General features: G+C 66.2%; 55 protein-coding genes (2 of these 55 only partly in view). 21 read left to right on the top strand and 34 right to left on the bottom strand.

Translation table 11 applies throughout. The features are described from left to right. Positions 1–622 carry the 3' portion of an SDR family oxidoreductase gene (locus AC1DVR_RS06775; protein WP_477999779.1) on the top strand. Its footprint begins 116 nt before the window's first position, so 622 of the gene's 738 nt are visible here — the last part of the coding sequence; the start codon falls outside the window, past its left edge; its stop codon occupies positions 620–622. A gap of 216 nt (positions 623–838) precedes the next feature. After that, complete coding sequence (locus AC1DVR_RS06780) at positions 839–1153, top strand: hypothetical protein (protein ID WP_477999780.1); 315 nt, start codon at positions 839–841, stop codon at positions 1151–1153. Positions 1154–1172: 19 nt separating this feature from the next. Here the strand turns inward: AC1DVR_RS06780 and AC1DVR_RS06785 are convergent, their stop codons facing one another. The 6 genes from AC1DVR_RS06785 to AC1DVR_RS06810 form a co-directional block, all read right to left on the bottom strand. Next, entirely contained in the window at positions 1173–1814 is a 642-nt protein-coding gene (locus AC1DVR_RS06785; RefSeq protein ID WP_477999781.1) for a pyridoxamine 5'-phosphate oxidase family protein, read from the bottom strand. Between the two features lie 155 nt (positions 1815–1969). Further along, positions 1970–2521, bottom strand: coding sequence for a 2OG-Fe(II) oxygenase (locus tag AC1DVR_RS06790; protein ID WP_477999782.1), 552 nt, complete (start codon positions 2519–2521; stop codon positions 1970–1972). Between the two features lie 6 nt (positions 2522–2527). Continuing rightward, entirely contained in the window at positions 2528–3037 is a 510-nt protein-coding gene (locus tag AC1DVR_RS06795) for a copper chaperone PCu(A)C (protein WP_477999783.1), read from the bottom strand. Between the two features lie 31 nt (positions 3038–3068). Next, positions 3069–3410, bottom strand: coding sequence for a hypothetical protein (locus AC1DVR_RS06800; RefSeq protein ID WP_477999784.1), 342 nt, complete (start codon positions 3408–3410; stop codon positions 3069–3071). Positions 3411–3533: 123 nt separating this feature from the next. Next, positions 3534–3821, bottom strand: a complete 288-nt coding sequence (gene rpmB / locus AC1DVR_RS06805) for a 50S ribosomal protein L28 (protein ID WP_477999785.1) — start codon at positions 3819–3821, stop codon at positions 3534–3536. A 117-nt stretch (positions 3822–3938) separates the two neighbouring features. Next, positions 3939–4643, bottom strand: a complete 705-nt coding sequence (locus AC1DVR_RS06810; protein ID WP_477999786.1) for a glutathione S-transferase family protein — start codon at positions 4641–4643, stop codon at positions 3939–3941. 96 nt (positions 4644–4739) lie between these two features. Here AC1DVR_RS06810 and AC1DVR_RS06815 point away from each other — a divergent pair, with 96 nt between their 5' ends. Then, complete coding sequence (locus AC1DVR_RS06815) at positions 4740–5183, top strand: MarR family winged helix-turn-helix transcriptional regulator (protein ID WP_477999787.1); 444 nt, start codon at positions 4740–4742, stop codon at positions 5181–5183. Here AC1DVR_RS06815 and meaB read toward each other — a convergent pair. Beyond that, complete coding sequence (meaB, locus tag AC1DVR_RS06820) at positions 5163–6134, bottom strand: methylmalonyl Co-A mutase-associated GTPase MeaB (protein WP_477999788.1); 972 nt, start codon at positions 6132–6134, stop codon at positions 5163–5165. The two genes, AC1DVR_RS06815 and meaB, sit on opposite strands and share 21 nt — an antisense overlap. 451 nt (positions 6135–6585) lie before the next feature. On the opposite strand from meaB, the gene hrpB reads away from it, so the two are divergent. Then, on the top strand, positions 6586–9024 hold the full coding sequence (hrpB, locus tag AC1DVR_RS06825; RefSeq protein ID WP_477999997.1) for an ATP-dependent helicase HrpB: 2439 nt from the start codon (positions 6586–6588) through the stop codon (positions 9022–9024). Between the two features lie 231 nt (positions 9025–9255). Continuing rightward, positions 9256–10092, top strand: a complete 837-nt coding sequence (locus AC1DVR_RS06830; protein ID WP_477999789.1) for an EamA family transporter — start codon at positions 9256–9258, stop codon at positions 10090–10092. A 3-nt stretch (positions 10093–10095) separates the two neighbouring features. On the opposite strand, the gene AC1DVR_RS06835 is transcribed toward AC1DVR_RS06830, so the two are convergent. The 4 genes from AC1DVR_RS06835 to AC1DVR_RS06850 all read right to left on the bottom strand — a co-directional run bounded on the left by AC1DVR_RS06835 (position 10096) and on the right by AC1DVR_RS06850 (position 13215). After that, positions 10096–10803 (bottom strand): CDP-alcohol phosphatidyltransferase family protein, encoded by a 708-nt coding sequence (locus AC1DVR_RS06835; protein WP_477999790.1) that lies wholly within the window; start codon positions 10801–10803, stop codon positions 10096–10098. Positions 10804–10884: 81 nt separating this feature from the next. After that, on the bottom strand, positions 10885–11478 hold the full coding sequence (locus tag AC1DVR_RS06840; protein WP_477999791.1) for a hypothetical protein: 594 nt from the start codon (positions 11476–11478) through the stop codon (positions 10885–10887). A gap of 130 nt (positions 11479–11608) precedes the next feature. Further along, complete coding sequence (locus tag AC1DVR_RS06845) at positions 11609–12538, bottom strand: tyrosine recombinase XerC (RefSeq protein ID WP_477999792.1); 930 nt, start codon at positions 12536–12538, stop codon at positions 11609–11611. Continuing rightward, positions 12526–13215 carry a DUF484 family protein gene (locus AC1DVR_RS06850; RefSeq protein WP_477999793.1) on the bottom strand — a complete coding sequence of 230 codons (690 nt, stop codon included), beginning with the start codon at positions 13213–13215 and terminating at the stop codon, positions 12526–12528. The genes AC1DVR_RS06845 and AC1DVR_RS06850 overlap by 13 nt, the downstream gene beginning before the upstream one ends. Before the next feature lie 344 nt (positions 13216–13559). Between AC1DVR_RS06850 and AC1DVR_RS06855 the strand changes: the two genes are divergently transcribed. Beyond that, positions 13560–15716 carry a primosomal protein N' gene (locus tag AC1DVR_RS06855; protein WP_477999998.1) on the top strand — a complete coding sequence of 719 codons (2157 nt, stop codon included), beginning with the start codon at positions 13560–13562 and terminating at the stop codon, positions 15714–15716. 139 nt (positions 15717–15855) lie between these two features. Here AC1DVR_RS06855 and AC1DVR_RS06860 read toward each other — a convergent pair whose 3' ends face one another. Further along, positions 15856–16461, bottom strand: coding sequence for a response regulator (locus AC1DVR_RS06860; protein WP_477999794.1), 606 nt, complete (start codon positions 16459–16461; stop codon positions 15856–15858). Positions 16462–16632: 171 nt separating this feature from the next. Between AC1DVR_RS06860 and AC1DVR_RS06865 the strand changes: the two genes are divergently transcribed. Further along, positions 16633–17271, top strand: a complete 639-nt coding sequence (locus AC1DVR_RS06865) for a putative pterin-binding protein (RefSeq protein ID WP_477999795.1) — start codon at positions 16633–16635, stop codon at positions 17269–17271. A 32-nt stretch (positions 17272–17303) separates the two neighbouring features. Beyond that, positions 17304–19907 (top strand): hybrid sensor histidine kinase/response regulator, encoded by a 2604-nt coding sequence (locus tag AC1DVR_RS06870; RefSeq protein WP_477999796.1) that lies wholly within the window; start codon positions 17304–17306, stop codon positions 19905–19907. Between the two features lie 15 nt (positions 19908–19922). Here the strand turns inward: AC1DVR_RS06870 and AC1DVR_RS06875 are convergent, their stop codons facing one another. Both AC1DVR_RS06875 and AC1DVR_RS06880 read right to left on the bottom strand, forming a co-directional pair. Beyond that, on the bottom strand, positions 19923–21320 hold the full coding sequence (locus AC1DVR_RS06875; RefSeq protein WP_477999797.1) for a sigma-54-dependent transcriptional regulator: 1398 nt from the start codon (positions 21318–21320) through the stop codon (positions 19923–19925). A gap of 268 nt (positions 21321–21588) precedes the next feature. Then, positions 21589–23868, bottom strand: a complete 2280-nt coding sequence (locus AC1DVR_RS06880; protein WP_477999798.1) for an NADP-dependent malic enzyme — start codon at positions 23866–23868, stop codon at positions 21589–21591. A 141-nt stretch (positions 23869–24009) separates the two neighbouring features. On the opposite strand from AC1DVR_RS06880, the gene AC1DVR_RS06885 reads away from it, so the two are divergent. The 8 genes from AC1DVR_RS06885 (at position 24010) to AC1DVR_RS06920 (ending at position 31749) form a co-directional block, all read left to right on the top strand. Beyond that, a complete protein-coding gene (locus AC1DVR_RS06885; RefSeq protein WP_477999799.1) occupies positions 24010–25137 on the top strand; it encodes a cupin domain-containing protein in 1128 nt (375 codons plus the stop codon). Positions 25138–25306: 169 nt separating this feature from the next. Next, positions 25307–25696, top strand: a complete 390-nt coding sequence (locus AC1DVR_RS06890) for a cytidine deaminase (RefSeq protein ID WP_477999800.1) — start codon at positions 25307–25309, stop codon at positions 25694–25696. Then, a complete protein-coding gene (locus AC1DVR_RS06895) occupies positions 25696–27003 on the top strand; it encodes a thymidine phosphorylase (protein ID WP_477999801.1) in 1308 nt (435 codons plus the stop codon). The genes AC1DVR_RS06890 and AC1DVR_RS06895 overlap by 1 nt, the downstream gene beginning before the upstream one ends. Beyond that, entirely contained in the window at positions 27003–28208 is a 1206-nt protein-coding gene (locus AC1DVR_RS06900) for a phosphopentomutase (protein WP_477999802.1), read from the top strand. Before AC1DVR_RS06895 ends, AC1DVR_RS06900 begins: the two co-directional genes overlap by 1 nt. Before the next feature lie 98 nt (positions 28209–28306). Then, entirely contained in the window at positions 28307–29287 is a 981-nt protein-coding gene (locus AC1DVR_RS06905; RefSeq protein WP_477999803.1) for an adenosine deaminase, read from the top strand. A gap of 19 nt (positions 29288–29306) precedes the next feature. Then, positions 29307–29942 carry a uracil phosphoribosyltransferase gene (gene upp, locus AC1DVR_RS06910; RefSeq protein WP_477999999.1) on the top strand — a complete coding sequence of 212 codons (636 nt, stop codon included), beginning with the start codon at positions 29307–29309 and terminating at the stop codon, positions 29940–29942. Positions 29943–30009: 67 nt separating this feature from the next. Further along, positions 30010–31194 (top strand): SPOR domain-containing protein, encoded by a 1185-nt coding sequence (locus tag AC1DVR_RS06915; protein ID WP_477999804.1) that lies wholly within the window; start codon positions 30010–30012, stop codon positions 31192–31194. 171 nt (positions 31195–31365) lie between these two features. Next, positions 31366–31749 carry a cupin domain-containing protein gene (locus AC1DVR_RS06920; protein ID WP_477999805.1) on the top strand — a complete coding sequence of 128 codons (384 nt, stop codon included), beginning with the start codon at positions 31366–31368 and terminating at the stop codon, positions 31747–31749. A 63-nt stretch (positions 31750–31812) separates the two neighbouring features. Here the strand turns inward: AC1DVR_RS06920 and AC1DVR_RS06925 are convergent, their stop codons facing one another. Continuing rightward, positions 31813–32844 (bottom strand): hypothetical protein, encoded by a 1032-nt coding sequence (locus AC1DVR_RS06925; protein ID WP_477999806.1) that lies wholly within the window; start codon positions 32842–32844, stop codon positions 31813–31815. 178 nt (positions 32845–33022) lie between these two features. On the opposite strand from AC1DVR_RS06925, the gene AC1DVR_RS06930 reads away from it, so the two are divergent. Next, positions 33023–33937: a DMT family transporter gene (locus tag AC1DVR_RS06930; RefSeq protein WP_477999807.1), complete on the top strand. Its 915-nt coding sequence runs from the start codon at positions 33023–33025 to the stop codon at positions 33935–33937. Here AC1DVR_RS06930 and AC1DVR_RS06935 read toward each other — a convergent pair. Beyond that, positions 33934–34512, bottom strand: coding sequence for a thymidine kinase (locus AC1DVR_RS06935; RefSeq protein ID WP_477999808.1), 579 nt, complete (start codon positions 34510–34512; stop codon positions 33934–33936). The two genes, AC1DVR_RS06930 and AC1DVR_RS06935, sit on opposite strands and share 4 nt — an antisense overlap. A gap of 245 nt (positions 34513–34757) precedes the next feature. Here AC1DVR_RS06935 and AC1DVR_RS06940 point away from each other — a divergent pair, with 245 nt between their 5' ends. Continuing rightward, positions 34758–35222, top strand: coding sequence for a hypothetical protein (locus tag AC1DVR_RS06940; protein ID WP_477999809.1), 465 nt, complete (start codon positions 34758–34760; stop codon positions 35220–35222). 52 nt (positions 35223–35274) lie between these two features. On the opposite strand, the gene AC1DVR_RS06945 is transcribed toward AC1DVR_RS06940, so the two are convergent. Continuing rightward, positions 35275–36597 carry a DEAD/DEAH box helicase gene (locus AC1DVR_RS06945; RefSeq protein WP_477999810.1) on the bottom strand — a complete coding sequence of 441 codons (1323 nt, stop codon included), beginning with the start codon at positions 36595–36597 and terminating at the stop codon, positions 35275–35277. A 215-nt stretch (positions 36598–36812) separates the two neighbouring features. Further along, on the bottom strand, positions 36813–37577 hold the full coding sequence (locus AC1DVR_RS06950; RefSeq protein WP_477999811.1) for an NAD kinase: 765 nt from the start codon (positions 37575–37577) through the stop codon (positions 36813–36815). A gap of 209 nt (positions 37578–37786) precedes the next feature. Here AC1DVR_RS06950 and glyA point away from each other — a divergent pair, with 209 nt between their 5' ends. After that, positions 37787–39082, top strand: coding sequence for a serine hydroxymethyltransferase (gene glyA / locus AC1DVR_RS06955; RefSeq protein ID WP_477999812.1), 1296 nt, complete (start codon positions 37787–37789; stop codon positions 39080–39082). A gap of 141 nt (positions 39083–39223) precedes the next feature. Then, on the top strand, positions 39224–40102 hold the full coding sequence (locus AC1DVR_RS06960) for a DUF817 domain-containing protein (protein ID WP_477999813.1): 879 nt from the start codon (positions 39224–39226) through the stop codon (positions 40100–40102). A 7-nt stretch (positions 40103–40109) separates the two neighbouring features. Here AC1DVR_RS06960 and AC1DVR_RS06965 read toward each other — a convergent pair whose 3' ends face one another. The 4 genes from AC1DVR_RS06965 to AC1DVR_RS06980 form a co-directional block, all read right to left on the bottom strand. Continuing rightward, the gene (locus AC1DVR_RS06965; RefSeq protein ID WP_477999814.1) at positions 40110–40394 is read right to left on the bottom strand and encodes a YiaA/YiaB family inner membrane protein; all 285 of its coding nucleotides are present in this window, start codon (positions 40392–40394) and stop codon (positions 40110–40112) included. 49 nt (positions 40395–40443) lie between these two features. Then, positions 40444–41121 carry a PspA/IM30 family protein gene (locus AC1DVR_RS06970; RefSeq protein WP_477999815.1) on the bottom strand — a complete coding sequence of 226 codons (678 nt, stop codon included), beginning with the start codon at positions 41119–41121 and terminating at the stop codon, positions 40444–40446. A 107-nt stretch (positions 41122–41228) separates the two neighbouring features. Further along, the gene (locus AC1DVR_RS06975) at positions 41229–41828 is read right to left on the bottom strand and encodes a TetR/AcrR family transcriptional regulator (RefSeq protein WP_477999816.1); all 600 of its coding nucleotides are present in this window, start codon (positions 41826–41828) and stop codon (positions 41229–41231) included. Between the two features lie 54 nt (positions 41829–41882). Further along, complete coding sequence (locus AC1DVR_RS06980; protein ID WP_477999817.1) at positions 41883–42254, bottom strand: hypothetical protein; 372 nt, start codon at positions 42252–42254, stop codon at positions 41883–41885. Positions 42255–42346: 92 nt separating this feature from the next. Here AC1DVR_RS06980 and AC1DVR_RS06985 point away from each other — a divergent pair, with 92 nt between their 5' ends. After that, on the top strand, positions 42347–43117 hold the full coding sequence (locus AC1DVR_RS06985) for an alpha/beta fold hydrolase (RefSeq protein ID WP_477999818.1): 771 nt from the start codon (positions 42347–42349) through the stop codon (positions 43115–43117). Here the strand turns inward: AC1DVR_RS06985 and AC1DVR_RS06990 are convergent. From AC1DVR_RS06990 to AC1DVR_RS07045, 12 genes are all read right to left on the bottom strand, one after another. Next, positions 43114–43602, bottom strand: coding sequence for a cytochrome b (locus tag AC1DVR_RS06990; RefSeq protein ID WP_477999819.1), 489 nt, complete (start codon positions 43600–43602; stop codon positions 43114–43116). The genes AC1DVR_RS06985 and AC1DVR_RS06990 overlap by 4 nt on opposite strands. 111 nt (positions 43603–43713) lie before the next feature. Beyond that, a complete protein-coding gene (locus AC1DVR_RS06995; RefSeq protein ID WP_477999820.1) occupies positions 43714–44772 on the bottom strand; it encodes a Gfo/Idh/MocA family protein in 1059 nt (352 codons plus the stop codon). After that, positions 44772–45557 (bottom strand): ThuA domain-containing protein, encoded by a 786-nt coding sequence (locus tag AC1DVR_RS07000; protein ID WP_477999821.1) that lies wholly within the window; start codon positions 45555–45557, stop codon positions 44772–44774. Before AC1DVR_RS07000 ends, AC1DVR_RS06995 begins: the two co-directional genes overlap by 1 nt. A gap of 71 nt (positions 45558–45628) precedes the next feature. Continuing rightward, entirely contained in the window at positions 45629–46633 is a 1005-nt protein-coding gene (locus AC1DVR_RS07005) for an ABC transporter ATP-binding protein (protein WP_477999822.1), read from the bottom strand. Between the two features lie 4 nt (positions 46634–46637). After that, positions 46638–47471, bottom strand: a complete 834-nt coding sequence (locus AC1DVR_RS07010; protein ID WP_477999823.1) for a carbohydrate ABC transporter permease — start codon at positions 47469–47471, stop codon at positions 46638–46640. Next, positions 47468–48436, bottom strand: coding sequence for a carbohydrate ABC transporter permease (locus tag AC1DVR_RS07015; protein WP_477999824.1), 969 nt, complete (start codon positions 48434–48436; stop codon positions 47468–47470). Before AC1DVR_RS07015 ends, AC1DVR_RS07010 begins: the two co-directional genes overlap by 4 nt. Positions 48437–48534: 98 nt before the next feature. Then, positions 48535–49821 carry an ABC transporter substrate-binding protein gene (locus tag AC1DVR_RS07020; protein ID WP_477999825.1) on the bottom strand — a complete coding sequence of 429 codons (1287 nt, stop codon included), beginning with the start codon at positions 49819–49821 and terminating at the stop codon, positions 48535–48537. A 327-nt stretch (positions 49822–50148) separates the two neighbouring features. Next, the gene (locus AC1DVR_RS07025; protein WP_477999826.1) at positions 50149–51120 is read right to left on the bottom strand and encodes an ABC transporter ATP-binding protein; all 972 of its coding nucleotides are present in this window, start codon (positions 51118–51120) and stop codon (positions 50149–50151) included. Continuing rightward, positions 51117–52073 carry an ABC transporter ATP-binding protein gene (locus AC1DVR_RS07030; protein WP_477999827.1) on the bottom strand — a complete coding sequence of 319 codons (957 nt, stop codon included), beginning with the start codon at positions 52071–52073 and terminating at the stop codon, positions 51117–51119. The genes AC1DVR_RS07025 and AC1DVR_RS07030 overlap by 4 nt, the downstream gene beginning before the upstream one ends. Further along, positions 52070–53041, bottom strand: coding sequence for an ABC transporter permease (locus AC1DVR_RS07035; protein WP_477999828.1), 972 nt, complete (start codon positions 53039–53041; stop codon positions 52070–52072). Before AC1DVR_RS07035 ends, AC1DVR_RS07030 begins: the two co-directional genes overlap by 4 nt. Next, positions 53041–54051, bottom strand: coding sequence for an ABC transporter permease (locus AC1DVR_RS07040; protein ID WP_477999829.1), 1011 nt, complete (start codon positions 54049–54051; stop codon positions 53041–53043). The genes AC1DVR_RS07035 and AC1DVR_RS07040 overlap by 1 nt, the downstream gene beginning before the upstream one ends. Beyond that, positions 54039–55195, bottom strand: the 3' portion of a protein-coding gene (locus AC1DVR_RS07045; RefSeq protein ID WP_477999830.1) for an ABC transporter substrate-binding protein. Its footprint extends 502 nt past the window's final position; 1157 of the gene's 1659 nt are visible here — the last part of the coding sequence; the start codon falls outside the window, past its right edge; the stop codon is at positions 54039–54041. Before AC1DVR_RS07045 ends, AC1DVR_RS07040 begins: the two co-directional genes overlap by 13 nt.

A 55195-nucleotide genomic window follows, 5' to 3' on the forward strand; every position in this document is an offset into this window, starting at 1 on the left:
GGCGGCGCGGGTGGCTGCGGCGGGGCATGAGCTCGGCGCGGGGGTGCTGGCCCTGCGGGCCGATGTCACCTCGCGTGCCGAGATGGCGGCGGCGGTGGCGCAGGTGGTCGCGGCCTTTGGCGGCATCGACGTGGTCTTCGCCAATGCGGGCGTTGCGCCGCTGTCGCCGCTGGAGGCGATTGACGATGTGCATCTGGCCGAGCTTCTGGGCATCAACATCAACGGCGTGGTGATCACGGTGCAGACGGCGCTGCCGCATCTGAGCGACAAGGCCTCGGTCATCCTGACCGGCTCGGCGGTGTCGGACAAGGCGCTGCCGGGCGGCAGCATCTATGCGGCGACCAAGGCGGCGGTACGTTCGCTGGCGCGAAGCTGGACGCAGGAACTGGCGCCGCGCGGGATCCGGGTCAATGTCCTGTCGCCGGGCATGACCGAGACGCCGATCTTCGGCAAGATGGGGATGCCGGACGCGGCGGTGGCGGGATTTGTGGCCCAGGTGCCGGCAGGACGCGCCGCCCAGCCCACCGAGATGGCGCAGGCCGCGCTGTATCTGGCAAGTGCGGAATCGGCCTACATGCGGGCCGGCAATCTGGTGGTGGATGGCGGCTGGTCGGCCATCTGAGACAGGCGGGCGGGCCGGGGCCCCTGCCCCGCCCGCCTCAAGCTCTTGGGGCGGCTGCCGCCCGGGCCACAGTTTGTAGGGGATCGGGCGGGGCTTGCGGCGAAATCCCGCACAAACCCCTGTCAGGGTTGAAAAATCCCTTTCGAATCGGTAACATGCTTGCAAGAAAAACCACCGAGGCGGGGTATTCCCGACCTTGCGGATAGAGGCAGTATGATGCGCAAGTTCCTTTTCGGGGCCGGTTTCGCCGCCCTTTCGCTGTTTTGCATGGCCGGGGTTGCCTCGGCCGGGCCGATTGAAAACGCCTGCATGAAATCAAACCGCAGCTCGGCCAACCGCTCGCTCTGCACCTGCATCCAGCAGGTGGCGGATGTGACGCTGGGCGGGTCGGATCAGCGGCTGGCGGCCTCGTTCTTCAAGGACCCCGACAAGGCGCAAAAGGTCCGCATGTCGCGCTCGGCCCAGGATGATGCCTTCTGGAGCCGCTATGTGACCTTTGGCAACCAGGCCAAGCAGGCCTGCACGGGCTGAAACGGCGCAGGGCTGAGGGTCAGCCGAACTTCACCTCAGGCAGGGCGAGGCCCGGCGGGCAGTCGGGCGCTGGCTCTGGCGTGCCTTGCGTGGTGACGAGCGGCACGATGCCGGCCCAGACCGGCCAGCTGCGATCCTCCGGCGGGTCCTCGGGCATCGCGGCGGCGACCTTGGCCGAGGCCTCGTCGATGCGCATGGTCAGGATCGCGGTGGCCTTCAGCTCTTGCGCGGTCATCGGGCGCAGCTGTGGCCAGCGGCCCGGGAACATCTGATCCATCATCGCCTTGAGATGGCTTTCCTTCTCGTCCTTGTCGCTGACGACATGGGCCGCGCCAAAGAGCACGACCGAACGGAAGTTGACCGAATGTTCGAAGCCGGAGCGCGCCAGCACCAGCCCGTCGGTCAGCGTCACGGTCAGGCAGACTGGTGCGCCGTCGATGGCGCGCAGAAAGCGGCTGGCGGCCGAGCCGTGCCAGTAGACGTGATCCCCGATCCGCCATTGCAACGTGGGCGTGACATGGGGCGCGCCCGCAACCACATAACCGACATGGGCCACCGGACCGGCGTCGAGGATGGCGTCGATCGTGGCCCGGTCATGCGCCCCCTTCCCCGCCATGCGGCGCAGGCGGGTGCGGTCGGTCGGGGCGGATGGCTTGCTCATGTGTCCTCGGGTGGTACACGAATTTTCGACGAAAATTCGGATGGGGCGGGCGCGAATTTTCTGCGAAAATTCGGAAGGGTGGCAGGTTAAAATTTTCTGCGAAAATTTGGGGGCGGTGCGGTGGGGCGGGCGGGAATTTTCGCAGAAAATTCGAATCAGCGGAAGGCGGGGCCGTGCGACCAGAGGGTGAGAGACCAGCGCGTGCCCGCAGTGACCGGGGTCACGCGGTGCAGCACGAAGCTGGGGAACAGGATCGCCGTGCCCTGGCTGCGCGGCGCTTCGCGGATGTTGCTGTCGGGGCGCAGTTCCAGCGTGCCGCCGGTATAATCTTCGGGCGGGGAGAGCTGGACTACAATGGTCAGCTTGCGTTTGGCGGCCAGCGCCCCGGCGCCGATGTCGGAGTGCCAGTCGAAATGGCCCTCGCGTTCGGCGCCATAGCGGGCGACTTGCGGGCTTTCGGCGAATTCGTCCAGCGCGAAGCCGAAGCTTTCGCGGTTGGCCTCGGCCACCAGGCGGATCATGCGGTCCATCACCCAGGCGGCCTCGGGGAGATCGTCGAGCCAGGAGAGCTCGGCCCGGCGGATCTGGTGCGCCGTGGTCTGGCGCACCAATCCGGCATCGCGCAAGGGCCCCGCCGCACAAAGATCCACCAGGGCCGCGCATTCGGCGGGCGACATTGCTTCGGGGATCAGGTGAAACGGGGTCATGGCGTCCTAGTGCGAGGCTGCATCATGCGAGGCCGCGTCATGGGCGGTGGCCTCGCTGCCGGGGTCTGCGACCCTTTTGTTGTCGACGGGCAGGGTCACGGTGACCTCGCCCACGTTCTTGAAGGTCAGGACCAGCGTGATCATGTCGCCCGCCTTGATCGGATGGGTCAGACCCATCAGCATGACATGGCTGCCCGAACTGCCGAGGACAAGTTCTTCCTGCGCCTTGACGGCAAAGCCCTCGGGCTGGTCCTTCATCTGCATGACGCCATTGGCATCGGCGGCGGAGTGCATCAGCATTACCATCCCGGCGTCGGGGCTGGTGGCCGAAAGCAGGACCTCATCGGTCAATTCGTTGTTCAGAAGCCGGAAATAGGCCGCCCCCGAGGGGCCGATCACCCGGGCATAGGGGTCGATGATATGGACGCCATTATGGGCTGCGGCGGGAAGCGCCACGGCGAAAAGCGTCCCTGTGAAGAGCGCCACGGCACGGGCGGCAAGGCGGAGGTGTTTCATTCTGTCCTCATGAGCTGAAAAGGGTGATATTTCAGACGAGGAAGCGCGGCGGCCCCCGGGCCATCGGCCGGGTCAGAGGTTGCAGAACCATCTGCGCCCGGCTGGCCGGATGCAGGACGACGAAACGCGCCGGGGCCATCGGCAGGGCCGCCGGGCTGGCCAGATCGGCCATGACGGCAGAGGCGGCAAGGCAATGGGTGCAGGGATGCGCGGCAATCCGGTGGCCGGTCGCATCCAACGTCACCGCGACCGCGCCATAGGCGCCGCAAAGCACCTGATCCTGCGCGCCGGCCATCTCGGACCGGGCCACGGCCTCGGTCTGGCTCGCAAGGGCCAGCAAAAGCGAGAGGACAAGGGCGATCAGGGCGCGCATGGCGCTGACCTACAGCCAAGCGCGCATCCTGTCCATATCGCGCGGCAGGCTTTGCCTCCCCCGCGCAAAAGCGAAAACCCCGGCGCCTTGCCGGCACCGGGGCTTCAAAGACAGGCCAGAAGATCAGGCGGCGACTTGCGCCTTGACGACTTCTTTCTTGATGGCCAGCGCGTCCGAGGACAGCTCGTCATCCTTGGCTTTCAGCAGGAAAGCATCCAGGCCACCGCGGTGATCCACCGAGCGGAGCGCCGCTGCGGAGATCCGCAGCTGGAAGCTGCGACCCAGGCTGTCCGAAATCAGGGTGACTTCGTTCAGGTTCGGCAGAAAGCGCCGACGGGTCTTGTTGTTGGCATGGCTGATCTTGTTGCCAGACATCGGGCCCTTGCCCGAGAGTTCGCAGACGCGCGACATTGTGGTGTTCCTTCGTGTGTCAAGACGACAGAGCACCGCCAAAGGGGCGGCGTCCGAATTCGATTTGTGGCGTGTAAGGCGCTTTCCCGGCGGCGTCAAGCGATTCACCTGCGATATTCACCCCGCCAGCGCAGCGGGATGACGCTTTTGCGACGCCCGGGCCAATTCCCCCAGATACGACGGGCGCGCCCTCAGGAAGGCGGCCAGGCGTTCAGGATAATCCCTGCCCACCGCCGCCGCAACCGAGGGCCGCAGGGCCAAAGCGCGCTGCCACGCGGCCAGGCGGGGCAGATCCGGCAGGGCTTGCGGCAGGTCCAGGGCCGAAAACACCGCGAAATAGCGGAAAACCGGGGCAAAGGCCGCGTCAACCAGGCTGAAGCCACCGGCAAAGAACGGGCCCTCGATCTGGTCCTCCAGACGGGCGAGCCTTGCGGTCAGGCGCGCCAGACGGTCGAGGAAGCTTGCGGCATCGGCGGAATAGAGCCCCGCGATATCGGTCAGCGTGGCCGAGGCATATTCGATCCAGCCGCGATGGCGCGCCCTTGCCAGCGGGTCGGCGGGGTGCAGGGGCCGGGGCGCCACCTCCTCCAGATATTCCAGAATCACCGCGGATTCGAAGATGGCGGTATCGCCGGCCAGAAGGACCGGCGTCTTGCCCAAGGGGGAGAGCGCCAGAAACCAGTCGGGCTTGGCGGCAAGGTCGATGTCGCGGCGTGTGAAGGGCAGGCCCTTTTCGGTCAGGGCGATGGCGGCGCGCTGCACATAGGGGCAGAGCGGATGGCTGATCAGGGTCAGGGCGGGTGGGGTGTGGGGCTGGGGCATGGGGTCTCCGATTCTGCTTGCAGTTGCATCTATATCGGCGCGATGCGCCCTGGAGTCAATCTTGATGCAGATGCATCTATGTGGTATCGGGGGCGCATGACCGAGCTCTCTCCCACCACCACCGCCGTCTGGACCCGCCTGCACCGCGCCAGTTCTGCCGTCACCGCGGCGGTGGAGGCGGCGTTCAAAGACGCGGGCCTGCCGCCCCTTGGCTGGTACGATGTGCTCTGGGAGATCGAGAAGGCGCCCGAGGGCATCCGGCCCCTGGCGCTGCAGGACCGGCTTTTGCTGCCGCAATACGGGCTGTCGCGGCTGGTCGATCGGCTGGAGAAGGCGGGTTATGTCACGCGGCAGGCTTGCGAAACCGATGGGCGGGGCCAGGTTCTGGCGTTGACGCCGGAAGGCCGCGCGGTGCGGGCGCGGATGTGGCCCATCTATGCTGCGGTGCTGGCGGCAAGCGTCGAGGCGCGTCTGAGCCGGGAGGAAGCCGCGACCCTGGCCCGCCTCCTGGCGCGGCTTTCAGCGCCCGAGCAGGTGTAAAAGCTCGGCCGCCGCGGCTTCGGGCGTCCGGGTGCCCTGCTCCACCTGATCGCCGAGGCTTTGCATCAAGCCCCTGGCCGGCTCGCGGCTCAGGGCTGCGAGCAGGCCCTGGCGGACCTCCTCGGCGAACCAGTGGCGGGATTGTTCGGCGCGGGTCCGGGCGAAATGCCCGTTGGCGCGGCGCCAGTCGGCGAGGTGGCGGATCGCGGCCCAGGTTTCCGGCAATCCGCGGTTTTCCAGGGCCGAGACGGTGAGGGCGGCGGGATAGCCCTCCGGGTCCTGCGGGCGGTGCCGCAAAAGGCGCAGGGCGCCGGCATATTCGGCCAAGGTTCGGTTGGCGGTGGGCAGAAGCGCGCCATCGGCCTTGTTGATCAGCAGGAGGTCGGCCATCTCCATGATGCCGCGCTTGACGCCCTGCAATTCGTCGCCGCCGGCCGGGGCGAGGAGCAGAAGGAAGACATCGCAAAGCTGCGCCACCACGGTTTCCGATTGGCCGACGCCGACCGTCTCGATCAGGATGACGTCGAAGCCCGCCGCCTCACACAGCGCCACCGCCTCGCGGGTGCGGCGGGCGACGCCGCCAAGCTCGGTGCGGCTCGGGCTCGGGCGGATGAAGGCCAAAGGGTCGCGCGACAGCCGCTCCATCCGCGTCTTGTCGCCGAGGATCGAACCGCCGGTGCGCGCCGAGGAGGGGTCGACGGCCAGAACCGCGACCCGCAGCCCCTGCCCGGTCAGCATCAGGCCGAAGCTTTCGATGAAAGAGGATTTGCCGACGCCCGGCGTGCCCGAGAGCCCGAGGCGCAGCGCCTGCCGGCCCTGCCCCAGCGCGCCGATCAGCGCCAGCGCCTGCGCCCGGTGATCGGCCCGCCCGCTTTCGACCAGGGTGATGGCCCGCGCCAGCGCCCGCCTGTCGCCCGCCTTGACCGATCCTGCCAGTTCCTGCACGTCCATGAGCGCCTCCCGTCCGGCGACCTTGCCCGATGGGGCTGGGATTGGCCAGAGGGGCGGATTGCCCCCGATGTCGCAGCCTTTGCTTGCGTCAGGATTGGGCCTGCGGCCGCCGGGGTTGGGCCTGCGGCCGCCGGGGTTGGGCCTGCGGCCGCCGGGGTTGGGCCTGCGGCCGCCGGCCCCCCCTCCCCGGCCCTCCCCGCAAGCGGGGCGGGGGCGCAAGATGTGTGACCTGCGGGCGGTCCGAGACCTCGCGCGGGCGGGGCGGGCAGAAGCCTCCGGCGGGAGTATTTGGGCAGAGGGCAAGGGCAAGGTGGAGTCTTTCCCTTGCGCTTTGGACAAATACTCCACGGGAGGTCCGGAGGGTGTGAAACCCTCCGGCCGTGGCGGCCGCAGGCCCATGCTGGGGGGTTGAGGTGCTGCGCCGGTGCGGGGATAAGGGGGGATGAGCGTCGTGTCCTCCCCCTTGCCGATTGATGATGTGTTGCCAGAGGTCCGCGCGGCTGTGGCGGCGCGGGGCATGGTGGTGTTGCAGGCGCCGCCGGGGGCGGGCAAGACGACGCGGGTGCCGCTGGATCTGCTGGACGCGGGGTTGATCGCGGGCAGGATCCTGTTGCTGGAGCCGCGCCGGCTTGCCGCGCGGGCGGCGGCGGAGCGGATGGCGGAGACTTTGGGCGAGGCGGTGGGCGGCAGGGTGGGCTACCGGATCCGCGGCGAGGCCAAGGTGTCGGCGGCGACACGGATCGAGGTGGTGACGGAGGGGATTCTGACCCGGATGATCCAGTCCGATCCCGAGCTGCCGGGCATCGGGGCGGTGATCTTTGACGAATTCCACGAGCGGAGTCTGCAGGCCGATCTGGGGCTGGCGCTGTGTCTGGAGATCCGGGGCGCCTTGCGCGAGGATCTGGCGCTGATCGTCATGTCGGCGACTTTGGATGCCGAACCGGTCGCAAGGCTGATGGGGGGCGCGCCCGTGGTGACCTCGGCCGGGCGGGCCTTTGCGGTCGAGACGCGCTGGCTGGGGCGCAGCCCCGATGCCTCGGCGCGGTTCGAGGCCGTGATGGCGGGGCAGATATTGACCGCTTTGGAGGAGGTGCCGGAGGGCGGGCTTCTGGCCTTTCTGCCCGGCGAGGGCGAGATTCGGCGGGTCGAGGCGGCTTTGGCGGGGCGGGTGCCGGGCTCGGTCGTCCTGCCCCTGTTCGGGGCGATGGAATTTGCCGCCCAGCGCGCGGCATTGGGGCCGGTTGCGGGGCGGCGGGTGGTGCTGGCGACCGCGATCGCGGAAACCTCGCTGACCCTGCCCGATATCCGCATCGTCGTGGATGGCGGGCGGGCGCGTCGGGCGCGGTTTGATGCTGCCTCCGGCATGTCGCGGCTGGTGACCGAAAGGGTGACCAAGGCCGAGGCGGAGCAGCGCCGGGGGCGGGCCGGGCGGGTGGCGGAGGGCATCTGCTACCGGCTTTGGACCAAGGGCGAGGAGGGCGGGCTGGCGAGCCATCCGCCGGCCGAGATCGAGGCGGCGGATCTGACCGGGCTGGCGCTGGAACTGGCGCTTTGGGGCAGCGACGATCTGGCCTTTCTGACCCCGCCGCCGCCCGGGCCCTTGGCCGAGGCGCGGGCGCTGCTGGAGGGGCTTGGCGCGCTGGCGGGCGGGCGGATCACCGACCACGGCCGCGCCTTGGCCGCCCTGCCCCTGCATCCAAGGCTTGCCCATATGCTGATGCTGGCCGGGCCTTCGGCTGCCGACCTCGCGGCATTGCTGGAGGAACGCGACCCCCTGCGCGGGGCGCCGGCCGATCTTGCCTTGCGGATCAAGGCGATACGCGATCTGCGCGGCTATGAGGCGGACCATCCCTGGCCCGCCTCGCGCCCGGTGCTGGACCGGATCCGGCAGGAGACACGGCGCCTGACCCGGGCCCTGCCCCGGCAGGAGGCCGCGCTGCCGGGCCTGACGCTCGGGCAGATGGCGGCGCTGGCCTATCCCGACCGGATTGGGTTGCGCCGCAAAGGCGAGGCGCCGCGCTGGATCCTGTCGGGAGGCAAGGGGGCCGCGATGGCGCCGGGCACGCCCTTGTCGGGCGCAAGGCTGATCGTGGCCACCGATCTGGACGGCGACCCGCGCGAGGCCCTGGTGCGGCAGGCGGTGGCGCTTTCCGAGGCCGAGCTGCGGGCGGTGCAGGGCGAGGCGATCCATTGGCGCGAGGTCTGTGAATGGTCGCGGCGAGATGGAAGGGTGATGGCACGGCGGCAGGAGGTTCTGGGCGCCCTGGTGCTGGACGAACGGCCTTGGGAGGCGACGCCCGAGGCCCTCGCCTTGGCGGCCTTTGAGGGGCTGCGGCAGCTCGGCCTGCCCTGGACGCCGCAGGCGCGGCGGTTGCGGGCGCGGATGGCGCTCGCCCGGGGCGCGGGCTGGCCGGAGGTGACCGATGCGGCTTTGCTGGCGGATGGGGCCTGGCTTTTGCCCTACCTGACCAAGGTGCGCAGCGAGGCCGATCTGAAAGGGCTGGACCTGACCGAGGCCTTGAAGGCGCGTCTGACCTGGGAGCAACAGGCCGAGATGGACCGGCTGGCGCCGGCGAGTTTCGAGACGCCTTTGGGGCGCAAGGTGCCGATTGATTATGACGGCGAGGTGCCGGGGATCGAGATCCGCCTGCAGGAGATGTTTGGCGTCACGCGCCACCCGGTGGTGGGGGCGCGGCAGATGCCCTTGCGGGTGACGCTTTTGTCGCCGGGGCAGAAGCCCATTCAGGTGACGATGGATATTCCGGGCTTCTGGCGCTCCTCCTACAGCGATGTGCGCAAGGACATGCGCGGGCAATATCCGCGCCATCCCTGGCCGGAGGACCCGACCGAGGCCGAGCCCACGCTGCGGGCCAAGCCGCGCGGCACCTGAAGCATGAGGCGCGCCTGGCGGCGCAAGTCTTATCCTCGCCTCTGGCCTGCGGCCAACCGGCTCAGGCTGCGCGCCGCGCGGGAGTATTTGGGCAAAGCGCAAATCGGATAGGACCAGAGGCGCGGCTTGGGCAAGGCCAGATCGGGGGGCGGCTTGCTGCGGGACCGGGGCTTCTGTAACAGATTTGCGACAGGGCGGGCTTTGGTCCTTCGGTTTTAAACGGAGACGCGCGTGAGCCTGACCGTATTGCTGGCTGTTCTGGGATCGGCGCTGCTGCATGCCCTGTGGAACTCGCTGATCAAGACCGGGACCTCGCGGCTCGGGGCCACGGTGATCCTGTCCTTGGGCGAGGTGCCGATCGGGCTGGCGGTGGCTTTCTTCTGCAAGCTGCCGGCCTGGGAGGTGATGCCCTGGGTGCTGGCCTCGGGGGCGACGCATTTCTTTTACAAGCTCTTTCTGACTTTTGCCTATGCGCGCGGCGATCTGAGCCGGGTCTACCCCTTGGCGCGCGGGGCGGCGCCTTTGATCGTGGGGCTGGTCTCGACCGCCTTTCTGGCCGAGCCTTTGAGCCTGATGCAGTTTGGCGGCGTCATGGTGCTGGGCTTTGGCATCTTGCTGATGGCCGGCGGCGTACTTTTTGGCGGCGAGAACCGGCGGCTCATTCCCTTTGCGCTCGGCTCGGCCTGTGCGACGGCGCTTTACACGCTGATCGACGGGCATGGCGCGCGGGTGGCGGGGGATCCGGTGGCCTATGTGGCCTGGGTTTTCATCGCGGATGGCGGGTTTTTCGCGGGTGGCATCCTGGCCTGGAAGGGCCTTGCGATCCTGCCGCGGACGCGGGGACCGTGGAGCGCGGGGCTGCTGGCGGCGGCGGCGTCCTATGCGGCCTATGGCATTTCGGTCTGGGCGATGACGGTCGCGCCGATCGCGCTGGTGGCGGCCTTGCGCGAGACCTCGATCCTGTTCGCGGTGGGCATCGGCTGGCTGTTCTTCAAGGAAAGGATCAGCGGCGCCAAGGCCCTGGCCGCCCTGGTCATCGTGGCGGGCGTGGTGATGACGCGGCTTTGAGCCCTAAGCGATGCGGTCTGAGGTCTTCTCGGGGAAGATCTGCTGCGCGATGCCGGCGAAGGTCAGGTAGAGCGAGGACAGGATCAGGCCCCAGTGGACGAAAAGCCCCTCGTTGAAATTCACCCAGGCGGCCTGGGCGGCGAAGGCGAGCCAGAGGATGGCGGCGGCCAGATTGACCCGGTGCCAGCGCGGCGTCCGCGTCGGGTGGACGAATTTGAGGTTGAGGAACATCGCGACCGTCAGGGCGATGACGATGAACAGCACCACCATCTGCGGCGGGTCGACCGCGAAAAGCACCAGGACCACCATGTTCCAGCAGGCCGGGAAGCCGGAAAAGCTCTTGTCCTTGGTCTTCATCCGCGTGTCGGCGAAATAGATCACCGATCCATAGGTGATCACCAGAATCGCGATCCAGCCGGTCCAGCCGGGCAAGAGGCCCTTGGTGAACAGCGCATAGGCCGGGATGAAGACGTAAGTCAGGTAATCGACGATGAGGTCGAGCAGAACCCCGTCGTAAAGCGGCCAGTTCTTGCGGGTGTCATAGCGCCGCGCCAGGGGGCCGTCGATGCCGTCAACGACCAGCGCCACGACGAGCCAGAGGAACATCAGGCTCCACTTGCCATCGACAGCGGCCAGCATGGCCAACATCGACAGGACGGATCCTGTCGCGGTGAGAAGGTGGACAGCCAAGGCTTTAAAGCGAATGTTCATGGCGCGTTGATGGCCGAAATGGCCCGATCTTGCAAGCGCGCGGTGGGTCTCATCGCCGTCAGGGCCGCGCAAAAGGCGCGGTCAGGCCGCGATTTGCGACGTGTAAAGCCCCCTTCCCCCTGGCGGATTGCCGGTCGTCAGGCGGCTGGAGGGACCCGCCTGCTGGGCCAAAGCCTCGAAAAACGCCTGGGACATCGACCGCATGGGTGCGGTCTTTTGCGCGGCCGTGGTGTCCGTCGGGGTGGGAACTTCGGCGTCGGGTGGGCCGGTTGGGGCGAGGTTTTGCAGGGTTTCCGCGGCGGCGTTCATCTCCCCGGGGCTGAGCGTGCCATCGCCATCGGTGTCGATCGCCGACAGCAGCGCGGCGAGCACGCCGGCGGGCGAGTCGGCATCGGTTGGCTGTGTGGCGGAGGCTGCGGCGTCCGCCGACGAGGGCGAGGCTTTGGAGTCGTCCGCCGTGGCGGAGGCCTTGTCGCCGGTCAGCGCCTGCATCATTGCAGCGACCAGCGCCTGCATCGAGGCGCCATTGCCGCCCGGGGGTGCGGGCGGTGGCCTTGGGTCAGGCGGACGCTCCGCCGTCCGGGGCGCATCATCGGTCTGCGTCTTGTCCCGCTTCCCGGTGAAGAGGGCGATCAGGCTGGCGGCATTGCCGCTGCCGGAGAGGGCATTGAACATGCCATGTTCCTTCTGGAGCGGGCCCAAGATCGGGCCGCGTCCAGGTTGGCCGCAAATTCTTGCCAAAACCTTTCATAGGAATGCTCCGCCGCCGAAAAGTGCGCGGCATTCGAGGCATCGTCCCCGGCTTTCAGGCGCGGGGATGGGCCTGGTCGTAGACCTCCATCAGGCGGGCGGCGTCGACGGCGGTATAGGCCTGGGTCGTGGACAGCGAGGCATGGCCGAGCAGTTCCTGAATGGCGCGCAGATCGCCGCCGGCGGCGAGAAGATGGGTCGCGAAGGAATGGCGGAGCGCGTGGGGCGTGGCGGTCGCTGGCAGGCCGAGGCGCATCCGCGCCTGCTCCATTGCGCGGGCGATCAGGCGGGGGTTGAGCGGGCCACCGCGTGCGCCGCGAAACAGGGGGGCATCGCGTTCGACCGGATAGGGGCAGAGGCGGAGGTAGTCGGCGACCGCTTCTTTGGCCACGGGCAGGACGGGCACCAAGCGGTCCTTGTCGCCCTTGCCACGGATGCGCAGGACATCGGGCAAGGGATGGACGGCGCCGGTGAGGTTCAAAGCCTCGGATATCCGCAGGCCGCAGGCATAGAGCAGGGTTGCGACCGCGATATCGCGAGCGCCGATCCAGTCTTGCGCGGCATAGGCGCCGATGTCGGCGATGACCTCGCGGGCGCCGTCCAGCGTCAGGGGGCGCGGCAGTTTGCGGCGGTATTTCGGGCCGCGGGCCGACAGGACCGTGGTCGCATCAAAGCCGCGCTGTTCGGCGAGCCAGCCGAGGAAGTTCTTCACGGCCGACAAAGACCGCGCCAGCGACCGCGCCGAGAGCCCCCTGCCCCGCTCTGCCGCCATCCAGGCCCGAAGATCGGTTTGTGGCAAGGAATCCAGCGAAGACAGCCCGCCTTCCCCGCCGTGATGTTCGGAAATGAAAAGGAGGAATCCGCGCAGATCGCGGGAATAGGCTTCGATCGTCTTGGGCGAAGCGCCCTTGATCGCGCGCAGATGGTCGAGCCAGCGGACCAGCGCATCCGACAAGGCGGGGGAGAAGGCGGTCACCCCAGCCATTTGCGCATCACGCGTTCGAAGACCCCGGCGAAGAAGGCCAGAAGGTCGGTGCCATGGGTCGGCTTGAACTGGTGCGGGTCCTCGGCGCCCAAGGCCAGCAGGCCGGGCAGACGGCCGGGGCCGAGGTCGAGCTTCAGAAGCGCCTCGGACTGGATCCAGCCGGCACGGTCGCCGTAGAGCGCCTCGGACGCCGGTTGGACCTGGCGCAGCAGCACCGATTTCGTCGGCGTGCCGCGCCCGCCCGACAGGTAATCGGCGACAAATCCGGCCGGGGCGAGGTGGATGGCGCCGGAGAGGCGGCTGATGGCCTCATCGCCTTCGGCCTTGGTTTCAAGGACAAGGCGAATCTTTTCAACGCGCAGGGTGGCGGCAATCGGGCCTTCCAAAGCGGTGAGGAAGCCGGGGAAGTCTGCCGGGTCAAGGACTTGCAGGATGGCACGGTGGACCTGATTGGTGCCGGCGAGGTTTTCATAAGCCGCGGCGATCACGGTGCGGTGGGTATCTTCCAGCCGGTCAAGCCGCTGTTCCAGCCGCTCCATCGCGATGCCGCGCAGGTCGACGATATTGGAGCCCATCGCCCGCTCATTTGCGCCGATCAGCGCCTGCATCACGGCAATATCGTCCAGCAAAGCCTCGGGCTCTGCCAGAATGCGGTCGCGGGTATCGGGATCGATCATCAGGTGCTGCTCCGCCCCGTTTCTTGTTTTGTACTCCATTATAGCCGATTTTTGCCGCTGTCGTCCCGGCAAAAGCGCGAAGCGGGGCGGGTGAGTCCGGCGGGACACAGTGACGGCGCGACAAAGGGCGCGCTTTTCGCAGGCGGCCGGGGGTTTTCCACCCCCGGACCCCCGGAGAGTATTGCGGCAAAGCGCAAAGGGGGGCGCCTCCTGTCCTTTGCGCTTTGCCCAAATACTCATGGTCCTGCGGGCGGGGGTTGCGGTGTGGGGGGGCGGGGGTTACCTCAGAAGGCTTGCAGCGGGGGTTTGGCGTGGTCGAGCGGGTCTATGAGGCGGGGGAGCGGATCGGGGTTCTGACCTGCGAGCCGATCGGCCGTGTGCTGGACTATCTCGCCCCGGAAGGCGGCTGCGGCGATGGCGATTATGTCGAGGTGCCCCTGGGGCCGCGCCGGGTTCTGGGTGTGGTCTGGGGCAAGGGCGAGGGGAGTTTTGACGCAGCCAAGCTGCGCGCCGCCTATCATGTGCTGGAGGCGGCGCCAATGCGGGCCGAGATGCGCAATTTCCTGTCGCGGGCCGCTGATTACACGCTGACTCCCCTGCCCGCCATGCTGCGGCTGGCGACACGGGCGCCGGGGCTCGGCCTGCCGCCGGCGATGCGGCGGACCTATCGGCTGGCGGGTGCTGTGCCCAACCGCTTGACCGAGGCGCGCCACAAGGTGGTGGAGGCCCTGCGGGCTCTGGGGAGCGCGCCGGTGACCTTGGGGGAACTGGCGGAGCTGGCCGATGTCAGCACCAGTGTCGTCAAGGGTCTGGTCAAGATCGGGGTTCTGGCCGAGGAGGAGGCGCCGAAGGATCTGCCCTACGCGACCCTCGACCCCTCACGCCCGGCGCGCCTGGCGGGGGATCAGGTGACGGCGGGGGCGACGCTGGACGCTTTGGTGGCCAAGGGCGGCTACTCGACCACGCTTCTGAAGGGCGTCACCGGCTCGGGCAAGACCGAGGTCTATCTGGAGGCGGTGGCGGCGGCGCTGCGCCGGGGGCAGCAGGCCTTGGTCCTGCTGCCCGAGATTTCGCTGACCGGGGATTTCCTCGCCCGGGTCGAGGCGCGGTTTGGGGCCAAGCCGGGGGAGTGGCATTCGGGCATGACCGCGACGGAACGCCGCCGGTTGTGGCGGATGACGGGCGAAGGCGGGGTGCAGCTGGTGGTGGGCGCGCGCTCGGCCTTGTTCCTGCCCTTCCGCGATCTGGGGCTGATCGTGGTCGATGAGGAACATGACACCTCCTACAAGCAGGAGGAGGGCGTGCTGTACCACGCACGCGACATGGCGGTGCTCAGGGCCTCGATCCTCGGCTGTCCGGTGGTGTTGTCGTCGGCGACGCCTTCGCTTGAAAGCTGGGCCAATGCGGCGGCGGGGAAATATGGCCGGATCGACCTTGGCGCGCGCTATGGCGCGGCGGAACTGCCGCAGATGCATGCGATCGACATGCGTGAGGTCAAGCTGCCGGGGGATCGCTGGATCTCGGACCCCCTGGCGCAGGCGGTGGGGCGGCGGATCGAGAAGGGCGAGCAGAGCCTGTTGTTCCTCAACCGCCGTGGCTTTGCGCCGGTGACGATCTGCCGGGCCTGCGGCCATCAGGTCGGCTGCGACCACTGCGATGCGCGGATGGTGGAGCATCGCTTCCTCAAGCGCCTGGTCTGCCATCAATGCGGGGCGACCAAGCCGATTCCGGTGGAATGCCCGCAGTGCAAGGTGGTCGGGCGGATGGCGCCGGTCGGTCCGGGGGTGGAGCGGCTGGCCGAAGAGGTGGTGGAACGTTTCCCGCAGGCAAGGCTGGCGGTGCTGTCCTCGGACCTTTTCACCTCGGCCCGGGCTTTGAAGGAGGAGATCGTCAAAATCGCCGAGGGGGCGGCCGATATCATCATCGGCACGCAGATCGTGGCCAAGGGGCATAACTTCCCGCTGCTCACGCTGGTCGGGGTGATCGACGCCGATCTGGGGCTGCAAGGCTCGGATCTGCGGGCGGCGGAGCGGACCTTTCAGCTGATCCGTCAGGTGGCGGGCCGCGCCGGGCGGGCGGAGAAGCGCGGGGCGGCGGTGTTGCAGACCTATCAGCCCGATCACCCTGTGATTGCCGCGATCCTCGGCGGCGATGAAGAGGCCTTCTGGGCCGCCGAAGCCGCGGAGCGCCGGATGGCCGGGGTGCCGCCCTATGGGCGGATGGCGGGGATCATCCTGTCCTCGCCCGATGTGGCGCAGGTCTTTGATTTCGGGGCGGAATTGGCGCGGCTGGATGCGCCCCTGCGGCGGATCGGCGCCACGGTCTATGGCCCGGCGCCGGCTCCGGTGGCCCGGGTGCGCGGGCGGCATCGGGTGCGGCTCTTGGTCAAGGCCGAGAAATCGGCGCCCCTGCAGGCCGCCCTGGCCGAATGGGTCGGGCAGCTGAAACGGCCGAACAACCTGCGGCTGGCGATCGACATCGACCCGCAGAGCTTTTACTGACGCCCGCCCGCCAAGGCCGCCAGGCTGGCCGGTAGGATGGGCAATATGCCCATCTTCGGGCGGCGCGGTTTGGGAAGATGGGCACATTGCCCATCCTACCGGAGAGGCCTGTGCAGGTTGCAGACAGGGTAGGTTGCCGTCAGATCAGCTTGCGGTCGCGGGCGATCATCGCGGCATGGGTGCGGTTCTTGGCGCCGAGCTTGCGGCTCATCGTCTTGACATGCAGCTTGACCGTGACCTCTTGCAGGGCGTGGTCGCGGGCGATTTCCTTGTTCGACTTGCCTTCGCCGATGCCGCGCAGCACATCGAGCTCGCGGGTCGACAACAGCCCGTCTTCCACCGTCGCGGGCTTCGGGATCAGGCTCAGGGGCGCGAAGATCTCGCCCTCCATCATCAGCCGCACCGCCGCCACCAGCGCACGCGAACCGAGGGTCTTGGGCACGAAGCCTGCCGCCCCCGCCTCCAGCGCCTGTTCGGCCAGTTCCACCGACATCGCCCCCGAGATCAGCGCCACCCGCCCGGCGCTGTTGGCCAGCATGATCCGGCTGAGGCCCTTCAGCCCCTCCATCCCCGGCATGTTGTAATCGACCAGCACCAGATCGAAGGGCCCCGTCGTCGAGATCAGCGCCATCGCCTCGGGCACGTCGGAGGAAATCTTGACCTCTCCCAGCCCCTCGGCCTCCAGATAGGCGGCGAGCGTTTCGCGAACCAGATCATGGTCATCGGCCAGCAGAATGCGCGCCATTCAAAGGTCCTTCAGGGCCAAACCCGCCATCTTTCCGTTCCGGCAAATCCGGAACATGCCAAGCCTACGCGATGCCTATCCTTCCGAATAGGGTATTTTCCGTCGCCTGCACCGCATTGCCTTGCTACACCACCGGTGTCTGCCCAAAAAGAGTACAGAACGGTCTTATCAATGATTTTTGACACACGCCTGTCCTGCGCCGCCCGGACCCGTGGAGTTTTCCGCGCGGGCTGCCTGCTGGCGGTGGCGCTTATGTTCGCCGCGCAACCGGGACGGGCCGAGGCGCCCCCCGCCACCCTGGCCGCCGCCAGCGAGACCGCACCGGTCGCGCCCGCGCATGCCCTGCCCCCGCTCAGCGGGCCGGTGATCCTGACGGTGACCGGGCTCGACCCGGCGCTGTTTCCCGGCGGGCAGCTGGCCTTTGACGTGGCGATGCTGAAGGCGCTTGGCACCGCGACCATCACCACCACCTCGATCTGGACCGATGGCAAGCACAGCTACACCGGCGTGCCCCTGGCGCGGATGACGAACTTCCTGGGCGTGCCGGGCGCCCGGCTCAGCCTCCATGCGCTCAACGACTATGCGATCGAGTTCTCCGCCCCGCTGGCCGGTGCCGTGCCCGAGGCTTCGGCGCCGGAATCCGACAGCGCCCCGATTCTCGCCTTCGAGATGGACGGCGCGCCGATGCCGGTGCGCGGCAAGGGGCCGGTCTGGGTGATCTACCCCTATGACGACAGTGCCATTTACCGCACCGACACGGTCTATACTCGCAGCGTCTGGCAACTCGACCGGATCGACGTGCTGCGCTAGGTTGGGGCAGGTTCCGCATCCGGAGTAGCCTTGTGCCGCCATCCCACAGCCCCTGGCTGATCTTTGCCGGCCGCCTGCGCTTTGCGCTGGCGGTTCTGGTGGCCATGGCCTGCGGGCTGGGGATTGCGGTTCTCGGCTCGGATGTCGCGCGCCAGATCGACACCCAAAGCTCGACCAGCATCGACAACGTGCAATGGGCGTTGAGCCAGGTCGATGTCGAGCTTCTGCATCTGGAGATGAGTCTGGATGATGCGATGCACAACCCGGCCAATCTGGCCGAAATGCGGTTGCGATACGATGTGTTCTACAGCCGGATCAAGACCCTGGAGCAGGGCAGCGTCTTTGCCCAGTTGCGCCAGAGCCCCGATTTCGCCGCCAGTTTCGACAATGCCCGGGCCTTTGCCGAGGAAACCGCGCCCCTGATGGACGGCAGTGACGCCGCCCTGATCGCCTATGTGCCGGACCTGCGCGCCCGGGTCCGGGCGCTGATCCCGGATGCCCACCGCATCGCCTTGACCGGCGTCAGCCTCTTCGCGCTGCAGTCGGATGCCGAGCGGGAGGCGGTCAAGATGACCCTCGTCCAGGTGGTGATCCTGACCCTCGTGCTGGTGGCCACCCTGATCGCCCTTCTGGCCATGGTGTTGCGGCTCGACCGGGGCAACCGGCGCAAGGCGTTGCAGAATGCCGAGACCCTGGCCCGGCTCGACGCGGTGGTGGCGACCTCGCTGGATGCGGTGATCACGCTGGACGATCAGGGTCGGATCGTCGATTTCAACCCCGCTGCCTGCGCCACTTTCGGCTATGACGAGGCCGAGGCGGTGGGCTGCGACCTCGGCCTTCTCGTGCCGCTCTACCGGCAGGACGGCGGGGCGCAGGCGCTCGCCAGCATCCTGCCCGAGCCGGACCGCCGTCTGCGCGTCACCGCCCGGCACCGCGATGGCCATGATTTCCCGGCCGAAATCTCGCTGACCCTGGCGCAGGCCGGCGCGCGTCCGGTGCGGGTGGTCTTTCTGCGCGACCTGTCGCAGCAGGTCGCGGCCGAACAGGCGCTGGTCTCGGCCCGCGACGAGGCCCTGGCGGGCGAAAAGGCCAAGGCCGACCTTCTGGTGGTGATGAGCCACGAGATCCGCACCCCGCTCAACGGCATGATCGGCACCATCGACCTGCTGGAGACCACCACCCTGGCGCCGCACCAGCGCGAATATCTGCGGATCATGGCGGCCTCCGGGCGGCTTTTGATGCACCATGTCAATGACGTGCTCGACATTGCCCGCCTCGACAGCGGCAAGGCGCCCCTCAGCATGGCGCCGGTCGATCTGGCGCTTCTGGTCCGCGAGGTGATCGAGAACCAGAGCCCCGCCAGCCAGATCAACGGCAATCGGCTGAGCTTCGTGCCGCCGGAAACCCCGCTGCGCCCGGTGCTGGGCGATGCGGCGCAGCTGCGCCAGGTGCTGTTGAACCTCGTCGGCAATGCGGTGAAATTCACCCGCGACGGGCTGATCAGCGTCGAACTGATCCAGGACGCCAGCCGGGCCGCGACCGTGATCGTGGTGCGCGATACCGGCATCGGGATCGAGCGCGAGAATCTGGGCCGGATCTTCGAGGATTTCGTGACGCTCGACCCCTCCTATGCCCGCCACGCCGCCGGAACCGGCTTGGGCCTGGGGATCGTGCGGCGCATCGTGACGCGGATGGGCGGCAAGATCGACGTGAAAAGCCAGAAGGGGCGCGGGACGACCTTTCGGGTCAGCCTGCCGCTGGCCATCCTCGACGCGGCGGCCCCGCTTCCCGCGCCAAGCCCGTCGGCGCAGGTGCAGGGCCTCAACCTTCTGGTGGTCGAGGACAACGACTTCAACCGGCTCATCGTGCGCGACATGCTGGTGCAGGAAGGCCATCTGGTCACCGTGGCGCATGACGGGCTTGAGGGGGTCGAACTGGCCCAGGCGCGGCACTTCGACGTGATCCTGATGGATATCTCGATGCCGGGGATCGACGGGCTGCAGGCGGCGGAGCAGATCCGGGCGCGCGGCGGGGCCTCGGCCGCAAGTCCGATCGTCGCCCTGACCGCCCATGCCCTGCACAAAGAGCGCGAGCGTTTCCGCAGCGGCGGCATGCAGGATATCCTGATCAAGCCGATCACCCGCGACGCGCTGCGCAGCCTCTTGGGCCGGCTGTCCCTGCTGCCCGCCGGGTCGCAGAACGCGACGGAGAGCGGGCCGGAAGCGCCGGTTCTCGGGGAGGCGTTGGCGGAAGCGGACCAGGCGGCACCGCCCGACGCGGCCCCGGCGCTGGTCGATGATCAGGTCCTGGCGGATCTGCGCACCAGCCTCGGGTCGGCCAAGGTGGCGGTTCTGGTCACCCGTTTCCTGAGCGAGACCGGCACCGCCATTGATGCCATTCTGGCGATGGCGGGCGACCGGGACTGCGAGGACCTCTTGGTCAGCGACATCCACCAGATGAGCGGTGCTGCCGCCCTGTTCGGCGCCACGGCGCTGCAGACGCATCTCCTGCGGCTGGAAGAGCTTTGCAAACGCGGCAAGAAGGACGAGGCCCGCAGCCTTGTGCCCGAAATCGGCCCGCTGTGGCAGCGCACCTTCGCGGCCTATGAGGCGCGTTACGACGTGCCGGTGGCCTGAACCCGCCCTGCCCGTCTAGGCCGTGCCAGAGTTCTTCCCCCAAACCTCCAGCTTGCGGTAAAGGGTCGAGGGCGACAGATCCAGCACCCGCGCGGCCTTGGGCACCGAGCCGCCGTGGCGGTCGAGGGTGGCATTGACCACAAGCCGCTCGATCTCGGCCAGCGAGCGGCCGACCAGATCGTCAAGCCGGACAGCACCTTGCAGCGGGGCGGGCTCGGCGGGCGGGGCCGCCACGTCCTCGGCCTTGCGGATCATGTCTTCGGGCAGCATGCGCAGGGTCACGACGCCGCCCTCGTTCAGCACCACGACATTGCGGATCACATTCAGCACCTGCCGCACATTGCCCGGCCAGGGCAGGCGGCGGAACAGGTCGCGGACCTCGGGCGAGAGGCCCTCGAAGCGGCGGCCCTCTTCCTCGGCAAAGCGTTGCAGCGCGGTTTCGGCGATTTCGATCACGTCATCGCCGCGCTCGCGCAGGGGCGGCATGTGGATCGGCACCACGAAAAGGCGGTAGTACAGATCCTCGCGGAACAGCCCGCAGCGCACCGCGTCCAGAGGGTCGCGGTTGGTGGCGCAGATGATGCGGACATTGACCTTGATCGGCCTTGTGGCGCCCACCGGCACCACGGTCGAGGTTTGCAGGAAGCGCAGAAGCTTGGTCTGCAGCGCCGGGGCCATCTCGCAGATTTCGTCAAGGAACAGCGTGCCGCCATCCGCCGCCGCTGCCGCCCCCGGCTTGTCGGAAATCGCCCCGGTGAAAGAGCCCTTCACATGTCCGAAGACCTCGGATTCCAGCAAATCATGCGGGATGGCGCCGCAGTTGAGCGCGATGAAGGGGCCCTTGGCACGGGTCGAGGTGTTGTGCACCGCCTGGGCGCACAGCTCCTTGCCGGTGCCGCTTTCGCCGGTGATGAAGACGGTCGCCATCGAGGGCGCCACCGAGGCGATCGTCGCATGGATGCGCGCCATGGCGCCGGAAGACCCGATGAAGTCGCTGGCGGGTGCTGACCGCACCGGCAGGCGGCGCGGCTGGGTCAGTTGCACGGCATTGCCGACGGCGCTGAGAAAACGCGCCTCGTCAAAGGGCTTGACCAGAAACTCATGCGCGCCGGCCCGCATCGCCTCCACCGCCTTGTTGATCGAGCCGTTGGCGGTGATGATGATGACCTTTGTCTCCGGCCTGATCCGCAAAAACTCGGCCATCAGGTCCAGCCCGTCGCGGTCCGGCAGGCCAAGATCCAGCAGGACGACCTTCGCATTGGTCGCGATGAACTGCGCCAGCCCCTCGCGCGCCGAAGCGGCGATCTTCACCTCATGCCCGGCCCCGGTCAGCACCGAGCGGTAGACGAGCTGCAGCGAGGGCGTGTCCTCGATCAGCAACAGGGTAAAGGGCTTCAGGCGAGAAAGTGGCATGTCGTAAATCCTTTACCCCGGCGCAGGTCGCACATGACCGCCGCCGTGCCCCGACACGACATTGCAGGCCCGCGCCCGGACGCGCGTCCAAGACCCGGCCCCTGGACCGGCCGGGGCCTTGGGGAACTGAGAGCTTTCGACAGCAACCAAACGCCTGTGCTCCTCGGCCTGGGCCGGGCGCCCTTCCCCTGCGCGCAGGGCGGGCGCCCGGCCTCCGGCCTTGAAATTAAGCCTTCAATTGGCAAAGTCCAGAAGCAGGCGCCCGCCTTCAGCCATAATAGGCGACAGGCGCCCCGGCCAGGGCCGAAACGTTGAGCAGGCCGCGCACCGTGATCGAGGGGGTGACGATATGCGCGCGGTTGCCCATGCCCATCAGGATCGGCCCGACTTCCAGCCCGCCAGCCTTCATTTTCAGCATGTTGCGCGCCGCGTTGGCCGCATCGGTATAGCCGAAGATCAGGATGTTGGCCGCGCCTTTCAGGCGCGAATGCGGGAACATCCGGTCGCGCAGGTCGGGGTCGAGGGCGGCATCAAGGCTCATCTCGCCTTCATACTCGAAGTCGCATTCCTGCGCGTCGATCAGCTCCATCGCCGCCCGCATCCGGCGCCCTGAGTCGCTGTCGAGGTTGCCGAAGTTGGAATGCGAGCAGAGCGCCACCTTGGGTTCGACGCCAAAACGGCGGGCGTGGCGCACCGCACCAATGGCCGCGGTTGCGATCTGCTCGGGCGAGGGGATCGGGTTGACCTGCGTGTCGGCCACGAAAAGCGGGCCGTCTTCCAGGATCATCAACGACAAGGCGCCCAAGGGATGCCTGCCCTCGCGCGCCAGAACCTGACGGACATAGTTGAGGTGCCAGAGGTACTGGCCGAAGGCGCCGCAGATCATGCTGTCGGCATCGCCGCGATGCACCGCGATGGCGCCGATGGCGGTGGAATTGGTGCGCAGCACGGCGCGGGCGGTGTCCGGTGTCACGCCCTGGCGTTCCATCAGCTGGTGATAGCTGCCCCAGTAGTCGCGGTAGCGGTGGTCGCTTTCGGGGTTGATGATCTCGAAATCGCGGTCGGGACGGATCTTCAGCCCGAACCTTTCGCAGCGCGCGGCCATGACTTCGGGGCGGCCGATCAGGATCGGCTTGATCGTCATCTCCTCCAGCATCGCATCGGCGGCACGCAGCACGCGTTCATCCTCGCCCTCGGCAAAGATGATCCGACGGCTGGACTGGCGCGCCACTTCATAGACCGGCTTCATGATCAGCGCCGATTTGAAGACCGAACTGTCGAGCTTGTGGCGATAGGCCGCCAGATCCGCGATGGGCCGCGTGGCCACCCCGGTCTCCATCGCGGCCTTGGCCACGGCAGAGGCCACGACGCCGATCAGGCGCGGGTCGAAGGGTTTCGGGATCAGGTAATCCGGGCCGAAGGTCAGCTTTTCTTCGGCATAGGCGGCGGCGGCCTCAGCACTTGTGGTGGCGCGGGCAAGGGCTGCGATGCCTTCGATACAGGCGATCTTCATCTCGTCATTGATCGTGGTGGCGCCCACGTCGAGCGCGCCGCGGAAGATGAAGGGGAAGCAGAGGACGTTGTTGACCTGATTGGGGAAGTCCGAACGCCCGGTGGCGATGATCGCATCGGGGGCCACGGCGCGGGCCAGTTCCGGCAGGATTTCCGGCGAGGGGTTGGCCAGCGCAAAGACAATTGGCTGGCTCGACATGGATTTCACCATGTCCTGGGTCATCACACCGGGGCCGGAAAGGCCGAGGAACAGATCGGCGCCGACGATCACATCGGCCAGCGTCTTCGGCTCGGTCCCTTGGGCATATTCGGCCTTCTGCTCGGTCATCTGCTCGGTGCGGCCGTGGTAGACGAGGCCCGCCAGATCGCAGAGGAAGACATTCTCGCGCTTGACCCCCAATTTCAGCAGCATGTTGAGGCAGGCGATCCCCGCCGCCCCGCCCCCGGTCGAGACGACCTTGATATCGCTGAATTTCTTGCCCGTGACATGCATCGCATTGGTGGCAGCGGCGCCGACGACGATGGCCGTGCCATGCTGGTCATCGTGGAAAACCGGGATCTTCATCCGCTCGCGACACAGCTTTTCGACGATGAAGCAATCGGGGGCCTTGATGTCCTCAAGGTTGATCGCGCCAAAGGTCGGCTCCAGCGCGCAGACGATCTCGGCCAGTTTCACCGGGTCGGGCTCGTTCAGTTCGATGTCGAAACAGTCGATATTGGCGAATTTCTTGAAGAGGACGGCCTTGCCCTCCATCACGGGCTTGGAGGCCAGCGCGCCGATATTGCCGAGGCCCAGGACGGCGGTGCCGTTCGAGACGACGCCGACCAGATTGCCGCGCGCGGTGTAGCGGCTGGCGGTGGCCGGGTCGGCCTTGATCTCGAGGCAGGCCTCGGCCACGCCGGGCGAATAGGCCCGGGCGAGGTCACGGCCATTGGCCAGGGGTTTGGTCGCGCGGATCTCCAGCTTTCCGGGCTTCGGGAATTCGTGATAATCCAGCGCCGCTTGCCGGGCGTTGTCCTGACGCGTGTCGGTCATGTCCGTCTCCTCCGTTCACCCGGGCAAGATGGCCCGCAACGGGGGACGGCACCAAGACTCGGGTTTCCACAATCACCTGTCGGCTGTTCTTGCAAATCGCCGGGTCGAAGGCCACCATGGCCGAAATGATGTGAGAATGCCATGCCCGAAACCATGCCGAAACCAAACGAAATGCCGTCGGTGCAGCCTGCCGAAATCCGGGCAGAGATCCTGTTGCCCACCAGGGATCTGCGCGGCGACCTGCCGTTCTTCACCAAGCTGCTGAAGATGCGGCTCGACATGATCTATCCGGCGGATAATCCGGCCGTGGCGGTGATCTCGGGCCATGGGATGCGGCTGCGGCTCGATGCCGAGGCGGGCGAGGCGCCGGGCCACATCCGCCTGCTCAGCGACGATTGGGCCAGTTTGGCGGGCGGGCAGGCCAGCCTCACCTCGCCCGGCGGCACCAAGGTCACGCTGGACGAGCTGAACCCGCCGCTGGTGATGCCGAAGACCGAGCACGCCTTCGTGGTCCGCCGTCTCGCCGATCAGGCGCCTTGGGTGATTGGCCGCGCGGGCATGATGTACCGCGACCTGGTGCCGACCCGTCTGGGCGGGGCGATGATCGCCAGTCACATTCGCGTGCCCGATGGCAAGGTCCCCGATATGGTGCATTTCCACAAGGTCGGCTTCCAGCTGATCTTCTGCGTCAAGGGCTGGGTCGATGTGCTGTATGAAGATCAGGGCGGCATCCGTCGCCTGCATGCCGGGGATTGCTTCATCCAGCCGCCGGGCATCCGCCACCGCGTGCTGGAATCCGGCGAGGGCATCGAGGTGATCGAGATCGGCGTCCCCGCCGACCATGTGACCGAGATCGACCACGAGATGACCCTGCCCAATGCCAGCCTGAACCCCGACCGCGAATGGCAGGGCCAGCGTTTCGTCCATAACGTCGGCAGAACCGGCAGCTTCGCCCCCTTCCGCATCCCCGGCTTCGAGGCGCGCGACACCACGATCAACGAGGGCACCAAGGGCGTGGCCTCGGTCATGGTCGCCCGCCCGGCCGGTCAAGCGGCCCCCTGGACCAGACACGAAGGCGACATCCTCTTCACCTTCGTCATGGCCGGCGAAATGACCCTCGAAGGCGAGGGCAAGGATCCCTACCGTCTTACCGCCGGCGACGCTTTCGTCATCCCCCCCGGCATGGCCACACGCTACGCCGAGGCGACGCCCGACCTGCAACTCCTCGAAGTCTCGCTCCCCGGCCGGTTCGACACCGCCCTCCTCTGACCTTTTCATTGGTCCATAAATATCCCACGGGGGTGCGGGGGTGTGAAACCCCCGCTCTGTGTCGCGGGTGCGGGGGTGTGAAACCCCCGGCCGCCTGCCCCACGCCCCCCGCTTGCAAGCCGGGCGCATTCGGCTCACAATTCCTGACCCGATGGTCAAAGGAGGCCCCATGCTCTTGCAACTCGCCACAGAGGTGCGCAAACGCGCCTATGCGCCCTATTCCCGCTTTCAGGTCGGCGCGGCACTCCGCTCGACCTCTGGCGCCACCCATGTCGGCTGCAATGTCGAAAATGTCGCCTATCCCGAAGGCACCTGCGCCGAGGCCGGCGCCATCGCCGCGATGATCGCCGCTGGCGACACCGCGATCGCGGAAATCCTGGTGATCGCCGACAGCCCCTCGCCGGTGCCGCCCTGTGGCGGCTGCCGCCAGAAGATCGCCGAATTTGCCAAGCCGGATGTGAAGGTCACGCTCTGCACCACCGATGGCGCGCAAAGGGTGATGACCGTGGCCGAGCTTCTGCCCGGCCTCTTCACCGCCGCCCATATGGCCAAGGTCTGATGGACGCCCGCGCCGTCATCACCCGCATTCGCGACGGCGGGGTTCCCTCGGCCGAGGAGTTGCGCTGGTTCGCGGCGGGCCTCGCCTCGGGCGCGGTCAGTGATGCCCAGGCCGGGGCCTTCGCCATGGCGGTGCTGCTGAAAGGGCTTGGCGATGCCGGGCGGGTCGCGCTGACCACGGCGATGCGCGACAGCGGCGCTGTGCTGGAATGGGACCTGCCCGGCCCGGTGATCGACAAGCATTCGACCGGCGGCGTCGGCGATTGCATCTCCTTGCTGCTCGCCCCGGCGCTGGCGGCCTGCGGCGCCTATGTGCCGATGATCTCGGGCCGCGGGCTCGGCCATACCGGCGGCACGCTCGACAAGCTGGAAGCGATCCCCGGCCTGCGCACTGGCCTGACGGAAGATCACCTGCGCCGCCAGCTGCGCGAGATCCGCTGCGCCATCGTCTCGGCCAGCGCCGAGATCGCCCCCGCCGACCGCAGGCTTTACGCGATCCGCGACGTGACGGGCACGGTCGAAAGCATCGACCTCATCACCGCCTCGATCCTGTCCAAGAAGCTGGCCGCCGGGCTGGAAACCCTTGTTCTCGATGTGAAATGCGGCTCGGGCGCCTTCATGAAGACCCTGGAAGGGGCCGAGGCGCTGGCCCGCGCCCTCGTCTCCACCGCGCAGGGTGCCGGTTGCATGACCTCGGCGCTGATCACCGACATGAGCCAACCCCTCGCCACCGCCGCCGGCAACGCGCTGGAGGTGACCGAGGTGATGGAGACGCTGACCGGCACCTCGGTCAACGCCGCCCTTTGGGATCTGACCGTGGCGCTGGGGGGTGAGGCGCTGGCGCTTGGCGGCATTGCCGACGACGCGCTGGATGGCGAGGGCCGCATCACCCAGGCGCTGGAATCCGGCGCCGCCGCCGATGCCTTCGGCCGGATGATCACGGCACAGGGCGGCCCGGCCGATTTCGTCGACCGCTGGCCCGACCGTCTGCCCGCCGCCACCGTGATCCGCGAAGTGCCCTGCCTGAAACCGGGTTATGTCTTCCGTATCGACACCGAGGCTTTGGGCCTTGCCGTGGTCCGCCTCGGCGGCGGACGGCAGCGCGAGGGCGACAAGATCAACCCCTCGGTCGGCCTGTCCGACCTGGCCGGGATCGGCGAGGATATCGGGCGCGGCGATCCGCTTTGCATGGTCCATGCCGCCACCGAAGCCCAGGCCGAGGAGGCGATTGCCGCCGTCCAGGCCGCCTATGCCCTGGGCGACGCCCTGCCCGAGGAAACCCCGCTTGTCCTGAAAAGGATCGCCTGATGGCCAGCCCGCAGAACCGCGCCTTCCTGATCGTGATGGATTCCGTCGGCTGCGGCGGCGCCCCCGATGCGGCGGCCTTTGGCGATGCAGGGTCCAACACGCTGGGCCATATCGCCCAGGCCTGCGCTGCGGGCCGCGCCGAAGAGGGCCGCTCCGGCCCCTTGAAGATGCCCCATCTCGACGCCCTCGGCCTGGGGGCTGCGATCCACCTCGCCTCGGGCCTCGGCACCAGCCTCGCCGCCACGCCGCAGGGCCGCTGGGGGGCTGCGGCAGAGGTCAGCCGCGGCAAGGACACGCCCTCGGGCCACTGGGAACTGGCCGGGGTGCCGGTGCCCTGGGACTGGACCTATTTCCCCGACACCCAGCCCGCCTTCCCGCCCGACCTCTTGGCCCTGGTCTGCAAGCTGGCCGGAACCGAGGGCACCCTCGGCAATTGCCACGCTTCGGGCGTCCCGGTGATCGAGACCTATGGCCCCGAACACCTGCGCAACCTCTGGCCGATCTGCTACACCTCGGCCGACAGCGTCTTCCAGATCGCGGCGCATGAAGAGGCCTTCGGCCTCGACCGCCTGCTGAAGCTCTGCGCCGACCTCGCCCCGCATCTGCATGCGATGAAGGTCGGCCGCGTCATCGCCCGCCCCTTCACCGGCACGCCCGGCGCCTTCAGCCGCACCGCCAACCGCCACGACTTTGCCATCGACCCGCCGGCGCCGACCCTGCTCGACTGGGCGCATGCCGCGGGCCGCGCCACCCATGCGGTGGGCAAGATCGGCGACATCTTCTCGATGCACGGGGTGGGCAAGCTCTGGAAGGGCAAGAATGACGTTGACCTTTTCGATCATCTTGACCGCCTTTCGACCGATGCCGAGCCCGGCTCCTTGACCTTTGCCAACTTTGTCGAGTTCGACAGCCTCTACGGCCACCGCCGCGACGTCTCCGGCTACGCCCGTGCGCTGGAATGGTTCGACGCCCGCGCCGGCGCCTTCCTGTCCCGCCTCAAACCCGGCGATCTGGCGATCTTCACCGCCGACCACGGCAACGACCCGACCTGGCGCGGCACCGACCACACCCGCGAGCGCGTCCCCGTCCTCTGCGCCGGGTTGGGGCAGGGCGCGATCGGCCTCTGCGCTTTCACCGATGTCGCAGCCTCTGTCGCCACCCATCTTGGCCTGCCATCACAAGGCCCCGGCACGTCCTTCCTGTAACACGCCGCCCCCCTTGCCCCCCCTCTTGCCCTCTGTCGCAATACTCGCGGGGGGTCTGGGGGGCAGCCAGCCCCCCAGCCTTTCAGCAGGTGCACCGCATGACGCCCAAGCTCGAACTCCACCTCCACCTCGAAGGCGCCGCCCCGCCGCGCTTCATCGCCGCCTTGGCGAAGGAAAAGCACATTGATATCGCAGGCATTTTCGCCCCCGATGGCAGCTACCGCTACCAGGGCTTTGCCGAATTCCTCAAGGTCTACGAGGCGGCCTGCACCACGCTGACCACGCCCGAGGATTACCAGCGCCTGACCCGCGCCGTCCTGGAGGCGCAGGCCGAACAGGGCGTGGTCTATACCGAAATCTTCCTCTCCCCCGATTTCTGCGGCGGGCGAGACCGGGGCGCCTGGCGCGAATATCTGCAAGCCATGCGCGAAACCGCAGATGCGCTGCAGCGCGAGGCCGGGATCACCATGAAGGCCATCGTCACCTGCATCCGCCATTTCGGCCCCGACAAGGCGCGCCAGACCGCCCTTTGCGCGGCGGAAACGGCGGGGGATTTTCTGGTCGGCTTCGGCATCGGCGGTGCGGAATCCATGGGCGAACTCAAGGACTTCCGCTGGTCTTTTGATGCGGCGCGTGAAGCGGGGCTCAAACCCACCGTCCATGCCGGCGAATGGAAGGGCCCGGCCGAGGTGCGCGCGGCGATCCGCGACCTCGGCGCCCTGCGCATCGGCCACGGCGTGCGCGCCATCGAGGATCTGGCCCTGGTCGAGGAACTGGCCGAGACGGGCGTGGTGCTGGAATGCTGCCCGGGATCGAATGTCGCGCTTGGCATCTACCCGAGCTTTCACAAGCACCCGATTGGCGAACTCCTCCATCGCGGCGTCAAGGTCACCGTCTCGACCGACGATCCGCCCTTCTTCCACACCACCCTGACCCGCGAATACGAGCTGCTGCATGAGGCCTTCGACTGGGATGACGGGGTCTTTGCCGCTTTGAACCGAACCGCGCTTGACGCGGCCTTTTGCGATGCGGATACCAAGACAAAGATCGGTCAGCTGCTGGAGGCGCAAAATGTCTGAAAATCTGAACTCTGACCTGATGGCCTCAGGCCTGCTGACCGTGGTCAGCCACCCTCTGGTGCAGCACAAGCTGACGCTGATGCGCGAGCGCGACACCTCCACCGCCTCGTTCCGCCAGCTTCTGCGCGAGATCAGCCTGCTGCTGGCCTATGAGGTCACCCGCAACCTGCCGATGACCACCAAGAAGATCGAGACGCCGATCTGCGCGATGGATGCCCCGGCGATCGACGGCAAGAAACTGGCGCTGATCTCGATCCTGCGGGCGGGCAACGGGCTGTTGGATGGGATTCTGGAGCTGATCCCGGCGGCGCGGGTTGGCTTTGTCGGCCTCTACCGCGATCCGGTGACGCTGCAGCCGGTGCAATATTACTACAAGGTGCCGGATCACCTGGACGAACGCATCTCGATCGTCGTCGACCCGATGCTGGCCACCGGCAATTCCAGCGCGGCTGCGGTGACGCTGTTGAAGCAATCGGGCGCGAAGACCATCCGCTTCCTGTGCCTTCTCGCCTCACCCGAGGGGATCAAGCACATGAACGAGGCGCATCCCGATGTGCAGATCGTCACAGCATCTGTGGACTCTCATCTCAACGACCATGGATATATTGTCCCTGGGCTAGGAGATGCGGGCGACCGGATGTTCGGCACCAAATAAGGGATTAGCCCTTTACTCCGAATCAATCTTGATTCATGATTCTCTCTAGCGATTGGGGAGCGGCTTCATGACTGTCAAGATGTTGAGCGGGACGGTTCTGGCGCTGATGCTGTCGGTCTCGGCCTCCGAGGCGCAGAAGCTGTCGCAGATCGGGGCGCCGATCAATCCACCCCCGGCAAGCTTCAAGGGCCAGCAGTTCGTCGACAGCCGGGGCTGCCTGTTCTTGCGGGCCGGTTTCGGCGGCGTGGTGAACTGGGTGGTGCGGGTCGATCGCAGCCACAAGCCGATCTGCGGCCAGCGCCCGACCGGGGGCAGCGCCGCGCAGGCGGCGGTGGTAGCCGACATGGCGCCCGATGCGCAGGTCCGGCCTGCCGCGCCGACGCAGGTCGCTGCCGCGCCGCAGCTTGCGGCCCAGCAGCCTTCCGCCAAGGCCTACACCGCCAGCAACGTCGCCACCCCGATCAGCGGGGTGGGGTGCTATGCCGATGCGCCGAAGCTGGAGCAGGTGGAGATCGTCGGCGGGACGGTGCTCGTCTGCACGCGGGGCGATGGCACGGCCTCGGGCTGGCGCCCGCCGAGCTATGACGCCATGCCGGCGCCGGCCCAGGTGGCAGCCAAGACCGCGCCGCTGATGGCGGCGCCCGTCGTGGTGGCTCCAGTGCGGGCGACGGCGGCGCCGGTGCAGGTGGTGCAGGTTCAGATCGCGACGCCGCGCCCGGTGGCCGCACCGCAACCCCAGCCGGTCTACGCGCCGCGGACCCTGCCCAAGCCGCCCAAGGGCTGGACCTATGCCTGGAAGGACGACCGGCTGAACCCGATGCGCGGGATCGGCACCGCCCAGGGCCAGGCCGAACAGGACCAGGTCTGGCGCCGCACCGTGCCGATGGTTCTGGTCACCGAAAAAGCCCCGCCGCGGCGCTGGATGAAATGGAACCCCCCGGCGCAACCGGTTCTGGCCCCGGCCCCGGCGATGCGCACCAATGTCGCCACCATGTCGGCGCCGGCACAACCCACCGCGCAAGCGGCGGGCGGGCGGCTGGTGCAGATCGGCTCCTTTGGCGACCCGGCCAATGCCAAGGGCGTCATGGCACGTGTCTCAGCCCTGGGCCTGCCCGTCTCGGTCGCGCGTTCGACGAAGAAGGGCAAGACTTTGCAGACGATTTACGCCGGACCTTTTGCCAGCATGACCGAGGCGAACTCGGGTCTGGCCAGCCTTCATTCCGCAGGATTTGCCGACGCTTTCCTGCGCTGACACACGTTTTTCGAGGGCGGAACCACGCGAGCAGCACACTCCCCGGGCAACGACCCGGGGATTTTTTTATGCGATGGCGGGAGAGGTGTGGCCCGCAATGTGCAGGAGGCAGTCGTTGACGGCATCCTGAGAGGCTGGCAATTTCGCCGGCAAGATTTTGGAGGATCTTGCGTGAAGGAAACCGTTCTGCGCCCGCTGCCTGACGCCAAATCGCCGGCGGGAGCGGATATTCGGTTCATCATGGACGGCACAACCGGAAACATGATCCATTGCACGGTACCGCCGGGCCAGATCAACAGGGCGACCATTCACGCGACGGTCAGCGAATTCTGGCATGTGCTGGAAGGGAGCGGGGAAATCTGGCGGAGGGACGGAACAGAAGAGCGTTTCACGTCGCTGGTGCCCGGCGTCTCGGTCGACATTCCGGTTGGCACGGCCTTTCAATACAGGAACGTCGGCGCGGTCCCCTTGAAATTCATCTGCATCACCATGCCGCCCTGGCCCGGTGACCATGAGGCGTCTCACCTGACGGGAGCCTGGCAACCCAGCGTCTGACCCGTCCGGCAAGGTCACGGCGCGGGCCTGCGCAGCCCTGAGACACCCTCGCCGGGGGCCGCCCTATTCCGCGCAGATGCCCTGCAGGCTGATCCAGTCGTTGTCGGGCAGGATCGGCGTGGGGGAGTTGCCCTTGAAGGGGTCGTCCTCGATCAGGCCCGCGGTGGATTCGCCGTCGGGGTCCAGCGCGCGGGCATAGGCGGTGGAGGAGAGGTTGACCTGGCGGAACTTCTCCAAGAGGCGGTCGTCGGGCAGTTCGGCGGGCTTGGCGCTCAGAAGGCCCTCGGCATAGCCCTCGACCGCGTTTTCCGACAGGTGGCCGGTGGTCAGCAGCCGCACCGTCGCGATCAGGCCGGCGTGGCGCAGGATCGGGATGACCGGATCATGCATCTGGGCGCCCAGCATCGCGGCTAGGACATAGCCCGCCACGGGCTCGGGGTCGGCGGCGCTTTCCAGCAGCTTGCCGGAGATCAGGATGATGCCGCCCGGCAGCGCCACGGCCCCCGCCACGCCATCGCGCACCACGTCGATCTCGCCCACGCCCTGCGAGGCGAGCTTCAAGGCCAGCGCCGCCGCCCCCCTTTTGCCAAGGGCCCCCGTGCAGGGCGTGCCGGTCAGCCGGGCCGCATCGGCAAGGGCCAGCTTGCCGATCTGGATCCGCGTCGCGGTTGGCAGGACCGAGGCGGTGTGGCGGATCATCGCCTCGGGCAGCCAGAGGAGGCCGAAGAAAGCCAAAGCCACCGCGCCGAGACCGAGGCTCAGCTTGCGGCCGCGTCCGGCGTGCGGGCGGCGGCGGATCAGAGTGGTGCGGACGGTCTCCAAGGCCGCGATCATGTCGCGGTCGTCGATCTCGACGGTTTCGGAGGGTGCGCCGTCTTCCATCCGCCCGGGGGTGAAAATCGCGGGCATCTCACCGGGGTTGACCCGCTCGACCGAGGGCAAGGACCAATGCGACAGCGCCATTTCGGTGCGCGGATCGGCGAGCACCAGGGTCGTGTCGCGCAGGTTCACAACCACCTCGCGCAGTTGCGCGGCAGCGGTCAGCCGCCAGAGCCCGGTGCATTCCAGCCTTTGGTATTTCGTCAGGGCGGTCATCGGGCCTTTGGGTTGCTTGTCCGTTTCGGCGACCTTAGCGGAAGCCCCCCCCAGCCACAATCCAATGCAGCCGCCGCCGCAGCCAGCATCCGGCCAAACCACCCGTCTTCTGTCGCATTCAGACGCGAAACACCCCCCGATCACGGCTTGGCTGGCGCCGAGGGACAGAGGAGCGGGCATGCAGGCGGCAGGCGACAGAACCATGGCGGCGGCGGGCATGATCGTGATCTATGCCAGCCTGATCGGCTTCACCGACAATTTCGTGCGCCTGATCGCGGCGGAGGGCGGGCTTTGGCAGTTCCATGTCACGCGCTCGGTCATGGCGGTGGCGCTGCTGGCGCTGGTGGCAAGGCCGTTGAAGCTGCATCTGGGGGCGCGCAACCTGGGCGCGGTGGTGGCGCGGTCCGCGGTGCATGGCGTGGCGATGGTGATCTACTTCGGTGCGCTTGGTTTTCTGCCGGTGGCGTTGGTCGCGGCGGGGCTGTTCACCGCGCCGATCTTCGTGCTGCTGATCGAGCGTTTTGCCTATGGCTCGGTGATAGGACCCTTCCGGATCGTGGCGGTGGCTTTGGGTTTTGCCGGGGTGATCCTGGTCCTCGGGCCGGAGGCGATGCGCGGCGCCTCGCTGCCAGCGCTCTTGCCGGTTCTGGCCGGGGCGCTTTATGCGATGGGCAATATCGCGACCCGGCGCTGGTGCCCCGAGGAAAGTGCCGAGACCCTGCTGGCGGGGTTCTTTCTGGCACTGGGCGTGGCGGGGGTTCTGGGCATGCTGGCCCTGACGCTTTGGCCGCAGCCCCTGCCCGAGGGCGGTGCGGGCTTTCTGATGCGCGGCCCGGTCTGGCCCTCGCCCACCTTCTGGTTCTGGTGCCTTGTGCAGGCGGCGGGTTCGCTGCTGGGGGTCGGGCTGATGGTGCGGGCCTATCAGATCGCCGATGCGACGCGGGTTTCGGTATTCGAATATGTCATCCTGCCCGCCTCGGCGGCGTGGAGCTGGCTTTTGTGGGGCGAGGTTCTGCCGCCCTTGGCCATCCTCGGCATGGCGATGATCGTGGCGGCGGGGGTGATGATCGCCCTGCGCGCCCGCCGGGGCTAGGCGCCCACCGCTTCGCGCCAGTGGCGGCGGCAGAGGCTGACATAGGTCTCGTTGCCGCCGATCTGCACCTGCTCGCCGTCTTGCATCGCGCGGCCGTCCGGGCCACGGCGGATCACCATCGTGGCCTTCTTGCCGCAGGAACAGATCGTGCGGACCTCGCGCATCTCATCCGCCCAGGCCAGAAGGGCGGCCGAGCCGGGAAAGAGATTGCCCTGAAAATCCACCCGCAGGCCGTAGCACATCACCGGCACGCCAAGGTCATCGACGGCGCAGGCCAGTTGCCAGACCTGTTCCTGGGTCAGAAACTGCGCCTCGTCGATGAAGACGCAGGCCACCGGGCCCTCGGCCAGCCGGGCGGCCAGCTTGGCACCCATATCCTCGCCCGGGGCAAAGGTGTCGGCGGGGTCGCCGATCCCGATCCGGCTGGCGATCCGCCCCTCGCCGGCGCGGGTGTCGAGCTGCGCCGTGATCAGATAGGTCGCCATCCCGCCTTCGCGGTAGTTGTGCGCGGCTTGCAACAGCAGGGTCGATTTGCCCGCGTTCATCGTGGAGTAGTGGAAATAGAGCTTGGCCATCGGGTGATCTAGCCCAAGCACCGGCAAAACCGCAAGCCGAAGCATGCCACCCCGATCCCGGCGGTGAGCCAGGTCCGCCGAAACCGGTTTGCGAGACTTTTGCCCGGCGGACCCCACCCAAACCGGTCCGAAGGGCCGGCCACTCGTCACACCCCTAACATGGGGAGTCCTTTGTGCATGACAAAGTCTTGCCGCAGGATTAATGGGAAAAAATGAGGGAAATTCCCTTGCTGCAATGGTTTGGAATGATGTCTCTGGAAAGTTATCTTAAAAAGCATACTGAGGCGCTGGTCAAAGATGTCGGCATTGAGGCGGCCTGCGAGTTGACGGGCAAGTCAAAGGCGACGCTCGGGCGCTATTACTCGGATCAGGAAGAGCATGGCGACCGCTTCATGCCGGTGGATGTGGTGGCCCAGCTGGAGGCCGCCGCGCGCTATCCTCATGTCACCTCGGCGCTGGCGGATCTGCGCGGGATCACGATGTCCTACGACAGCGCGCGGCGCAATTCGGCCTCGTCCGGGGTCAATCAGGATGTGGTGGCGCTGGCGCAGCGGTTTGCCCAGCTGATGGCCGAATACAATCTGGCGATTGCCGATGGCGTGATCTCGGTCAACGAGGCCAAGCGGATGCTACGCGAGACCCTGGCGATCCAGGAGGTCATCCTGCAGATGAAGCTGAACCTCGAAGAAGAGGCCAACGAAAGCGAATAGGGGAAAGCGAAAAGGGCGGAACCGAAGTCCCGCCCTTTCTGTCTTTGACCGTTCAGCGCGATTTCTGGCGCTGGGGCGTCTGGACGCCGCCGGTCTTCGAGGCCGGACGCAGCGGTTTGGCCGGGCCGTTGCCTGCGGGCTTGGCGGACCGCTGGCCGGGCTTGCCCTGACCTTGCGGACGCTGACCACCCGGGCGACCGCCGCGGTTTTGCGCGGGCTTGGGCGCTGCGGCCACTTCCGAGACCGACCACGGCGCGCCGCCGACGACGGGGATGACCTTTTTCAGAAGCTTTTCAACCGCCTGCAGCTCGCCCATCTCGGCCGGCGCGCAGAAGGAGATCGAGTTGCCCTCGGCCCCGGCGCGCGCGGTGCGGCCGATGCGGTGGACGTAGTTTTCCGGCACGTTGGGCATGTCGAAGTTGTAGACATGGCGCACGCCCGGAATGTCGATGCCGCGGGCGGCCACGTCGGTCGCCACCAGCACGTCAAGGCTGCCCTCGCGGAACTCGGTCAGGGTGCGGTCGCGGTGGCTCTGGCTCTTGTTGCCGTGGATCGAGGAGGCTTTGAAGCCCCAGGCCACCAGAAGCTTGAACAGCTTTTCCGCGCCATGCTTGGTGCGGCCAAAGACCAGCGCCTGCTCGCCCGGGTGCTTCAGCAGATAGGACTCCAGAAGCTTGGCCTTGTCGCCGTTCGGGATGTAGTGGACGCCCTGAACGATCTTCTCGGCGGGCTTGCCGGGCGGTGCGACCTGCACCCGAACCGGATTGCGCAGATAGGTCTGGCTGATTTCCTCGATGTCTTTCGGCATCGTGGCGGAAAACAGCAGGGTCTGGCGGTGCTGCGGGATGAACTTGGCGATCTTGCGCAAGGAATGGATGAAGCCCATGTCCAGCATGTGGTCGGCCTCGTCCAGCACCAGATAGCCGCAGGATTCCAGCGTGACGGCGCCACGCTCCAGAAGGTCGATCAGACGGCCCGGGGTCGCGATCAGCACGTCAGAGCCCTTGGCCAGACGGTCGGCCTGACGGTTGATCGAAGCGCCGCCGACGACCATGGTCACCTTGACGGCGGTGCCCTTGGTGAAGGTCAGGAAGTTGTCGGCGATCTGCGCCACCAGTTCGCGCGTCGGCGCCAGAACCAGGGCCCGCACATGGCGCGGGGCCGGCGGGTGGCCGATGTCCAGCAGACGGTGCAGCAAGGGCAGACCAAAGGCCGCCGTCTTGCCGGTGCCGGTCTGGGCCAGACCCATCAGGTCCAGGCCCTTCATGATATGGGGGATCGCCTGAGCCTGGATCGGCGTCGGCGTGGTCATCGTGGTATTCTCAAGCGCTTTCAGGATTTTGGGCGAAAGGCCGAGTTCAGCAAAAGTCGTCATTAGAAGGATGGTCCATCAAACAAAGGGGACAATGCACCCTCGCCTGTGGCGGATACCACAAGCCGTGCACATTGCAGGTGCCCCTGCGTGATGGTGGGAACCGTGTCCGGGCCTTTTGGTGCTCACGCGGCACGGGCTTCGGACTTGGGGCAAATGGGCGCAATCGACGCAAAAGTCAAGCGCGCGATTGCTAAAGCCCCGGCAGGCCGGCGATGTCAGGCGAATTGTTCGACGATCAACCGCTCTTCCAGCCCGTGGCCGGGGTCAAAGAGGATGCGGTGGCGGACGTTGGGTTCAGAGCGGATTTCCACCGAAAGCACGTCCGTCACGGGTCGTGTATCGGCGTCGGCGCGGACCGGGCGTTTGCCGGGGTCCAGCACCTCGAACCGCACCACCGCGGACTTGGGCAGCAAGGCGCCGCGCCAGCGCCGGGGCCGGAAGGCCGCAACCGCCGTCAGCGCCAGAACATCGGCGCCGATCGGCAGGATCGGGCCATGGGCGGAATAGTTGTAGGCGGTCGATCCCGCCGGCGTGGACAGAAGACAGCCGTCGCAAACCAGTTCCGGCATCCGCTCCTTGCCATCGACCAGAATGCGCAGCTTGGCGGCCTGCGGCCCCATCCGCAGGAGCGAGACCTCGTTGATCGCCAGGGCCTCGGTCACCCGTCCATCGGTGGAAATCGCCGTCATCGCCAGCGGGTTCAGCACCGCCTCTTCGGCGGCGGCCAGCCGTTCGGGCAGGTCGTTGGGCGAATAGGTGTTCATCAGGAACCCCACCGTGCCGCAGTTCATGCCGTAGACGGGAAGCCCGGTGCAATGCTCCTCATGCAGGGTTTGCAGCATGAAGCCGTCGCCCCCCAGCGCCAGGATGATATCGGCCTGTTCCAGGGGCGTCTGGCCATAGCGCGCGGTCAGATGCGCCAGAGCCTCCTGGGCTGCGGGCGCGGGACTGGCCCGGAAGGCGATTTTGCCTGACGTCACACGGGTTCTCCTCTGGTTGCCGCCACTCTTGGCAGGCTGGCGGGCAAACTCAACCCCCAAACGCCGGAGCGGCTTTGCGGTTTTCCATGCGCGGTTTAAGTTTCCGATCGGAAACTTTTTTCGTCCGCGACAGGAAACCTGTCGTTTTCTGGCCTTCTATGCGACGGAAACCCGGTCTAGATAGCGCCAGCCCCCTTTTGGAGAAAACCATGACCACCAGCCACCGCGACTCCGGATTTTTCACCGAAAGCCTGTCGACCCGCGACCCCGAGCTTTATGGCTCGATCGTGAGCGAACTCGGCCGCCAGCGCGACGAGATCGAGCTGATCGCCTCGGAAAACATCGTCTCCAAGGCGGTGATGGAGGCGCAAGGGTCGGTCATGACCAACAAGTACGCCGAAGGCTACCCGGGCAAGCGCTATTACGGTGGCTGCGAATTCGTCGATGTGGCGGAAAATCTGGCGATCACCCGGGCTTGCCAGCTGTTTGGTGTGACCTTCGCCAATGTGCAGCCGAACTCGGGCTCTCAGGCCAACCAGGGTGTGTTTCAGGCGCTCTTGAAGCCGGGCGATACCATTCTGGGGATGAACCTCGCCTCCGGTGGTCACCTGACCCATGGTGCGGCGCCGAACCAGTCGGGCAAGTGGTTCCATGCCGTCCAGTATGGCGTGCGCAAGCAGGACAGCCGGATCGACTACGACGAGGTCGAGCGTCTCGCCGTCGAATCGCAACCGAAGCTGATCATCGCCGGCGGTTCCGCCGTGCCGCGCCAGATCGACTTCGCCAAGTTCCGCGCGATTGCCGACAAGGTGGGCGCTTACCTGATGGTCGACATGGCGCACTTCGCGGGCCTCGTCGCCGGGGGTCAGCACCCCTCGCCCTTCCCCTATGCCGATGTGGCGACCACGACGACCCACAAGACGCTGCGCGGGCCGCGTGGCGGGATGATCCTGACGAATAACGAAGAGATCGCGAAGAAGGTCAACTCGGCGATTTTCCCGGGCATTCAGGGCGGCCCGCTGATGCATGTGATCGCAGCCAAGGCGGTCGCCTTCGGCGAGGCGCTGCGGCCCGAGTTCAAGGCCTATGCGGCCCAGGTCATCAAGAACGCCCAGGCCTTGGCGGATGAGCTGATGAAGGGCGGCCTCGATATCGTCACCGGCGGCACCGATACCCATGTCATGCTGGTGGACCTGCGGCCCAAGGCCGTGAAGGGCAATGCGACCGAGAAGGCGCTGGGGCGTGCCCATATCACCTGCAACAAGAACGGCATCCCGTTTGACCCGGAAAAGCCGACCGTTACCTCGGGCGTCCGTCTGGGCACCCCGGCGGGCACGACCCGTGGCTTTGGCGAGGCAGAGTTCCGTCAGATCGGCCGCTGGATCGTTGAGGTCGTCGATGGCCTTGCCGCCCATGGCGAGGAAGGCAATGCCGAGGTCGAAGCCGCGGTGAAGGCCAAGGTCGAGGCGCTTTGCAAGGCTTTCCCGATCTATCAGGGTCTGTGAGACCTGGCCTTGCACGCGTGCAAGGTTAAGACATATAAGTGAAAACAAAGGGTTGGCAAATCTTGTCAACCCTTTGTTAATTTCCGACCGCCCTTTTTGCCTGCCCTTTTCCGCCCGCCTTTTTCTGCGAGACGCAAGACCATGACCCTGCATCCTCACCCCGACCGCACGACCCCGCAGCTGGAGCGCCGTCTCGGCGATTGGGCGCGGGCGCGGCTGCCGTGGTGGCTGGTCGATCTGGTCATGTTCACCCTCAAACAGGGCTGGGCCTCTCTGTTCGGCGGGCTCTTGCTGGCGGCCATCCTGATCAGCCGCGCGTTTTGGCAGGAGGATTGGCCGATCCGGCGCTATGACGCGCTTTTGGGCTTTGCCCTGCTGACCCAGTTCCTTTTCCTGCGCTTTGGGCTGGAAACCTGGGCCGAGGCGCGGGTGATCCTGCTCTTCCACCTGACCGGCACGGCGATGGAGTGGTTCAAGGTTTCCGCCGGGTCCTGGGCCTATCCAGAGCCTGCACTCCTCAAACTGATGGGCGTGCCCCTGTTCTCGGGCTTCATGTATGCGGCGGTGGGCAGCTATATGGCGCGGGTGATCCGGATCTTTGACATGCGCTTTGCCCCCTATCCGCCGCTCTGGCAAAGCTATGCTCTGGCGGCAGCGATCTATGCCAATTTCTTCACGCATCATTTCCTGCCCGACATCCGGCTGGCGCTGTTTGCGGCGACACTGGCGGTCTATGGCCGCACAAGGGTGTGGTTTCGCAACACGATCAAGCTGCACTGGATGCCGTTTCCGGTGGCGGCCCTTCTGTCGGCGGTGGCGCTGTTTGTGGCCGAGAATATCGGCACGCTGACCGGCACCTGGATCTATGCCGGACATGCCGCACGACATGTGGTCAGCTATGGCAAGTTCGGCTCGTGGTATCTTCTGCTGTTCGTGGCCTTCGTCACGGTGACCCTGGTCAGCCGTGAGGCGCTGGTCAGCGGGAAGGAACCGGGGCCGGCCCGTCCGGACCGGCCCTGAGCCGGGCTCACGCCTTGGTCTTGTCGGTCACGAATTCGGCCAGCAGGCGTTCGTTATGGGCCTCTTCCAGCTGCTTGATGCGGTCCACGCTGGCTTGGGCGTCGAAGCGATATTTGACGACATTGATCAGCGAGAGGGTCAGAAGGATGATCCCCATGCCCCAGTAGCCTTTGGTGGCCAAGGGCACTTCGGTGGAGAGCCAGAGCGAGATGGCGAGCAGAACATAGGCGGCCACGACGCCGGCGAGGTTCAGGGTCTGGATCAGGGCGGTGTCTTGGTGAACGGGTTTCATGATGGGCTCCTGTTGGGGGAAAATGGGGGATTTAAGGGGGGACTTCGGGTCAGAGGCGGGATTTCAGGCGGGCGAGGACTTCGGCGGCGCTGGCTTTCAAGGGCGGACCGAAGCCCTGGTCGGAGAGGCGTTCGGTCACGGTGTCGTGGTTCAGGTCGCGGTTGATCTCGGTCAGGATCTCGGCCTGTTCGTGGGGGTCGTCGCGGGTCATCACCGTGGCGATCAGCGCCTCGGCCGCGTCCATCGGGCTTTGGCCGGAAAGCGTGGTGTTGAGGCGGGCTTGCAGCGCCTGTTCGTCGCGCAGCGCCCGGGCCGAGACGGCGCTTTGGCGCAGGTCGATGATCCGGCGGTGCGTCGCCTCGACCGAGGCTTGCAGGCGCGTGATCCGGGCGGCGAGCCGGGCGTGCGTCTCGCGGCGCTGGGTCAGTTCGTTTTCCATCGCGGCGATGGCTTCGGCGGCGGCGGTCGCCAGATCGTCACGCCCGGCGCGCAGGGCTTCGGTCGTGCGCTGGGTCAGGTCGGCGTGGCGGGCTTCCAGCGCCGCGATCTGGCGCGCCTCGCCGCGCTGGCGCTGAATGAGGCTGGCGAGGGTGGATTTGGCGAGGCTCAGCCCCTGCCCCGCCTCGCGCAGGTGCTGGTCGATCAGTTCGATCGCATAGGCGGCGCGGAGTTTTTCTTCGGCGCGGGCCTGGTTGCCCAGCATCAGGGTCTTGAGGGTTCCGAACATCTTGCTCTCCGTGAACGTTGTTCATATGGAGAGTCATACAGGGTTTTGAACATTGTTCAAGGATTATTTTGAACGATGTTCACGATTTTTGAGTCAGGGTTTTGGAGTCAAGGCTTCTTGCCGCAGACCCGCAGGATGATTTCCTCCATCATCGCCTCGACCTGATCGCGCGGCACGCCGGAGAGGCGGCGTTGCAGGCCAAGGAGGGCGATGCCGTGGATCGAGGAGAAGAGGCCGCGCACCATCAGTTGCAGCGCTTGCGGGTCAAGCTGCGGGAATAATTGGGAAACCGGCAGCGCGATATGGGCGAAAAGCGTGGTCAGCTCGGCGCGGTACCAGTCGGGCACCTTTTCGTCATCGGGCAGGTCGAGGTCGAAGAGCGCGCGCCAGAGATGGGTGTTCTGGTCGGCAAAGGCGACATAGGCGCGGGCGAGGCGGATCAGGCGCTGTTCGGGTGGATCGGCTTCGTGGCCCGTCACGGCGCTGGCGACCTCGGCCCCGATTCGGGCGAAGGTCTGGCCGTTCACAGCCAGGGTCAGGGCGGTCATGTCGGCGAAGACGTTGTAGATGGCGCCGACCGCGCAGCCGGCCTGCTGGGCAAGGTCACGGGCGCGCAGGGTGGCCATGCCGCTTTCGGCGATCTGACCTGTGGCCAGGCGGATCAGATCGGCCCGCAAGGCGCTGCGGCGGTCTTCAACTTTGCTCATCTTCGGCTCCTTGAACTTTGTTCAAGGTAGCGCATGGCGGGCCGGGAGGGAAGGTCAGACGAAGCCGCGCCAGTACAGCACGCCGACCGTCAGCAGGATCACCATGAGCAGGACAAAGGCGATGCGGGCGCCGATGTCGAGCAGAAGGCCACGGCGGCGGGCGGCGAGGTCCACGGTTTTCAGATGCTTGATGCAGAGGTCATAGGCCTCGGCCACGGCCTCGTGGTCGATCTGCATCAGAAGCTTCGGAGTCTGGGCCATTTCGGTGGCGGAGACCAGCACTTCGCCCGCATCGAGCACCTTGCGCGGCAGGCGGTGGCCGGCGCGTTTCAGCCGCGTCTCCAGCGAGTTGCCGGCGATCTTCAGACGCTCTTCCATCAGGGCGCTGACCCTGTCCGCCATTTGCTGAATGGTGATCTTGCTCATCTTCGCCCCGGAATTTCGCTGCTTTCTAGACCGCGCCTCAGGGCAATTCAACGGATATGGTCGGGGAGGAAAATGCGCGCTAAGAAAAGGGCATGTTGAACACGATCCTGCACAAGGCCCAGGCGGCCAAGACCCATCCGACGCTTGTCATTGTCCACGGCCTGTTCGGGTCGGGGCGCAATTGGGGGGTGATCGCGCGCAATCTGGCGACAACCCGCGACGTGGTGGCGGTCGATCTGCGCAACCATGGCTTCTCGCCCCGGGCTGCGACGCAGAGCTATCCGGAGATGGCTGCCGATCTGGCCGAGGTTCTGGACGGGATGGCGGCGCCGGTGGACCTTCTGGGCCATTCGATGGGCGGCAAGGTGGCGATGCAGCTGGCGCTGACCCAAGGCGCGCGGCTGCGCCGTCTGGTGGTGGCCGATATCGCGCCAGTGGCTTACCGCCATGACCAGAACCGCCATATCGCGGCGATGAAGGGGCTGGATCTGACCGGCCTCACCTCTCGCGGAGAGGCGGACCGCCGTCTGGCCGAGATTGAACCTGACCCGAGCCTCAGGGCGTTTTTCCTGCAGTCGCTGGACCTGAAGGTGCAGCCTGCGGTCTGGCGGCTGAACCTGGATGTGCTGGAGGCCGAGATGGGCAAGATCGTCGGCTGGCCGGGGACCGAGGGGACCTTTGGCGGCCCGGCGCTGTTCCTGTCGGGGTCGGAAAGCCACTACATGAAGCCTGAATACCGCGAGGGCATCCGCGCCCAGTTTCCCCGGGCGCGCTTTGCCAAGCTGATGGGGGCGAGCCACTGGCTCCACGCCGAAAAGCCGCGCGAGTTCGAGGCGACGGTGGCGATGTTTCTGGACGCTTAGTCCAGCGGCTTGCGCATCCGGTTCAGAAGACCGTCCTTCAGGATGAAATGGTGGTAGAAGGCTGCCAGCACATGGCCTGCGATCAGCACCCAGAGCAGGGCTTTCAGGATGCCGCCGTGAATCTCGCCCAGGGCGTCGATGTTGCCGTAGAAGGTCAGAAGCCCGGTCACCGGCAGCGCTATCATCAGCGCGTAGAGCAGGAAATGGCCCGCCTCTCCGGCCAGTTTCAGCGCCTTGCCCTCGCCCGCCGGGGCTGCGGGCACGCCACGGGTGAAGCGCAGGACCAGCCGCCAGGCCGCCAGCACCAGGATCGCCACGCCGACGATGATATGGAGCCAGGCCCCGGTGGTGGTGGGCATCGGGCCGGTCTGCTGGATCTGGCGCCAGAGATGGCTCATGTCGTCGCTCATGATCAGGTTGAACAGGATCAGAAGCGCCACCGCCCAGTGCAAGGCGATCTGCGTCGGGGAAAAGCCTTTGACCATCGGTCCCTCCGGTTCGTTTGTCTTTCCACGCCAGAGGAGCGTGTTTCCGTCGATCGGGGCAAGCGGATTTTGGCGAAGTTTGCGCGGGGCGGGTCTGGCCCCGCGCAAGGGTCAGATTTTCAGGCTGAGCCCGCCCTTGGCCGCCGATTGCTCGGCCCGGTCGAGGATCTTCTGCAGCATGGCGCCGCGGGCAAAGTCGGGGTCGGCGGCACCCTCGCCCCGGATCGCGGCGATGAAGCGTTCGTAGATCGTGCCCAGAACCGGGCAGTCGATGTCGTGCCAGGTGGCGGTCTGCAGGTCAGGCTCAAGACAGGCGCGCAGGGCGGAGATGCCGCGCTCGAAGGTCACCTCCAACCCGCCCTTGGTGCCGAAGATCCGCAGGCGCAGGTCGTTGAGGTGACCCGAGGCGAAGCGGGTGGCGGCGACGGTGCCAAGCGCGCCATTCTCCAAGGTCAGCTGCATGGTGGCGCTGTCGTTGGCGTCCAGCATGTAATCGCCGATCTGGTCGCCGGGCGCCTTGTGGAAGGTGGCCAGCCGGGCGGAGATTTCCTCTACCCTTTGCCCCGCGATGAAGGTGGCGAAATCCAGGATATGGATGCCGACATCGCCCAGCACGCCCTTCGATCCATGCGCGGTGGACAGGCGCCAGAGCCACATCGGTTCCTTGTCCCAACGGCCCCAGGCGGGCTGGGTCAGCCAGGATTGCAGATAGGAGGCCTCGAAATGGCGGACCTCGCCGATGGCGCCTTCAGCCACCATGAGGGCGGCCTTTTGCAGGGCGGCGCCGTTGCGGTAGCTGAGGTTGACCATGTTGACGACACCGGCCTTTTCGGCGGCGGCGGCCATCTCCTCGGCCTGCGCCTCAGACGTCGCGAGGGGCTTTTCGCAGAGGATATGCTTGCCCGCCGCCAGAACCGGCATGGTCGTGGGGTAATGCGCGGCGTCGGGGGTGACGTTGGTCACGGCATCGAACTCGCCCCAGTCCAGCGCCTCGGCGATGGTGGCGAAGCCCTTGGGGATCTTGTGGGTGGCGCAGAAGGCGGCCAGCTGTTCGGGACGGGTGTCGATGCCGGCGGCGAGGGTGACGCCGGGGATTTTGGCGAATTCGGCGGCATGGTTGCCAGCCATGCCCCCGGTGCCGAGGATAAGGATGCGTACGGGATGTTTCATCAGCGGAACCCGGCCTCACCGGCATGGTGCAGGCGCGGGCCGCGTTCCACGATGGGCTCCAAGGCCTTTTCGACCGGGGTGTTCGGCGCGTCGTTCGGGTTCAGGATGCGGGCTTCGGGGTTGTAAGCCCATTTCACCGCGTTGGAGATGACCTTTTGCACATTGGCATTGTGGTAGGTCGGGTAGGTTTCGTGACCCGGGCGGAAGTAGAAGATATTGCCCGCGCCGCGCCGGTAGGTCAGGCCGGAACGGAAGACCTCGCCACCCTGAAACCAGCTGATGAAGACGGTTTCCAGGGGTTCGGGCACGCCGAAAGGCTCGCCATACATCTCTTCGGTCTCCAGCTCGAAATGGTCGGGCAGGCCTTGTGCGATCGGATGCTGGCGCGAGGTGACCCAGAGGCGTTCGCGCTCGCCGGCTTCGCGCCAGGTCAGGTTGCAGGGCGCGCCCATCAGGCGCTTGAAGGGTTTGGCGAAATGGGCGGAGTGCAGGAAAATCACCCCCATGCCGCCCCAGACCGCATCGCAGACCCGTTCGACAATGGCGTCGGAAACCTCGCCATGGGCAGCGTGGCCCCACCAGATCAGCACATCGGTTTCGGCCAGTTTGGCGGCGGTCATGCCGTGTTCGGGGTCCTGCAGGGTGACGGTGGTGGCCTTGAAGGCCGGGTCGGTGTTCAAGGCGGCCGCAATCGTGCCGTGCATGGTCAGGGGGTAAACCTCTGCCACAACCTTGTTCTTATGCTCGTGGACGTTTTCGCCCCAGACGGTGACACGGATCGTCATGCTTTCCTCTTGCTTCGGCCCGGCGCTGTGCCGGATGGGTCGGACCCGCCCTTCTGGGCGGGGATATCGGCTTAGCGGATCGGCGTGCCGCTGGCGTCGAAACGATGCAGCATGCCGGGTTTCGGCGCCAGATGCAGCGTGGCGCCGAGCTTGGTCTTGAGCTTGCCATCCTGCCGGACGATCAAAGGTTCATCGGAACCGACCTCGACAAAGAGGTAATTGTCCGAGCCGAGGTCTTCGGCATGGACGACCTCGCCGGTCCATTTGCCGCCGGTCTCGACAAGGTCGATATGTTCAGAGCGGATGCCGAGGGTGACGCAGCCTTCGTCGGCGGCGAATTTGCCGGTCAGGAAGTTCATCTTGGGGGAGCCGATGAAGCCCGCCACGAAGAGCGAGTTCGGGCGGTCGTATAGTTCGGCGGGGGTGCCGACCTGCATCAGGCGGCCATCGCGCAACACGGCGATGCGGTCGGCGAGGGTCATCGCCTCCACCTGGTCATGGGTGACATAGACCATGGTCACCTTGTCCATCGAGTGGTGGAGTTTCGCAATCTCCAGCCTTGTCTGGACGCGCAGCGCTGCGTCGAGGTTCGAGAGGGGTTCGTCGAACAGGAACACGCGGGGGTCGCGGACGATGGCGCGGCCGATGGCGACGCGCTGGCGCTGGCCGCCCGACAGCTGCTTGGGCAGGCGGTCCAGAAGATGTTCGATCTGCAAAAGCTTGGCCGCGTCGCGGACGCGCTTGTCCATCTCCTCGGGCGAGGATTTGGCCAGTTTCATCCCGAAGGCCATGTTGTCATAGACTTTCATGTGGGGATAAAGCGCATAAGATTGGAACACCATGGCGATGCCGCGTTTGGAGGGGATCAGGTTGTTGACCCTTTCGCCATCAAACAGCATGTCGCCGCTTGTGATCTGCTCCAGCCCGGAAATCAGGCGCAGCAGGGTGGATTTGCCGCAGCCCGAGGGGCCGACAAACACCATGAACTCGCCCTTTTCGATGGTCAGGTCGATGCCCTTGATGACATCCACCGCGCCGTAGGACTTCTTGACGTTCTTCAGTTCGATCTTTGCCATTTTGTCAGCCCTTCACGCCGCCCGCGGTCAGGCCCGCGACGATCTTGCGTTGGAATATGAGAACGAGCACCACCAGAGGCACGGTCACCACGACCGAGGCCGCCATGATCGGGCCCCAGGGGATTTCCTGCACCGAGGCGCCGGAGAGAAGGGCGATGGCGACCGGGGTGGTGCGCTGGTCCTCGGATATGGTGAAGGTCAGGGCGAAGAGGAATTCATTCCAGGCCCCGATGAAGGCCAGAAGCCCGGTGGTGACAAGCGCGGGCCACAGAAGCGGCAGGAAGACCTTGGTGATGATGACCCAGGGCGTGGCGCCGTCGACGATGGCGGCCTCCTCGATCTCGACCGGAAGGTCGCGCATGAAGGTGGTCAGCACCCAGACGGTGAAAGGCAGGGTGAAGATCGTGTAGGACAGGATCATCGCCCAAGGGGTGTTGTAGAGGCCGAGGAAGCGGACCAGTTCGTAAAGCCCGGCCAGAACCGCGATCTGCGGGAACATGGAAACCCCGAGGATGGTCATGAGAAGCAGCCCCCTGCCCCGGAACCGCACCCGCGCCAAGGCGTAGGAGGCGGTCACGGCGAGGAACAGCGCGAAGGCCACCGTGGTCGTCGCGACAAACAGCGAGTTCAGGATCGAGCGCGGGAAGTTGCGGGCGAAAAGCACCGTGTCGTAATTCGCGAGGTCCCAGGTCGAGGGCCAGTAGTGGATCTCGAACAGGGCCGATCCGGTCGCGAAACTGGTGATGATCGCGTAGTAAAAGGGGAAGACCGCGTAGATCACGACGATCACGACGAAGGCGTAGAACATCACCTTCCAGAAGATGGCTTGTGCAGTCATCGCCCGCCCTCCCCGGTCAGATCGACCTTGCCGAGCCAGATGTAGAGCGAGACGAATATCGCCAGCATCGCGAAAAGCATGGTGGATTGCGTGGCGCCGTAGGCGAACTTGGCGAAGTCGATCATGTTTTCCCGGCTGATCACCGACATGGTCTTGGTGGCTGAAGAATTCGGCGTCAGCACATAGACCAGATCGAAGATGCGAAGCGCGTCCAGCATCCGGAAGATCACCGCCACCATCAGCGCGGGGCGGATGAGCGGCAGCGTGATGCGGAAGAAGACCTTGACCGGGTGGATGCCGTCGATCCGCGCCGCCTCGTAAATGTCGCGCGGCACCATTTGCAGGCCGGCGAGGCAGAGCAGCGCCATGAAGGGCGTGGTCTTCCAGATATCCACCATCAGGACCGCGATCATCGCCGTATCGGGGTTCGAGGCCCAGGCGATTTTGTGGTCGATGAGGTGCAGCTTGACCATGATGTCATTGAGGATGCCGTATTGGTCGTTCAGCATCCAGGCCCACATCTTGGCCGAAACGATGGTCGGGATCGCCCAGGGGATCAGGATGGCGGCGCGGACGATGCCCCGGCCCTTGAACTCGGCATTCAGCATCAGGGCGACGCCGAGGCCGAGGATCGTCTCGCAGATCACCGAGATGAAAGAGAAGCGCACCGTGTTCCAGACCGCATTCCACCAGGCCGGATCAAAGAAGGCGCCTTTGTATTTCACCGCGCCCGAGGGCAGGGTCTGGATGTGGAAGTAGTTGTAAAAGCCCACGAAATGCCCGCCGTAAAGGTCATCGAGGCTGGTGTTGGTCATCGAAAACCAGATCGTGCGCAGCAAGGGCCAGGCCGCCACGCAAAAGAGCGCGGCCAGCATGGGGGCAAGGAACCAGAAGGCGGCCCGGGCGCGCTGCTGTTGCAGGCTGATCCCCGGATCTGGCGCCTTGGCAAGCGATGGTGAAGTCATGACGTCTCCCCTTGGGTCCGCGCGGGCGGCCCTTCCCCAGTCACAGGTGGGGGGCGGCGGTGGGCCGCCCCTGTCTCAGGAAACTGCCCTTTGCGGGCTTATTGCCAGTTGTTGTCGCCCTGGATGTCGGCGAGATCGGATTCCAGCTGGGCGAGGTTGTCCGCCGCCGAACCGGCGCCCGACAGCGTGTCATGCACCGCCGACCAGAACTTCGAGGAGACCTCGTTGTAATGGCTGAGGGTGGGCGCCGAAGGGCGCGGCACGGCGCTGAGGAAGACCTCTTTCCACTGCGGGATGATCGGGGATTTGGCGGCAATCTCCGGATCGTCATAAAGCGCCTGGATGGTGGGCAGGTGGGTCTCCATCACGGCGCGCATCTTCTGCACCTCGGGGCCACCGAGCCACATGGTGAGCGAGATCGCGGCCTCCTGATGCTTGGAATATTTCGAGACGGCGAGGTTCCAGCCGCCCAGCGTCGCGGCCGAAGTGTCGCCCGCGGCCCCCACCGGAAGCGGTGCCACCGCGAAGAGGCCCTTGATCTTGGAATCCGCACTGTCGCCCAGGGCATAGGCATAGGGCCAGTTGCGCATGAAGGCGGCGTTGCCGGTCTGCCAGACGCCGCGCGCCTCTTCCTCCTGATAGGACAGAACGCCACCGGGGGCGATCGAGCCGACCCAGGACTTGGCGGTCTCCAAAGCCTTCACGGCCTTTTCGTTGTTGATCGAAATGGTGCCGTCGGGTTCGACAATCTGGCCACCGCCAAAGGACTTGACCCATTCCAAGGCATTGCAGGTCAGGCCCTCATAGGCGTTGCCCTGGAAGACATAGCCCCAGAAATCGGCCGCGCCTGCGGCGCGTTCGCCGTCCATGATGGTCTTGGCGGCGGCAGCCATTTCGTCCCAGGTCTTGGGCACGGAAAGCTTGTATTTCTCCAAAAGGTCCTTGCGGTAATAAAGCGCGGGCGCGTCGGTGAAGATCGGCAGGGCAACCAGCTTGCCGCCCACAGTCTGCGACTGGATGATCGAGGGGAATTCGGTCGGGATCAGGTCCTTGGCGGCCTCGGTCAGGTCGACGAAATGGGTGGCAAGCTGCGGCGCCCAGATCACGTCGGTCTGGTAGATGTCGATGTCGGCATTGCCGGCGGCCAGCCAGAGCCGGTATTGCCCGAACTGGTCGGTGGTGGACGAGGGCATCGGCACCACGGTGACCTTGTTGCCGGTCTTCTCCTCCCAGGGCTTCACCAAGGCGGGAAAGTCCTGCAGGTCCGATCCGGTGGCGCCGGAGACCACGGTGATTTCCTCGGCCAGCACCGGTGTGCCGAATGCCGCCAGAATGGCCGCGACCGCGGTGGCCCGCAGCGCGCCTGCCCGATATCCAATGGACATGGGTCTTCCTCCCTCTTGATTGTCACGCGCCCCGAGGCGCCCACTCCCTTGCAACGTGTCAGGTCATGGCCCATCTGCGCAGGCTCATCCGAAACGTTACGGGAGTTTTAGCGGCAGGCCCGGTCAAAAGTCAACGATTCTCGCCTCAAAGCGCTTTCAAATTGCTTTGGGACTGGGCGGGGCTTTGGGCAACACAGCCGTTCTTTCTGCAATTCAAAGCGCTTGCGGGAAATTGCTGCAACCGCATTGGGGGCGAAAAGGATGGAAAAAGGCGCCCCGGAGTGCGGGACGCCTTCTGGTTGTGCCGGGTCGTCGCCCTGCGGCGGGTCAGGCTTGCGTCAGGGGGAAATGGCAGGCGACAGCGCCCTTGGCCCCCGGGGTCAGCGCGGGGCGTTCGGTGCGGCAGCGGTCTTGCGCAATCGGGCAGCGCGGGTGAAAGCGGCAGCCCGAGGGCGGGTTGATCGGGCTGGGCACATCGCCGGTCAGGATGATGCGCGCGCGCCCTGCCCCGTTGACCGGCTTCGGGACGGCAGAGATCAGGGCTTGCGTGTAGGGATGGCGCGGGCGCGAGAAGACATCGTCGGCCTGGCCAATCTCGACGATCGAGCCAAGGTACATGACGGCAATTCGGGTGGAAACCTGCCGGACCACCGAAAGGTCATGGGCGACAAAGACATAGGTCAGCTTCAGCCGTTCCTGCAGATCCGCCAGCAGGTTGACGATCTGCGCCTGAACCGAGACATCGAGGGCCGAGACCGGCTCATCAAGGATCACCAGCTTCGGCTCCAGCGCGATGGCGCGGGCGATGCCGATGCGCTGGCGCTGGCCGCCGGAAAACTCGTGCGGGTAGCGTTGGGCGTGGTCGGGCAAGAGGCCGACCTGCTCCAGCAGGGCGGCCACGCGGGCGTTGATCTCGGCTTCGCTCAAGGACAGGTGGATGCGCAGCGGTTCGGCGATCAGGTCATGCACCCGGCGGCGCGGGTTGAGCGAGGCATAGGGGTCCTGGAACACCATCTGCACCTTCCGCCTGAGGGGCCGCATCTGGCGGGTGGAGAGGGTGGAAATATCGGTGCCGTCGAAGACCAGCTTGCCTTCCGATATGTCGTAAAGCCGCGACAGGCAGCGCCCGAGGGTGGACTTGCCGCAGCCGGATTCCCCCACCAAACCAAGGGTTTCCCCCGGCTGGATCGACAGCGAGACGTTATCCACCGCCTGCACCACCCGCTTGCCCTGGCGCGAAAAACGGCTGCCCACCGTGAAGCGCTTGGACAGGTCGGAAATCTCGTAAAGCGCGGTCATGTGGCACCGGTCAGGAAGCAGGCGGTTTCATGGGGGGGATGGGTCAGGGTCGGTCGCGCCTCGCAGGCCGCGAACTTGTGCGGGCAGCGCGGGCCGAAGGCGCAGCCTTTGGGCAGGCTGAGAAGCGAGGGCGGCGCGCCGGCGATGGTTTGCAGGCGGTGGGGACGCTCCCCTTCAAGCGGCGGGATCGAGTTCAAAAGCGCCACGGTATAGGGGTGCTGCGGGTCGGCGAAGAGGTCGTCGCGGGCGGCGCGTTCGACGATTCGGCCGGCGTACATCACCATGATACGGTCGGCGAGTTCGGCCATGACACCAAGATCATGGGTGATGAAGACGATGGCGGAGCCATGGGTCTGTTGCAGCTTGCGCAAGAGGTCGAGGATTTGCGCCTGCACCGTCACATCGAGGGCGGTGGTCGGTTCATCCGCCACCAGAAGAGCGGGGTTGCAGGTCAGGGCCATCGCGATCACCGCGCGTTGGCGCATGCCACCGGACAACTGGTGCGGGTAGCGGTGGACGGCTTCCTCGGGCTTGGGGATGCCGACCTCGGCCAGAAGGGCTATGGCGCGGTCCCAGGCCTGTTTCTTCGACACCTTCTCATGCGTCAGGATCTGCTCGGCGATCTGCCAGCCGATGGTATAGACCGGGGTCAGGGCCGTCATCGGGTCCTGGAAGATCATCGCGATCTCCTTCCCCCTCAGTTGGCGCATCTCTTTCGGCTTCAGGCCGACGAGTTCGCGGCCGCGGTAGAGGATCGAGCCGGTGATGACGGCGTTGGGGTCGGTGATCAGGCCCATGACGGCCAGAACGGTCATGGTCTTGCCGGAACCGCTTTCGCCGACGATGCCGAGGATCTCGCCCTCCGCCACGGTGAAGGACACGTTGTCGAGCACGCGGACAAGGCCCTGCTCGCTGCGGAAGGACACGCAAAGGTCGCGGACTTGCAAAATCATGAGGTGCGTACCCTTGGGTCGAGCAGGATGTAGATGACGTCCACAACGGCATTGGCGAGGACGACGAAGAAGCTGGCGTAAAGCACCGTGGTCATGATGACCGGCAGATCAAGGTTCTGCAGCGCGTCGAAGGTCAGTTTGCCCACCCCTTGCAGGCCGAAGACGACCTCGGTCAGCAGGGCCGAACCGCCGACCAAAGCGCCGAAGTCGAGGCCGAACAGCGTGACAAAGGCGATGAGCGAGGTGCGCAGCGCATGGCGCAGCAGGATTCGGGTTTCCGACAGGCCCTTGGCGCGGGCGGTGCGGATGTAGTCTTCCTGCAAAGCCTCGGTGATGGAGGCGCGCAGCACCCGGCCATAAAGCCCGATGTAGAGGATCGAGAGGGTGATCCAGGGGATGACGAGGGTCAGGAACCAGCCTTTGGGATCACTGCTGAAATCCTTGTAGCCGAGCGGCGGGACCCAGGAGAAGAGCCACGAGTCGTGAAAGCGGCTTTGGGTGACGAGGTTCATCACCTCGCCCAGCCAATAGACCGGCATGGAGACGCCGATCAGGCCGAGGATCATCAGAAGCTTGTCCGGCCAGCGGTCGCGGTAGGCGGCGGCGGTCACCCCGATGATGAGCGAGAAGACGACCCAGAGGATCGCCGCCCCGATCACAAGCGACAGCGTGACGGGGATGGTGTCCAGCACCGCCGGGACGACCTTCCAGCCGCGATTGACGAAGGAGGTGAGGTCGCCGGTGATGAAGATTTTCTTCATCATCGTCAGGTACTGGATGTAAAACGGCTGGTCGAAGCCGAAGGAATGGCGGACCGCCTCCAGCACCTCGGGCGAGGCGTTGCGCCCGGCGATGCGGGCGGCGGGGTCGACGCCCGGGGTGCCGAAGAAGATCAGGAAGACCAGGAGGCTGATGCCGGCCATGACGAACAGCATCTGGGCCAGGCGTTGCAGGATGGCGAAGAACATCAGCCTCTCCCCAGCTTGATTTTCGAGCGCGGGTCGAGGGCGTCGCGCAACCCGTCGCCGAAGACGTTGAGCGACAGGACCGAGATGACGATCATGAAGCCGGGGGCCAGGGCCACGGCGGGGCGGGTGTAGAGGAGGGTCTGGCCGTCCTGAATGATCGTGCCCCAAGAGGCGTCGGGAGGCTGGACGCCGATGCTCAGGAAGGACAAAGCGCTTTCGGTCAGCATGTTCAGCGCCATCATGATCGGGATGAAGACGATGAGCGTGGTCGAGACATTGGGCAGGATATCCTTCCAGAGGATCCGCCCCGACGGCGCGCCAAGCCCGATCGCGGCCATGACGAAATCGCTTTGACGCAGGGACATGACCTGCCCGCGGATCGGCCGTGCGACGTAGGGGATGTAGATGACGCCAATGATGAAGATCGGCAGCCAGAGCGAACCCGATTCCACGGTAAAGGGCCCGATCGTGATGCCTTGCGTGATCAGCACGATGGAGAGGGAAATCGCCAGGAGGTACACCGGAAAGGCCCAGAGCACATCGAGAATGCGGCTGATCACCATATCCACGATGCCACCGAAAAACCCTGCGGCGAGGCCGAGGAAGGTGGCAAACAGCAGGGTGAAGGCCGTGGCGGCGGCGGCGATGATCATCGAATTCATGCCGCCATACAGCAGCCGGGCCATCACGTCGCGGCCCTGATTGTCGGCGCCTAGAAAGTAGTTGCCCAGCCGCCAGGTCGGGCCGATGGGCGTATAGCCCAGCGCAAGGCCGGTCGTGGGAAGCTCCATCACCGGGTGTTTGACGCCGTCAATCGTCACCACGGCATCGAGGGTCGATTTGAACGGGTCCACCCCGGCCCACCACGCATAGACCGGGGCCGAAATGCAGGCCAGCACGATCAGCACGAAGACGGCCAAAGCCACCAGGGCGGTGCGGTCGCGCTTCAGCCGGTGAAGTGCCGTGGCCCAGGGGCCACGGCTTTTCGCATTAACGGTTACTGCACCCAAGATTGCGATACCATCCAGTAGAACTGCGCATTGAACTGGAAGTTGCCCACCCGCTTGGAGACGAAATCGACATGCTTCGGCGTGAACAAGGCCGCCATCGGCGCCTTGTCGGTCACGGCCTTGTCAACCTCGGCCCAGACCTTGTTGGCGCCTTCGGGGTCGGTCACGCCAAGCGCCAGGGCCTTGTCCATATTGGCCTGGATATCCTTGTCGCAGAAGCCCGCGATGTTGATCGAGCTGTCCGACCCGGGGGTGAAGGAAGCGCAGCCGAACAGGATGTTCAGGAAGTCCGACGCCGCCGGATAGTCTTGATACCATTGGCTAATCGAGATCTGCACCTTGTTGTTGGTGTTCTGGATATAGGTGAACTGGATATTGGGCGAGATCGGCTTGACCTCGGCCTGATAGCCGATGTCGGTCAGGACCGATTGCATGTAGGTGCCGATGGCCTTGGAGACGGCGGTATCCTCGGCGATGATCGTGACCTTCTGGCCCTTGGTGCCGGATTCCTCGACCAGAGCCTTGGCCTTGTCGAGGTCAGGCGCGCTCCACTTCGCGCCCGGGTCCTTGGTATAGGGGCAATAATCGACATGTCCGGGGAAGCCCGGGGGCAGAACTTGGCAAACGGGGGAGGCCAGAACTGGGCCGCCGAAGAGGTTGACCAAAGCGTTGCGGTCCAGCGCGAAGTTCACCGCCTGGCGCGCCTTTTCGTTGTCGAAGGGGGCCAGGTTCACGTTCATCGGCGCGTACCACCAGGCGGTCAGGGTGTTGAGGAAGACCTGGTTCTGGAACTTGGTGCCGATCTCGCCCAGGCGGTCGGTCGGCGGCTGGTCGAACATCCAGTCGGCCTCGCCGTTCTGCACCGCGGTCACCTCGGCCTCGTCGGTCAGGCCGAAGTCGTACTGGATCACGTCCGGGTAGCCATCGGGCTGGGCTTCCTCGCTCCAGACCTTGAAGTTCGGGTTGCGTTCCATGGTCATGCCCTTGTTCGGGTCATAGGCCGAGATGTAATAGGCCCCGGTGCCCGGGATCGGCGCGGACCCCGCATCGGTGGTCGGCGCATCGGCCGGCAGGATCGAGGCATGCGGCAGGGCCAGCTTGTCGAAGAATTCGGCATCGGGCTTGGTCAGGTTGATGGTGACGG

This window comes from Rhodobacter sp. P2_H5, from assembly GCF_056403335.1.

Coding starts and splice junctions, on each gene's coding strand:
- AC1DVR_RS06885 (WP_477999799.1), top strand. CDS start 24,010: ATGCCCGAAACCATGCCGAAACCAAACGAAATGCCGTCGGTGCAGCCT.
- AC1DVR_RS07035 (WP_477999828.1), bottom strand. CDS start 53,041: ATGTTCTTCGCCATCCTGCAACGCCTGGCCCAGATGCTGTTCGTCATG.
- AC1DVR_RS06925 (WP_477999806.1), bottom strand. CDS start 32,844: ATGACCGCCCTGACGAAATACCAAAGGCTGGAATGCACCGGGCTCTGG.
- AC1DVR_RS06840 (WP_477999791.1), bottom strand. CDS start 11,478: ATGTTCAATGCCCTCTCCGGCAGCGGCAATGCCGCCAGCCTGATCGCC.
- AC1DVR_RS06965 (WP_477999814.1), bottom strand. CDS start 40,394: ATGAAACCCGTTCACCAAGACACCGCCCTGATCCAGACCCTGAACCTC.
- AC1DVR_RS06930 (WP_477999807.1), top strand. CDS start 33,023: ATGCAGGCGGCAGGCGACAGAACCATGGCGGCGGCGGGCATGATCGTG.
- AC1DVR_RS06785 (WP_477999781.1), bottom strand. CDS start 1,814: ATGAGCAAGCCATCCGCCCCGACCGACCGCACCCGCCTGCGCCGCATG.
- AC1DVR_RS06975 (WP_477999816.1), bottom strand. CDS start 41,828: ATGAGCAAAGTTGAAGACCGCCGCAGCGCCTTGCGGGCCGATCTGATC.
- AC1DVR_RS06990 (WP_477999819.1), bottom strand. CDS start 43,602: ATGGTCAAAGGCTTTTCCCCGACGCAGATCGCCTTGCACTGGGCGGTG.
- AC1DVR_RS06900 (WP_477999802.1), top strand. CDS start 27,003: ATGGCCAGCCCGCAGAACCGCGCCTTCCTGATCGTGATGGATTCCGTC.
- AC1DVR_RS06980 (WP_477999817.1), bottom strand. CDS start 42,254: ATGAGCAAGATCACCATTCAGCAAATGGCGGACAGGGTCAGCGCCCTG.
- AC1DVR_RS07030 (WP_477999827.1), bottom strand. CDS start 52,073: ATGATTTTGCAAGTCCGCGACCTTTGCGTGTCCTTCCGCAGCGAGCAG.
- rpmB (WP_477999785.1), bottom strand. CDS start 3,821: ATGTCGCGCGTCTGCGAACTCTCGGGCAAGGGCCCGATGTCTGGCAAC.
- AC1DVR_RS06915 (WP_477999804.1), top strand. CDS start 30,010: ATGACTGTCAAGATGTTGAGCGGGACGGTTCTGGCGCTGATGCTGTCG.
- AC1DVR_RS06845 (WP_477999792.1), bottom strand. CDS start 12,538: ATGGCTGGGGTGACCGCCTTCTCCCCCGCCTTGTCGGATGCGCTGGTC.
- AC1DVR_RS07020 (WP_477999825.1), bottom strand. CDS start 49,821: ATGTCCATTGGATATCGGGCAGGCGCGCTGCGGGCCACCGCGGTCGCG.
- AC1DVR_RS07015 (WP_477999824.1), bottom strand. CDS start 48,436: ATGACTTCACCATCGCTTGCCAAGGCGCCAGATCCGGGGATCAGCCTG.
- AC1DVR_RS06940 (WP_477999809.1), top strand. CDS start 34,758: ATGATGTCTCTGGAAAGTTATCTTAAAAAGCATACTGAGGCGCTGGTC.
- AC1DVR_RS06835 (WP_477999790.1), bottom strand. CDS start 10,803: ATGAACATTCGCTTTAAAGCCTTGGCTGTCCACCTTCTCACCGCGACA.
- AC1DVR_RS06850 (WP_477999793.1), bottom strand. CDS start 13,215: ATGATCGATCCCGATACCCGCGACCGCATTCTGGCAGAGCCCGAGGCT.
- AC1DVR_RS06890 (WP_477999800.1), top strand. CDS start 25,307: ATGCTCTTGCAACTCGCCACAGAGGTGCGCAAACGCGCCTATGCGCCC.
- AC1DVR_RS07010 (WP_477999823.1), bottom strand. CDS start 47,471: ATGACTGCACAAGCCATCTTCTGGAAGGTGATGTTCTACGCCTTCGTC.
- AC1DVR_RS07005 (WP_477999822.1), bottom strand. CDS start 46,633: ATGGCAAAGATCGAACTGAAGAACGTCAAGAAGTCCTACGGCGCGGTG.
- AC1DVR_RS06815 (WP_477999787.1), top strand. CDS start 4,740: ATGACCGAGCTCTCTCCCACCACCACCGCCGTCTGGACCCGCCTGCAC.
- AC1DVR_RS06970 (WP_477999815.1), bottom strand. CDS start 41,121: ATGTTCGGAACCCTCAAGACCCTGATGCTGGGCAACCAGGCCCGCGCC.
- AC1DVR_RS06995 (WP_477999820.1), bottom strand. CDS start 44,772: ATGAAACATCCCGTACGCATCCTTATCCTCGGCACCGGGGGCATGGCT.
- AC1DVR_RS06905 (WP_477999803.1), top strand. CDS start 28,307: ATGACGCCCAAGCTCGAACTCCACCTCCACCTCGAAGGCGCCGCCCCG.
- AC1DVR_RS07000 (WP_477999821.1), bottom strand. CDS start 45,557: ATGACGATCCGTGTCACCGTCTGGGGCGAAAACGTCCACGAGCATAAG.
- AC1DVR_RS06790 (WP_477999782.1), bottom strand. CDS start 2,521: ATGACCCCGTTTCACCTGATCCCCGAAGCAATGTCGCCCGCCGAATGC.
- AC1DVR_RS06780 (WP_477999780.1), top strand. CDS start 839: ATGCGCAAGTTCCTTTTCGGGGCCGGTTTCGCCGCCCTTTCGCTGTTT.
- meaB (WP_477999788.1), bottom strand. CDS start 6,134: ATGGACGTGCAGGAACTGGCAGGATCGGTCAAGGCGGGCGACAGGCGG.
- AC1DVR_RS06935 (WP_477999808.1), bottom strand. CDS start 34,512: ATGGCCAAGCTCTATTTCCACTACTCCACGATGAACGCGGGCAAATCG.
- AC1DVR_RS06800 (WP_477999784.1), bottom strand. CDS start 3,410: ATGCGCGCCCTGATCGCCCTTGTCCTCTCGCTTTTGCTGGCCCTTGCG.
- AC1DVR_RS07025 (WP_477999826.1), bottom strand. CDS start 51,120: ATGACCGCGCTTTACGAGATTTCCGACCTGTCCAAGCGCTTCACGGTG.
- upp (WP_477999999.1), top strand. CDS start 29,307: ATGGCCTCAGGCCTGCTGACCGTGGTCAGCCACCCTCTGGTGCAGCAC.
- AC1DVR_RS06795 (WP_477999783.1), bottom strand. CDS start 3,037: ATGAAACACCTCCGCCTTGCCGCCCGTGCCGTGGCGCTCTTCACAGGG.
- AC1DVR_RS06810 (WP_477999786.1), bottom strand. CDS start 4,643: ATGCCCCAGCCCCACACCCCACCCGCCCTGACCCTGATCAGCCATCCG.
- AC1DVR_RS06880 (WP_477999798.1), bottom strand. CDS start 23,868: ATGACCGACACGCGTCAGGACAACGCCCGGCAAGCGGCGCTGGATTAT.
- AC1DVR_RS06865 (WP_477999795.1), top strand. CDS start 16,633: ATGATTTTTGACACACGCCTGTCCTGCGCCGCCCGGACCCGTGGAGTT.
- AC1DVR_RS06875 (WP_477999797.1), bottom strand. CDS start 21,320: ATGCCACTTTCTCGCCTGAAGCCCTTTACCCTGTTGCTGATCGAGGAC.
- AC1DVR_RS06895 (WP_477999801.1), top strand. CDS start 25,696: ATGGACGCCCGCGCCGTCATCACCCGCATTCGCGACGGCGGGGTTCCC.
- AC1DVR_RS06945 (WP_477999810.1), bottom strand. CDS start 36,597: ATGACGACTTTTGCTGAACTCGGCCTTTCGCCCAAAATCCTGAAAGCG.
- glyA (WP_477999812.1), top strand. CDS start 37,787: ATGACCACCAGCCACCGCGACTCCGGATTTTTCACCGAAAGCCTGTCG.
- AC1DVR_RS06860 (WP_477999794.1), bottom strand. CDS start 16,461: ATGGCGCGCATTCTGCTGGCCGATGACCATGATCTGGTTCGCGAAACG.
- AC1DVR_RS06960 (WP_477999813.1), top strand. CDS start 39,224: ATGACCCTGCATCCTCACCCCGACCGCACGACCCCGCAGCTGGAGCGC.
- AC1DVR_RS06985 (WP_477999818.1), top strand. CDS start 42,347: ATGTTGAACACGATCCTGCACAAGGCCCAGGCGGCCAAGACCCATCCG.